We start from the raw sequence: 57,671 nt of genomic DNA on the forward strand, positions 1-57,671 counted from the left end.
ACCTGCCGGAGCGGGCCCGCGCCCAGGCGCCGGGGCTGCGGGTCGTCGGATCGGGCGGACCCACCGAGACCATCTGCTGGTCGCTCTTCCACCCGATCGACGTCGTGGACCCGCGGTGGACGAGCATCCCCTACGGGAAGCCGATCACCAATCAGCGGTACTACATCGTCGACCGGGACCTGCGACCGCGCCCCACCTGGGCGCGCGGCGAGATGGCCGTGGCGAGCCCGCTGGGCCTGGCCCTCGGCTACCTGAACGACCCGGAGCGCACCGCGGCCAAGTTCGTCACGCTGCCGGTGAGCGGTGAACGCGCCTATCTGACCGGTGACTTCGGGCGGCTGCTGCCGGACGGCGGGATCGAGATCCTGGGGCGGGAGGACTTCCAGGTCAAGGTCGCCGGGCAGCGGATCGAACTCGGTGAGATCGAGGCGGTGCTGAACCGCGCCGAGGGGGTGCGGAGCGCGGTCGTGACGGCGCCGCGCAGCGGTGCGGGCGTGGTCCGGCTGCACGCCTTCGCGACGCCGGAGGCGGGCGCGCGGCTGAACGCGGAGGCGCTGCGGGAGCATCTGGCCGCGCGGCTGCCCGCCGCCATGGTGCCCGCGGCGATCAGGGTGCTGCCCGAACTGCCGCTCACGGCCAACGGGAAGGTGGACCGCCTGGAGCTCGCGCGCCTCGCCGCCGCCCCGGAACAGCCGGCCGGGTCCGCGCCGCGGCCGGCGGCCGCGTCCCGCACGGACACCGGGCTGCTGGCGGAGCTGGTCGCGGCCTGCGTGGGCGAGATCCTCGGTCTGGACGAGGTCCCCGCGACGGGCAACTTCTTCCGCCTGGGCGGCGACTCGCTGAGCGGCACCCGGCTGGCCGCCCGTCTCCAGGACCTCCTCGGCACCCCGGTCCCGGTCCGTACCGTCTTCGCCAACCCGGACCTCGCCGACCTCGCCGCCGCCGTCGCCGCCGACCCGGTGTCGGGGCCCCAGGCACTCCGGGTGGCCCGGCTGCTGGCCACGCTGGAGGAGGCCGAGGAAGCGGAGGAGGCCGAGCAGGCGGAGGAGGCGGAGCTCGCGGCGGCCGGAGGAGGACCGGGCGCCGGGCGGGCCCCGGCCACCGGCACCGGGCGGACCTCCGCCACCGGCGCGAAGCTGCCCCCCACCCCCCTCGCGCAGGACGACCCGGCGCTCGCCGGCCTCCTCGTCCGTGAGGACCTCCGGCAGCGGCACACCCTCGTGCTCGTCGCGTCCTCCAGCGTCGCACCGCCCTCGGTGCTGGCCTGCGCGGGGTCGGTGCTCGGGAACCTGACGACGGAGGGCTACCCGGGGCGCCGCTATCACGCGGGTGGCGAGGTTGCGGACGAGGTCGAGCGGCTCGCTCTCGACCGGGCGCGCGCGCTGTTCCGGGCCGAGGCCGCGAACGTGCAGCCGCACTCCGGGTCCTCCGCCAACCTCGCGGTCCTCACCGGCCTGCTGGAGCCCGGCGACACCATCCTCGGCCTGGGCCTCGACTGCGGCGGCCATCTGTCGCACGGCTCGGCCGCCTCGATCACCGGACGCTACTTCCGCTCCGTCCACTACCGCACGGGCGCCGGGGACCTGCTGGACTACGACCGGATCGCCGAACTCGCCGACGAGCACCGGCCGAAGGTCGTCATCGCCGGCGCCAGCGCCTACCCCCGGCGGATCGACTTCGCCCGGTTCCGGGAGATCGCCGACGAGGTGGGCGCGTACCTGATCGCGGACATCTCGCACATCGCCGGGCTGGTCGCCGCCGGGCTGCACCCGAGCCCGGTCGACCACGCGCACCTCACCACCACGAGCACCTACAAGCAGCTCTACGGCCCGCGCGGCGGCATGATCCTGCTCGGCCGGGACGCGGACGCACCGGGACCGGACGGCCGGGTGCCGCTGCGGAAGCTGGCCGACCGCGCGGTGTTCCCGCTCGTGCAGGGCACCCCGGACCTCGGCAACGTGGCGGCCAAGGCGAGGGCGCTGCACGCGGCCGCCCAGCCCGCCTTCCGGACGCTGATGGAGCGGGTGCTGGACACCGCCGCGGCCATGGCGGAACGGCTCGACCGGCGCGGCCTGCGTGTGATCACCGGCGGCACCGACACGCACATGGTCCTCGCCGACCTCGGCCCCCACCACGTCAGCGGCGCGGACGCCGAGGAGGCCCTGGAGGCCTGCGGGATCCTGCTCAACCGGAACCGGGTCCCCGGCGACGACACACCGCCCCGGGTCACCAGCGGGATCAGGATCGGCACCAACACCCTGGCGGCCCGCGGTATTTCGCCCGGGACGGCGGCCCGGTGCGCCGACCTCGTCGCGGACGTCGTGGAGGAACTGCGCGACGCCAAGGCCGTCCATCCCGGCATGGCCGCCGAGATCCGGGCCGAGGTCCGCCGCGTCTGCGCCGAGCACCCCCTGCCCGGCTATCCGGACCCCCAGGAGGCATGAGAGGCATGAGGGGGCGCCCGGCCCCGCGGGGCCGGGCGCCCCTTCGGACGGCTACCCGCCCGAGGCGCGCAGCTCCCGGGCCCGGACGCAGGCGTTGGCCGAGAGCCAGTCCAGCACGGGACGCAGCTCCCGCCAGGTCCCGGCCACCCACGCCGCGGCCGACGGCCGGCCGGCCGCGACCCGGTCGCAGTCGCGCCCGATGTCCAGCGTCCGGTGGCGCAGCAGCCCCACCCGGGGATGGCCGGCCGGCACCCCGCGCGGTCTGGTGCGCAGCGCGACCCCGCCCACGGCGTGCCCGAGCCCCGCCAAGCCGTCCACGAGCGACTGGAGTTCGGCGCCGCGCTCCTCGGCCACCACCGCGCGGAGGGCGGCCGTCTCCTGCGGGGCGCGCGAGTAGTACCGGCCGGTGGCGCGCAGTCCCCGTGCGTCGAGGTGGAGCCAGTAGCCGAGGCCGGGTTCGAGGTCCACCAGGGCCCCTTGGTACGTCTTGTACGGCGACTTGTCGTTCGAGGCCCGGGTGTCCCGCTGCGGCCGCAGCATGCGCAGCGCGCCGAACTCCGGGGACAGTTCGGCGACCAGCCGCGCCATCGGCTCCCGTACCGCCCGCTCGTACCGGTCGCGGTGGCGGTGCCAGAAGGCGGTCGAGTTGTCCTCGGCGAGCTCTTCGAAGAAGTCGAACGCCTCGTCCGGAAAACCGGTGAAGGCCATGGGGTCATCCCGCTTTCGTGCCGGAGCCGACGACCTCGCGCGTGTCGCCGTCGTGGTCAACAACCGCTCAGGAGCCGCCGATTGTAGTAGCGGCGGCGGGCGGGACGGAGTCGTTCCGCCGACTCCGCCCGCCCGCCGTGGCATCCGCCGGGCCGGTCAGCTGCCGGGCGTGCGGGGACGTACGGCGGCGAGGTAGCCGGGGACCCGGATCGCGCCGCCCTCGGACTCGGGGTCGACGGCGTACATCCGCGCCGGGCCGGAGGACAGCCGCCGCCACCGGTTCGCGGGGAAGTGGCGGTCCAGGTCCGTCGGTCCGAACGGGGTCGAGTGGCGCACCCCGGCGGCTTCGAGCGGCCGGACCAGACGGGCGGCCCGGCCGCGGGCGCCGCCCACATGGCCGAGGTAGCCGAACGAGTCGCGCGCGTAGTCGGGTTCGACCAGCAGCACCCCGCCCCGGCCCCCGGTGAGCACGGCCAGCGCGGCGGCCGTCGCGGCCCGCTCCTCCTCGTCCAGGACGTGCAGGACGGCGCGGATGAAGACGTTGGCGGGGCCGAGCCGCTTCGCCAGCGCCTCGACCGCGGCCGCGTCGCCCGGGTCGAGGACCTCGAAGGAGAGGTCGCCGGACCCCGAGCCCTCCGCGCGCGCTCGGGCGATCGCGGTGGGCGACACGTCGACACCGACCACCGTGCGGAAGCGGGTGGCGAGCGCGCGGGCGTAGCGGCCGTTGCCGCAGCCCAGGTCGATGACGGGCAGCGCCGGGTCCAGGTGCCGTGCCGTGGTGTCCAGGAGCCAGCGCATCTCGTCGGCGTCGTCGGCGTCCCACAGCACGTCCCCGCCCCGGCCGGTGGCGTCCACCGACGACCAGTAGCGCTCCCATGCCGCGCCGGTGCGCCGGGTGCCGGTGACCGCTGCGGGGGCCGCGCCGCCCGTCGTGTGCCGGGCGGTCCCGTAGCCGAGGTCGCCGGACCGCCAGCCCTCGCGGGTGGTGAGCCGGCCCAGCAGGTCGAGGAAGGCGGCGAACATCTCGCCGACCAGCCCGTCGGGATAGACGGCCTGGATGTAGTCCCAGTTGAACCGCAGCCCCCCGCCCTCGGTCTCGAACACCTGGAAGTCCAGGCTGACCTGAGGGGTCTGGGAGACGCCGTACACCGCCGAGCCGAACGTGGTCTCCCGCTGGTCCGGCGGATAGCCGACCAGGCTGGTCATCACGACGGGCATCGCCGGGGTGAGCGTCCCGCGCAGCCGGGTCAGGGCGCGCAGGACCTGCATGCCGGTGAAGTGGCGGTGTTCGAGATCGGCCCAGAGCCGCTGCTGCAGCGTCCGGGCGCGGTCCGCGAAGGTGTTCCCGGCACCGGTCGCCTCCAGCAGCAGTGTGGTGGTCGTATGACCGATCACCCCGCCGATCTGGGGGTGCAGGGGCAGCCGGCTGAACAGCGGGAAGTTGAGGCAGAACGACGGCTCGGCGGACCAGGACCGCAGCACCTCGGCGTAGGCGGCGGCGAGCACACCGGAACCGGTCACGTCGTGCTCGCCGGCCAGCGCGCGGACCGCCGCCCAGTCGGCGGCGTCGAGGACACCGCTGTGCCGCTCGATCCTGGCCGTCAGCTCGGCCTGGTGTGACGGGCGTTTTGGCAGCCGCGGGGCGCCGGGGAGCGTTTCGAGCCGGTCGAGCCAGTACCACTGGGAGCGCTGGTAGACGTCGCTGTCCGGGAGGTTCGCCGCGAGGCCGAGCACATAGTCGCGGAACGTCAGCCGCAGGGGTTCGAGCGCCGCGCCCCGGCCCGCGTACAGCTCGCTCAGCTCGGGGACGATCACCTGGAAGTAGCTCCAGGCGTCGGCGACCAGGAAGTCGAGCACCAGGTGGATCCGGGTCCGGCCACCCGGGAGCAGGGTCAGCCGCAGATCGAACAGCGGCCAGGTGGCCGCGTCGAGGATGGTGTGCGACAACCGCTCTCGCAGGGCCAGCAGTTCCGGCTCCGGCTCGGCCGTCGCCCGCAGGTCGTGGCGCCTGATCACGAAGTCGGGGACCTCGGCGAGCACCCGCTGGGTGCCGTCGGCCAGTACGACGGTGCGCAGCGCGTCGTGCCGTTCGACCAGGCTCTGCCAGGCGCGCTCGAACGCGTCGGGGTCGAGGTCGGGCGACTCCCACTCGAAGTATCCGTGGCAGCCGACGTTGCCGAGCTCGACCAGGCCGCCGCGGCCGATCCACATCGCCTGCTGCCCGTCGTTCAGCGGGAACGGCTCGAAGCGCGCGGCCGGGTCCGGCTCGACCGGGGGCAGCCCCGCGTAGGCGGCCGAGCCGGCGAGGCCCGCCTCGACCGCCGCGGACAGCTCGCCCGCGGTCGGGCCGGCGTACAGCTCGGTCATGGACAGCTCGGTGCCGAACCGGCCGCGCAGCTCGTCGATGAGCCGGAAGGCCAGCAGCGAGTGGCCGCCGAGGTGGAAGAAGTTGTCGGTCATCGAGATCGTCCGGCCGTCGAAGATCTCGGCCCACAGGGCTGCCATGGCGGCCTCGGTCTCGCTGCGGGCGGGCACGAAGCCGTCGCCGCCCCGCTCCGCCGGCTCGGGGGCGGGCAGCGCGCGCAGGTCCGTCTTGCCGTTCGGCAGCCGGGGGATCCGGTCCAGCGCGGTGACCGTCGCCGGGACCATGTAGTACGGAAGCCGTTCGCTGAGCCTCGCCTTGAGCGCGGCGCCGTCCAGTCCGGTGCCGCCGTCCGCCGTGACGTAGGCGGCGAGTCGCGGCCCGCCCTGGCCGGTGCGGACGGTGGTGACCACCGCCTCGGCCACCTCGGGGCAGTCGACCAGGGCGGTCTCCACCTCGCCCAGCTCGACCCGGAAGCCCCGGATCTTCACCTGGGCGTCGCCCCGGCCGAGGATCTCGATCGCGCCGTCCGCGCGGTACCGGGCGAGGTCACCGGTCTCGTACACGAGCCCCTCACCGGTCACCGGGTCCGGGCGGAACAGCTTCCCGGTCAGCTCGGGCCGCTCGTGGTAGCCGGCGGAGAGCCCGGCCCCGCCGATCAGCAGCCGTCCGGTCAGCCCGGGGGGCACCGGGCGGTCCAGCGCGTCGAGCACGTAGGCGCGCACGTTGGCGATCGGGCGGCCCGCGGGCACCGGATGCGCGGCCTTGATGTGCGCGGGGGTCGCCTGACTGGTCAGGTCGATGCCCGCACCCAGGTCCAGGCAGGTCAGCGCGTTGGTGCTCTCGGTGGTGCCGTACGTCATGACGACGCGGAACGGGGTGTCCACCGGCGGCCAGCTGTGCACGCGCTCCGCGGTGGTGACCATGACCCGCAGCGCGGCGTCGGCGGGCCAGTCGAGCGCCCAGGCCGGTTCCGCGAGGGCGGCCACCAGCATCGTGTGGGTGATCCGCTCCGCGACCAGCCAGTCCCGCAGCTGCGCCGGGGACAGCGCGTGCCGGGCGGCGGGGACGCACACCGTGGCGCCGAGCGCGAGGTGCGGCATCCACTCCATGATCTGGACGCCGAACCCGGGCGCGGACAGCCAGGACACGCGGTCACCGGGCCGTACCCCGTAGGCACGGCCGGTCCAGTGCACCAGGTTCTCTATCGCCCGCAGCCGCTCCAGGACCGCCTTCGGCTCCCCCGTCGAGCCCGAGGTGTAGATGAGATGGCTGAGGGGTTCCGCGGCCACCGGGGTGGCCGGGGGCTCGGCGGGCGCGGCCGCGGTGGCGGCGATGCCGATGACCGGCGGGCATGGTGCGAGGCGCTCGCGCGGCCGGCCGCCCGCGTCCCCAGGGAGCCGGTCGCCCGTCCCGCCGCCGGTGTCCTGTCCGAGTCGCCCGCCGAGCCCGCCGTCCGCCCCCTGAGCGAGCCGTTCGACCAGTCCTTCCGTGGTCAGGACCGCCGTCGCCGCGCTGTCGCGGAGCATGAACGCGATCCGCGCGTCCGGATTGACCGGGTCGAGGGGGACGATCGCCGCGCCGGACTTCAGGATGCCGAGGACGGCCAGCACGTAGTCGAGGCCGCGCGGGCAGAACAGTCCGACGTGGTCCCCGGCCGCGACCCCGGCCCGGCGCAGCTCGCCCGCGATCTGGTCGCCGCGCCGGTCCAGCTCGGCGAACGAGACGACACGCTCGCCCTGTTCGACCGCCGGCGCGTCCGGGCGGGTGCGCACCTGGTGCGCGATCAGCTCCAGGTAGCCGGTCGGCGGAAAGGGCGCGGCGGTGCGGTTCCACTCCTCGGTGACCAGTAGCCGGTCCGCGTCGGTCAGCAGATCCACCTCGGTCAGCAAAGTTCCCGGCGCGGCCTGCGCCCGAGCGCCGAGCAGCCGCAGCTGTCCGGCCAGCCGGCGCAGCGTCGCGGGCTCCCACAGCCGGGCGTCACCGGCCACCTCCACGGCGCCGTCCGCGAGTTCGACCGCGAGGTCGCCCGCGCCACGGTGTTCCCCCGGCCCGCCCGCGACCAGGGCCACCGGTGCGGCCGGCGGCCGGGACGGCTGGAACACGGGTCCGTCGAGCGCCTCCGCCGCGGCCGCGATCAGCGAGCCGACCGGCGCGTCCTGGTCCACCGGGATCTCGTACCAGCCGTCCCGGGCCGCCAGCCACACCCGGTCGTGCCCGCTGTACCGGGCGAGGAGGGCGGCCCACACACCCGACCACCACCGCCGGTCGCGGCCGAGGGCGGCACCGGCCGGGGCGGCATGCCAGGGGCGGTCCGGCTCGCGCGGTTCGCCGGGCTCGGCCGGCCGGTCGGCGAGCAGCGCCGGCAGCGGTTCTACGGCAGGAGTGGACATCAGCGGCCGCCTTCCGGGCGCTCGGGTGTGATGGGCAGGACGTCCCAGGGCCGGAACGACCGGTGGGCGTAGACGAGCGGTGTCCCGGGCACCACGCCGGCGTCGATGACCGCGCCGAGGACCATCGTGTGGTCGCCGGCCTCGACCGTGCGGCTCACCTCGCACTGCGCGTAGGCGCACACGTCCTCGGTGAGCAGAGGCAGGCCCTTCTCGGACATCCGCCAGCCGACCAGCGCGAACCGGTCGGGGACATCGGTGGAGAACACCCGGGCCGCGCGTTCGGCGCCGCCGTGCAGCAGGTTCACCGCGAAGCCGCCCTGCCGGAGCGCGGCGGCCAGCGTCGAACTGGCGGTGCGCAGACACACCGCGAGGGTGGGCGGCTGGAGACACACACTGGTCAGCGAGGAACAGGTCATGCCGCGCGGCCCGTCGTCGGCCGGCGCGGTGACCACGGTGACCCCGGTCGGGAACGAGCCCATGACCCGGCGGAACGCCTCCCGGGCCCGCGCCTCCTGCTTCACCTTCTCCGCCTGTTCCGCCGCGACGAGCGGTCCCGGGGCGCGGGTCACGCCTGCCGCCGTGGCGCCTTCGCGGGGGCGTGCCGCGGCCGGTCGGCGTCGTACAGATGGCTCAGGTACTCGTAGGCGGAGGGGAGTTCGGAAAGCAGCCGGCGCTGGCGGGCCTTCACGTCGGCGAAGGCGCGTTCGGCCGTGACGACCGAGCCGGGCCGGTACGAGATGATCGGCAGCGAGGAGCGCGGACGCACCCCGAGCCCGGCGAAGACGGAGTAGTAGCTGCCGTTGGTCCAGAAGTTGCGGAACTCGGACTCGAAGTTGCCGTAGTAGGTGCTCTCGTCGGTCGAGGGCGGGTTGACCGGGACCCCGGAGCGGTACATCTCGATCTTCTCCTTGATCTGGTCGGCCAGGGTGAGTTCCTTGGTGGCCCGCCAGAACGGCGTGTCGGTGCGCGGGGACAGCGAGAAGTGCGCCTGGAGGAAGTCCCGGGTGTCGTCGAACATGTCGACGATCTCGCGGTTGAACCGGTCCCGCAGTACCGGATCGACGTCGCGCTCGGGGAAGTGCTTGACCAGCTGGTACAGCGAGGCGGTGATGAAGTAGATGCCCGTCGACTCCAGCGGCTCCACGAAGCAGGAGGACAGACCGATGCCGACGCAGTTGCCCACCCACGCCCGGCGGTTGCGGCCGACCCGGAACCTGATGTGGTTGAGCGCGGCCTTCTCGGGGTCCAGGCCCCACAGCCGGCACAGGTCGCGGGCGGCCTCGTCCTTGTCCGCGAACGCGTCGCAGTACACGTAGCCGCTCCCGAACCGGCCCGGCATCGGGATCCGCCACGTCCACCCGGCGGGCATCGCGATCGAGGAGGTGTACGGCTCGATCCCGTGCGTCTCGTCGTCGTGCGGCACCTGGGTGGCGACCGCGCTGTTGTTCAGCAGGTGGTCGCTCATGTCGATGAAGGGCTCGCCGAGCTTCTTGTTGATCAGCAGTCCGCGCAGTCCGCTGCAGTCGACGAAGAAGTCGCCCCCGACCACCTCGCCGGACTCCAGCGTCACCGACTCGATGTAGCCGCGCGCGTCGGCCCGGACGTCCGAGACGGTGCCCTCGACGTGCCGTACGCCCTGTTTGCCGGTGGCGAAGCCGCGCAGGAAGGCGGCCACCCGGGCGGCGTCGAAGTGCCAGGCGTAGTTGGTGCAGCGGGTGCCGTCCAGGAACCGCGGGGAGCGATTGGCGTCCATCAGCGGCGGTTCGACGAAGCACGCGTAGTCGAAGGGCTCGCCGGTCGTGCCCGCCAGCCGTTTGCGCGTCCAGTAGTGCGACAGCGGCACCCCGTCGGGCGCGGGCAGCAGCCCGAACGGATGGTAGAAGTGGTCGGATCCGCCGGCGTCCCGCCTGGCGGCCGGCTCACCCGGTCCCGGCGTACGCCAGTTGACGAACTTGACCGCCATCTTGAAACCGGCGTTGCACTCGCCCATCCACTCCTCTTCGGGCAGCCCGAGGTAGTCGAAGAAGACCCGCTGGAGATTGGGCACGGTCGCCTCGCCGACGCCGATGCGCGGTATCGCCGGTGCCTCGACGACCGTGATGGACGCTTGGCCGGACAACGCCTTGCCGAGATAGGAAGCGGCCATCCAGCCGGCCGTGCCGCCGCCCAGGATGACGATGTTGCGGATGGGCTCCCCCATGGTGACCTCCGTCAGATGGTTGTTCTCCCGGCATCGTCGGCGGCGGCCATTACCCGGTGGTTACGCACGCCCGTGCAGCCGCAGCGGCAGCGCGCTGACCCCCCAGGTGAAGTTGGACGGCGTGAACGACGGCGCCCCGAGCAGCTCCACCCGTCCGACACTTCCGGCCAACCTGCGCAGCAGGGCGTCGAGTTCGCAGCGCGCCATCCGCGCTCCCAGGCACAGGTGCCTGCCGTGGCCGAACGCCAGGTGCCGGTTGGGACTGCGGTCCACGAGGAACCGGTCGGGCTCCTCGAAGACCTCCTCGTCCCGGTTGGCGGAGGCGTTCCAGAGCGTGACCCGCTCCCCGGGCCGCAGCCGCTGCCCGGCGATCTCGGCCGGACGCAGCACGGTGCGCATCGCGTGCACCCCCGGCGAGGCCCAGCGCAGCGCCTCCTCCACGGCACCGGGCACCCCGGCGGCGCCGAGCGCGCGCAGCCGCTCCCACTGCTCGGGGAACCGCGCGAAGGCGAGCAGCGCCCCGGCGGCGACGTAACGGGTGGTCTCGTTGGCGCCGGAGAGCACCCCGTTGCAGTTGAAGATGATCTCCTCGTCGGTCAGCGGGCGGCCGCCGTCGCCGTCCACCCGGCCGTGCGCCGCGACCCAGCTCACGAAGTCGTCGCCCGGGTGCGCCCGGCGCGTCGCGAGCAGATCGGCGAAGTACAGGAAGATCTCCCCGTTGGCGTACGTACCCGACGTGTCGTCGAACGCCTCGGTGGTGACCGCGCCCACCCAGTCCCAGTCCGCCCGGGGCAGATCCATCAGGGCGCACACCACATGGTTCGGCAGCCGCTTGGCCACCTCGATGAAGTCCAGCGGCCGGTCGAGGACGTCGTCGGTCACCAGCTCGTCCACCACCCGCCGTACCAGCCGTTCGACGCGGGGCATCCGGGCGGGCCCGAACCACTCCATCAGCGTCCGTTTGACGGCGGTGTGCTGCGGCGGGTCGGAGACGATCAGCATACGCTGGGAGACCGCCGCCACGGCGGCCACGTCGCTCCCGACGCGCATGCCGAAACGCGAGCCGAAACGGGTGGAGTCCGCGTACACGGCGGTGATGTCACGGTGCTTGGTCAGGACCCAGAACGGGGCACCGCCGCCCTGGTGCCGGTACACCGGCGCGTGGGCGCGCAGCCAGGCCAGGGTGTCCCAGAAGTCGTCGCGCGCGAAGGGGCCGGGATCGAGCAGATCGATCACCGGCGGTGCCTCGGGGTTCACCTCGGTTCCTCCTCGGCGAGGTCGGACAGGATCCCGGACAGCCGCCCGAGCAGCGCGCGCGGGTCCTCGCGGCTGACCCGGTGCCCACCGGCGAAGTCGTGGCGGTGCAGCGGCCCGGTGGTGACCTCGCGCCAGTCGTCCAGCTGCGCGGGGGTGACCGTCGGGTCGCCGAGGGCGCCCCACGCGTACACCGGGCAGCGCAGCGGCTCCGCGTTCGGCGGGGTGCGGAAGGTCTCCGAGAGCGCCGCGTCGCGCCGCAGCACCTCGGCGGCGATCTCCCGCAGCTCGGCGGCGAGTTCCGGCGGCAGGGCCGGGTTGCCGACGCTCGCCGAGGCCAGCCGTTCCACGTCGTCCTCGTCCAGCCCGCCGTGGCGCCGCCAGTGGACCGGTGCCCGGCAGACGCACACCACCAGTGCGGCCGGGCCGACGGCGCGCGCCACCTCGTAGGCGAGCAGTCCGCCGAAGCTGTCCCCGAAGACGACCAGCGGCCGGCCGAGGAACCCGGCGGCCGACAGCTCCGCGACCACGGCGGCGACCACTTCCGCGATGCCGTCCGGAGCCGGCTCGCCCCACCGGTCCTCCCGGCCCGGCAGCTGTACCGCGCACACGGTGACCCGGGAGCCGAGCCGCAGTTGCCAGTTCTGGAACTGGAGGGCGCCGGAGCCCGCCTGCGGCAGGCAGAGCAGGACGGGGCGGGCCGCCGGCACGTCCTTCGTCCAGGTGCGCAGGTACGTCATGACACCGCCGTCGATTCGTCGAGCCGGGCGCGGAGGAGCGCCGCGCAGCCGCGGATGGTGGGATTGCCCAGCAGTTCGCGCATCGAGAGGGACACCCCGGTCTCCCGGCGCAGCGCGGTGATCACCCCGGCGGCCAGCAGGGAGTGCCCGCCCGAGGCGAAGAAGTCGGCGTCCGCGTCGGTCACCGGGTGTTCGAGGACCGCGTTCCAGACCTTGGTCACGGCGCCGATCAGGGGGTCTGCGGGCGGCGGGTGCGGTCCGGTGCCGTCGCCGGCCGCGGTTGCCGGCCGCCCGGTGGCGAGCGCGTGCGCCGTGGCGAGCGCGGCCCGGTCCGTCTTGCCGTTCGGGGTCAGCGGCAGCCGCTCCACGCGCCGGACGCCGCTCGGCACCTGGTGCGCGGGGAGCGCCGCGGCGAGCCGCTCCCGCAGCTCGTCGTCCCCCGGGTAGCCCTCGGCGGCCACCACGGCGAGGCCGATGGTCCGGCCCCCCGGCAGCAGGTAGGCGACGGCCCGCGCCACCCCGGGCCCGGTGGCCCGGCGCTCGATCTCGGCGAGCTCCACACGGAACCCGCGCACCTTGACCTGTTCGTCGCCCCGGCCGCAGAACTCCAGCAGTCCGTCGGCCCGGCGCCGTACGAGGTCCCCGGTGCCGTAGACGCGGCCGCGCTCGGGGTCGGACACGAAGTACCGCGCCGTCAGCTCGGGTTCGTTCCGGTAGCCGAGGGCGACCCCGGGCCCGCCGATGTACAGCTCGCCCCGGGTGCCGTCGGGCACCGGCCGGCCCTCGGGGTCGAGCACATGGACGGCGTAGCCGGGGATCGCGGTGCCGATCGTGGCCAGGTCGTCGCCGCGGGCGCTGTCCGCCCAGGTGGCGGCGATGGTGGCCTCGGTCGGGCCGTAGACGTTGAGCATCCGGCGCCCGGTCCGGTGCCGCCCCGCCAGGTCCGGCGGGCAGGGCTCGCCCGCGACCACGATCGCCTCCGCGCCGTCCACGCCCGCCTCGCAGGCGGCCAGCAGGGACGGGGTCAGGCAGACCACCCGGGGGGCGAGGGCGGCGATCGCGGCGGCGGGCGAGCCGGCCGTCGAACGCGCGAGGTCCACGATGCCGAGCGCGTTGCCGAACACCAGGTACAGCAGGGTGCACCACAGCCAGCCGTCGAACGCGGGCGACACCGCGTTGACGCCGTTGCCGCCGCGTGGCATCCCGAGGGTCTCGATCGCGTCGAGGAACGCCTCCAGGTTCGCGAAGGAGACCTCGACCCCCTTCGGCCGGCCGCTGCTGCCGGAGGTGTGGATCACATAGGCGACGTCGTCGGGGCGGCAGGGCCCGGCCGGCCCGGTGAAGGCGTCCGCCTCGGCGGGTTTCTCGAACAGTTCCGAGACGGTGAGCACGGGCACCCCGTTGCCGAGCACCTCGGGAGTCAGCTCGGCCGCGACGATCCACTCGGCACCGGAGTTGACGACGACCTCGCTCAGGTGCGCCGCCGGATGCCGCTCGTCGAGGAGGACCGCGCTCGCGCCGAGCGACCAGACGGACAGGAGCGCGGTGACCGCGTGCCGGTCCCGGCCGGTGGCGAGCGCCACCGCGGTGCCGCGCCCGATGCCGTGTGCCTCCAGCACTCGCGTCATCGTGTCCACGCAGGCGGCGAGTTCGGCCCAGCCGAGGCGGCCGTCGGCCGTCAGCACCGCGGGCTCGCCGGGACGTTCGGCGGCGTGCCGGGCCAGATGGCCGAGCAGCCGGGAGACGACGGGCGGCATCGTCGCGGGCGAAGGGGTCGCGGTCATGCCCGAGCCCTCCCTTCCACCGGCCGGACGGCGCAGGGCCCGGGTACGAACGTGCGGCCGTGTCCGGTCAGGACCCGCTGGAGGGCCTGCCGGGTGTCGGTGGAGGGTTCGACTCCGATGCGGCGCAGCAGCCGCCGCTCGCAGAGCTGGTACCAGCGCAGTGCCTGCTCCTCCTGGCCGAGCAGGCCCGCGACTTCGATCAGGGCCTGGTAGGTGGGCTCGTGCAGGGCGTCGATCTGGAGGGTGCGCTGGCCGAGTGCGACGACCGTGTCCGTGTCGCCGCGCTGCATCGCGCTCGTGCGCAGGACGTCGAGGGCGCCCAGGGCGAGCGAGCGGTAGTACTCCCGCGCCTCGGCGATCCAGTCCTCGTCCTGACCGGCGAGGAAGTCACCGTGGTAGAGGGCGATCGCCCGGGTCAGGCTCTCCGCGGCCTGCTCGGGGCGGCCGTGGGAGCGGCGCCGCATGCCCTCGTGGACGCGTTCGCGGAACTCCTCGATGTCGCACCAGGCGTCGTCGGCGTCGAGCAGATAGCCGCCGTCGCGGTGCAGCAGCCGGATGGGCGCCCCGGTGCCGGCCGGCTGCTTGCTGGCGCCGAGCGTGCTGCGTGCCCCGCAGCACGCGACCTTCAGGGAACTGGAGGAGGCGCGCCACTCGGCCTCCGGCCACAGCGCGTCCCGCAACTGGTCGCGGGTCATCACCCGGTTGCGGTGCAGCATCAGGTACTGGAACAGACTGCGTGACTTACCGGCCCGCCACCGCTCGACCGGCACCCCGCCCACCGAGGTGGCGAACCGGCCGAAGAAGCACACCGACAGGTATGCGGGCGGGGTGGTGTCCGGCACGTTCGCACGTATGGGCGTAACGCTCATCCCTCTCACTCCCTTTCGAGGGCGCCCCGGCAGGCCGCCACAGGCGCCATCGAGCCTAGGAGCGGCCCGCCGCGGGGAGGGGGTCGTAGCGACGGAGATACGACCCTTGCGGGCCGGGTGGTGCGCCTGGTCGCAGCGGAATGGGCCGGGAGGGAGGAGCGCCGCGGGCCGCCGGGGAGGATGTCCCGGCTCCCCTCGCTGCCGGAGCATCTGACACCATGAACGGACTGCCGGGTTCCCCGCGTCTGGACTTCGCGAGCGACAACCACGCGGAGGCCCATCCCGCCGTGCTGGCCGCGCTCGCGGCGGCCGCCCCCGGTCCCGCCCCCGCCTACGGCGGTGACCGCTGGACGGCCGCGGCCGAGGCGGGCCTGCGCGACCTGGCCGGGCCGGCGGCGGTGCCGCTGCTGGTCTTCAACGGCACGGCCGCCAACGTGCTCGGGCTGTCGGTCCTGCTCGGCCCGGGGGACGCGATCATCTGCGCCGAGCAGTCCCACTTCGCCGTGGACGAGTGCGGCGCCGTCGAGGCGATGCTCGGCCGGAAGCTGCTGACGGCCCCGGCACCGGACGGCAAGCTCACCCCGGCCGCCGTCGAGGCCGTGCTGGAGCGGTGCGCGGACGTGCGGACACCGCGTCCCTCCACGGTGGCGCTGACGCAGGCCACCGAGCTGGGCACCTGCTACACCCTGCGGGAGCTGGCCGACCTGCGGGAACTGTGCGACCGCAGGGGACTTCGGGTCTACCTGGACGGGGCGCGGCTCGCCAACGCGGTGGCCCGGCTGGGCTGCACGGTTGCCGACATCGCCCGTTTCGCGGACGCGCTGAGCCTCGGCTTCACCAAGAACGGGGCGCTCGGCGCCGACGCGCTGCTCCTGATGGCCCCCGGCATCGCCGTGCGGGCGCCCTATCTGCGCAGGCAGCAGGGGCAGTTGGCGTCCAAGATGCGCTTCCTCGCGGCCCAGGTCGGCGCGTTGCTCGACGGGGGCCTGTGGCTGGACAACGCGCGGCACGCGAACACCATGGCCGACCGGCTCGCCGCGCAGCTGGCGCCACTGCCGGGGCTGCGGCTGGCCCAGCGGGTCGAGTCCAACGCGGTCTTCGTCGAACTACCCCGCGCCGCGACGGACTTCCTGCGTCCGCGCTGGGCCTTTCACCTGCTGCCGACGGGACCGGCCCGGCTCATGACGTCTCACGCCACCGCTCGGGCGGACGTGGACGGCCTTGCCGAGGAGGTGCGCAGGAGCCTGAGATGACGAATCGCTCACCCGGGCGGCGCGCGGGCAGCAGCCCGGCCGCCTCCGCCCGCCGTGTCGCGTCGGAGCGGGAGACCGCGCCCAGCTTGCGGTAGATGTTGGTGAGGTGGCGCTTGACCGTGCTCACACTGATGAACAGCCGCTGGGCGAGTTCGGCGTTGCTCGCGCCCTCGGCGAGGAGGGCGAGCACCTCCAGCTCGCGCTTGGAGATCAGCCCGGACGGCTTGGGCTCGGCCCAGTCGTCCAGGAAGAGGGCCTTCTGCGGGAGGTGGATGACGAGCTGGTCGGAGTTCAGCGTCACGCAGTGGATCGCCGTTCTGAGCGCCGGGTAGTCCACCGACTTGTGCAGGTAGCCGGAGGCCCCGACGGCTATCAGCTCGCGGATGTGCGCGCCGTCGTCATGCATGCTCAGGATGATGACCTTGGTGTCCGGGCTCTCCTTGAGCACGTCGGTCAGCACTTCGTACGGGTCGCAGCCGGGCAGTTCGATGTCCAGGATCAGGACGTCGGGGGCCATCGACCGGCACAGGGTGACCGCCTCGGCGCCGGTCGCGCCCTCGGCCTCGACCGCGAAGGCCGGTACCGAGGTGAGCAGGGAGACCAGGCCGGTGCGGAACAGGTGGTGGCCGTCCACCACGACGATCCGTATCTGTGCGCCGTGCGGCGGGGCATGAGTGGTTCGGGTTGCCATGTTGCCTACCCCCCCGCCCCGGCGGCGAGCCGAAGCGTCGTCGTGCCTCCCCCGTGAGGCGCAGCGCCTGCCCGAAGCCGCGCCTAGCACATGAAGGTAACCCCTTGCTACGAAGGCTACAAGTCATAAGGCACACAAGGGATTTGAGCGCAGCAAACCGGATCCGTGACCCGGTTCGCGGGAGCGCGGCCGCGCACGAACCCCACCAGGTGGAAGGGGCGCCATGTGACAGAACGGCACCCGGTTCGGGGGGAATCCGGTCCGTGCCGGCCGTCCGGACCGGTGGGCTTCCGGGCCTGCCCGAACCGGGAACTCCCCGCGGCCGGCGAAATATAGCAAAAATGGCGTAAAGGGATGACGGGGAGAGCGAACCGGCGCAGGTGCGGCAACATCTTGGTGAACGACGGGCGGCGCGCGGCCGGAACGCGCCGCCGCTGCCTGCCGGATGGGGTGTGGACGTGGTGGAGCCGAGGATCGCCGTCGCCGTGGTGACCATGGGCAACCGGCCCGCCGAGGTGGACGCCCTGCTGGAGTCCGTGGCCAAGCAGGACCTGGCCCCCGCCCGGACCGTGATCGTCGGCAACGGCTGCCGGCTCCCCGAGTTCGCCCGCCGTCTCTCCCTGCCCGGCGAGGTCACCACCATCGACGTGCCGGAGAACCTGGGCTGCCCGGGTGGCCGCAACGTCGCCCTCGCCCGGCTGCGCGAGTTCGGGGACGTCGACGTCGTCGTGGAACTGGACGACGACGGGCTGCTCGTCGACGCCGACGTGCTGCGCCGGGTGCGGGACCTCTACGCCGCCGACCCGCGCCTCGGCGTCGTCGGCTTCCGCATCGCCGACGAGCACGGCGAGACCCAGCAGCGCCACGTGCCCAGGATCGGCGGCTCCGGCCCCCTGCGCGGCGGCTACGTCACCGGATTCCTCGGCGGCGGCCACGCCCTGAGCACGGCCATGCTGGCCGAGACCGGGGACTGGCCGGCCGAGTTCTTCTTCGCGCACGAGGAGACCGATCTCGCCTGGCGCGCCGCCGACGCCGGCTGGAAGATCCGCTACTGCCCGGAACTGCTGCTCCAGCACCCCAAGACCTCCCCGGCCCGGCACGCCATCTACTACCGCGTCAACGCCCGCAACCGCGTCTGGCTCGTACGGCGCCGGCTGCCGCTGCCGCTCGTCCCGGTCCACCTCGGGGTGTGGACGCTGCTCACCCTCGCCCGCGCCCGTTCCGCGGCCGGGCTCAGGGCGTGGTTCGGCGGATTCCTGGAGGGGGTGCGGGAGCCGGCCGGGGAGCGCCGACCGATGCGCTGGCGGACGGTGTGGCGCCTGACCAGGCTGGGCCGCCCGCCCGTGATCTGAGGCACAGGGGGAGGCGGGACGGGGTCCCGGTCGTTCACCTCCGCCGACCGGGACCACCCACGTCCCCGGATCCGACCTGCGGCGACACTCCCCCGAGTTACGCGACTGACGCGCGCGCCGTCGGGCCGGTTCCGATGGAATGATCACATCAACTCTCACCAACGGATCGCTAACATGTGGCCAATGGTGCGTCGGTGCGAGGCAGGCCAGATGGCCGGAACTCGCCCGGTGAAAGCGGCGGCAGGCCGGTGAGCGGACCGGCGGGCGGACGTCCGGGTGGCTGTTCACCAAGGCCGGCCGCCCCGTGGACGGCGACAGGGGACCGGCCGCGAGAGGTGGCGTGAAATCGTCGCCTGCGGGACGGATTCCCGCCAGGAGTACGGCGGGCGCGCGCCCGTCGCGGAGCACGGCCGGCCCCGGCCGGCGCGGGAAGGCAGTGGAGCGGCGTGAAAGGGCGGCGCGAGCTGCGGTTCGGACTGCTGGGTCCGCTGGTCCTCTACGACCGGCCGTCGTGCGGCACGTCGTACGACACCTCCGGTCACCCGGCCCCCGACAGCGCCGTCCGTGCCATCGGCAGCCCCAAGATGCGCGCCCTGCTCGCCGCACTGCTGCTGGAGGCCGGCCGGGTCGTGTCGGTGGAGTCGCTGAAGGACGCGCTGTGGGGCGGGGCGCCGCCGGCCTCCGCGCAGGCGTCCCTGCACAACCATGTCACCCGGCTGCGCCGGCTCCTGGACGATCCGGAACGGCTCAGGTCGGTGCCGCCGGGCTATCTGCTGCGCGTCGACCGGGGCGAGCTGGACGTGGACGTGTTCGACGCGCTGGTCGCCGACGCCCGCGCCGCGCACGCCCGGCAGGACTGGCCGGGCGTCGTACGGTCCTGCACGAGCGCGCTCGCGCTGTGGCGCGGCACCCCGCTCAGCGGGCTGCCCGACCTCGGCGGCCACACGCTGGTGCGCCGCCTGGAGGAGGCGCGGCTGATCCTGCTGAAGTGGCGGTACGACGCCGAACTCGCCCTCGGCGGAACCCGGCTGACGGCACTCGTCCCCGAGCTGTCGGCCCTCGTCGCCGAGTATCCGTTCCGCGAGTCGTACCACCGCCAGCTGATGCTCGCCCTGCACCGCACCGGCCGCCAGGCCGAGGCCCTCGCAGTCCACCGCGATCTGCGCGCCCGCCTGATCGAGGAACTCGGCATCGAACCCGGCCCCGCCGTCCGCGAGGCCCATGTCGAGGTGCTGCGGGGGAGCGGCGGGAGCGACACGCGGCCCCCGGCGGACGAGGAGGAGCACGGGAGCGGGGAGGACGGTGAGTCCGGCCGGCCGGCCGAGGCCGGCCGCCCGGCGGCGGAACGGGACCGGACGGGGCGTCCGCAGGCGCGGGGGGAGGAGCCCGAGCCGGTCGCTTCCGGGGTCTCGCGTGCGGACGGGCGCGCTGGTGCGCGTGCCGGCGAGCGCGAGGACGAGCACGGCGCACCCGCTCCGCATTCCCCGCCGCCCGCCCAGCTGCCGCCTCCGCCGGCCCGTTTCACCGGTCGCGCCGCCGCCCGCCGCGCCCTGCGGCACGCGCTGACCGAACCGCCCGCGCCGGGTCCGGCCGTCGCGGTGGTCTCCGGCATGGCGGGCGTCGGCAAGAGCGCCCTCGCCCTGCATGCGGCCCATGAGCTGCGGGAACGTTTCCCCGACGGCCAGCTCTACGTCAACCTGCACGGCGCCACCCCCGGCATGCCCCCGCTCGCCCCCGCGCAGGCGCTCGCCACCCTGCTGCGCGACCTCGGCACGGAGCCCCGCGACGTACCCGAACACCCGGACGCCGCGGCCGCGTTGCTCCGCTCCCTGCTCGCTCCCGCCCGCATCCTGCTGGTCCTGGACGACGCGGCCGACGCCGCCCAGGTGCGGCCCCTGCTCCCGGCCGGCCCCGGCTGCGCGGTGATCGTCACCAGCCGCTCCCCGTTGACCACCCTCGACGGCGCCCGGCGCTTCCCGCTCGCCCCGCTGACCGGCGAGGACAGCGCGGCGCTGCTCCGCGCGCTCAGCGGCCGCCCGGGACTGGAAGCCGGCCACGCCCTGGTCGAGCTGACCGGCGGACTGCCGCTGGCCCTGCGCGTGGTCGCGGCCCGGCTCGTGGCCCGGCGCGCGCTCACCCCCGACGTGCTCGCCGGCCAACTGGCCGCCACCGGAGGCCGGCTGCGGCAGCTGGAGTACGACGACCTCAGCGTCCGGCGCTCCCTCGCCGTCGCCCATGACGCCCTCGCCGCCGCCGACCGCGAGCCCGACCGGGACGCGGCCCTCGTGCTGCGCGGCATCGGCGCGCTCGACCTGCCGGCCTACGGCGCCCCGCTCCTCGCCCGCCTCACCGGCATCGACGCGCGCCGCGCCGAGGCCGCCCTGGACCGCCTGGTCGACGTGGCCCTCCTGGAGGAGACGGCCTACGGCCGCTACACCCCGCACGACCTGGTCCGCGAGTTCGCCCGCGAGCTCGCCGAGGAGGGGGAGTTCCGTACGGCGGCCGGCCCCTCCCCGGCCGGCCGGGCCCCCGAGCACGCCCGGCACGACACCTCCCCCGACCTCGTCGCCCTGCGCTGGTACGCCGCCGCGGCCGAGCGCGCGCTCGTCGCCATCGTGGAACCCGGCCTCGATCTGGACGACCGGCTGCGGCCGACCCCCGCACAGCCGCCGGAACACGCCGCCGCCGTGGCCGGGCTGCCGTCCTTCGAGTCGGTCGGGCAGGCGTTCGCCTGGGGCGAGACGGAGCTGGAGAACGTGGTCGCGCTGGTGGCGCGCAACGCCGACGCCGACGATCCGCGCAGGCTGGCCCATCTCTCCGTGCTGGCCCGTGTGCTGTTCCCGTACGTGCAGCGCAGCGGCCGGGTCGCGGAGATGGAGGTGCTCGGGCGGGCCGCGCTCGGGGCGGCACGGCGGCTCGGTGACGCGCAGGCGCGGGCGTACGCGCTCGGCGATCTCGCGGGCCTGCACTTCCTGACCGGCCGGCACAACGAGGCCCTCGCCCTGACCGACCGCTGCCTGGAGAGCTGGCGGCGGCTCGGCGTGCCCAGCCGCATCCGGCGCTGCCTGAACAACCGGGGGCTGCTGCTGGAGGGACTCGGCAGGTTCGCGGAGTCCGAGGAGGCGCTGCGGCAGAGCCTGTCCTACGCACGGCTGCTGAACGACCCCGTCGGCGAGGCCATCACCCACAGCCATCTCGGCAACCTCTACGAGCACACCGACCCGCGCGCCGCCATCGAGCAGCACCGGCACTCGCTGGCGATCGGGGAGGCGGCCGGCGCCGTCATCGTGCGCCACGCCGCGCACTGCAACATCGGCTACGCCCATCTCACCCTCGGCGAACCGGCCGAGGCCGCCCGGCACTTCGAGCAGAGCCTCGGCATCCTCGGCGGGCACGGTGACTGGCACGGCGAGTCCCAGACCCGGCTCGGCCTGGTCCGGGCGCTCCGGCAGCTGGGGGAGGGGGAGCGGGCGTACGACGAGTGCGGCGAGCTGCTGCGTCGCGCCGACGCCCGCGATGACCGCTACACGGGCGGCCTGGCCCGCCACCAGTACGGCCTTGTGCTGCGCGCACGGGGCCGCCGCCCGGAGGCCCGCGCCGCCTGGCATACCGCCCTCACCGCCCTGACCGGCACGGACGAACGGGCCGTGGTGACCGAACTGCGAGAACTGCTGGCCGAGTGAACCGGCCTACGGCGGGTGGCCGTTCGCCGCACGCACCCCTCACTTGGCGTCCGCGTAGCACTCCACCACCGCCGTCGTGAACGGAAAGCGCACCGGTGTCTCGCCGAAGGTCAGCCGGCCGGCGAGGGCGGACGCGTCGCGGATGGCGGCCACCACGGTGGCGGCCTCCTCGGCGGGGCAGTGCACGATCACCTCGTCGTGCTGGAAGAAGACCAGTTCGGCCCGCAGCCCGGCGCAGGACCGGCGCAGTGCGGCGAGCAGCAGCAGGGCCCAGTCGGCGGCGCTGCCCTGGACGACGAAGTTGCGCGCGAAGCGGCCCCGCGCGCGGGAGTCGGCGGAGGCGTGGCCGGGGACCCAGGCCGCCCGGCCGTCGGCCGGTGCCTCCTCCTCGTCCTCCCCGGGCCCGATGGGGATGCCCGCCTCCTCCGCCGCGTCCTCGCCGGTGCCGGCGGCCGGCGGGCAGGTGCGGCCCAGCCAGGTGCGCACCAGGCGGCCCTCCTCACCCGCCCGCGCCGCGTCGTCGACGTAGGCGACGGCCTTCGGGAAGCGGCGGCGCAGCGCGGCGAGGTTCTTCAGGCCGTCGCCGGAGGTCTGGCCGTAGACGGCGCCGAGCACGGCAAGCTTGGCCTGCTCGCGGTCGCCGGAGAAGGCCCGGTCGGAGACGGCCTGGTAGAGATCGCTCTCGCGGCCCGCGACCTCCATCAGACCGGGGTCGCGGGAGATCGCGGCCAGCACGCGGGGCTCCATCTGGTCGGCGTCGGCCACCACCAGCCGCCAGCCGGGGTCGGCGACCACGGCCCGCCGGATCACCTTGGGGATCTGGAGAGCGCCCCCGCCATGGGTCACCCAGCGTCCGGTGACCGTGCCGCCGGCCTGGAACTCCGGGCGGAAGCGGCCCTCGCGCACCCAGTCCTGGAGCCAGGACCAGCCGTGGGCCACCCAGATGCGGTACAGCTTCTTGTACGCGAGGAGCGGTGCGACGGCCGGATGGTCGAGGGACTGGATCTCCCAGCGGCGGGTGGACCGCACCTTGATCCCGGCCTGCGCGAAGGCCTTGATCACATCGGCCGGCAGATCGGGCCGGACCCGGCGGCCGAACGCGGCGGACACCTCGTCCGTCAGCTCCGCGAGGCGGCGTGGCTCGCCCCCGCCCGCATACCGCTCCCCGAGCAGGTCGCGCAGCAGTCCGCGGTGGACCTCGGAGCTCCAGGGCATCCCGGCCCGGTTCATCTCGGCGGCCACCAGGGTGCCGGCGGACTCGGCGGCGGTCAGCAGCCGCATCCGGCCCGGGGCGTCCGTCTTCTCGTGCCGCCGCAGCTGGTCGGCGTAGACCGCGAGGAGGTCGGCCAGGGGCAGCGCGGCGCCACTGGACTCGAACAGCGGGGACTGGGCGCCCGGGTCGGCCGCCCGCTGCGGTGGATCCGGGGGCACGGGGCCGCCCCGGAGGCGGGCCAGGGCGGCGGCGGCCGAGCGTGGTTCGCCGTACCGCCCCTCGTGGCCCAGCAGCAGGGTCTCGGCGACCTCGATGTCGTAGCACCGCTCCACTCGCACCCCCGTGGCGAGCAGACGCGGATAGACGTCGGGGGTCGACCGCCACACCCAGCGCGTCACCTCCGGGCGGCTCCGCACCGCCCCGGCGGGATCGCTCTCCCGCCGCACCGGTCCGGCGGGCAGCCCGTCCGGGCCGAGGGGGGCGACGTCCACGCCACCGTCCTCGGCCGGGGCGAGTGCCCACCGGTCGGTCATGAGGGCGAGTGTGGCAGGAGCCACTGACAATCGCCGTGACCCGCGGTCTCAGTCCTCGTCGGGGGTCTGCGCGGGCTTCTCCAGGAGCAGGTCGAGCACACCGACCACGTACTCCTCGGCCGCGGCCTTGGTGATGCCGAGCCCGCTGAGGACGCCCGCGCCGTTCTCGTGCTCCAGCAGGGCCAGCAGGATGTGCTCGGTGCCGATGTAGTTGTGCCCGAGCCGCAGGGCCTCGCGGAAGGTGAGTTCCAGCACCTTCTTGGCCTCGGGGCCGTAGGGGACGAGGCCGGGGACCTGCTCGGCGGCGGGCGGCAGCGCGGCGGTCGCGGCCCGGCGTACGGCGTCCGGCGGGACGTCCTGTGCGGTGATCGCCTTCGCCGCGAGGCCCTCCGGCTCGGACAGCAGGCCGAGGACCAGGTGCTCGGGGCGGCCCTCGGGACTGCGGGCCGCCACCGCCTCGTCGTGCGCGGCCATGACCACGTTCCGCGCACGCGGCGTGTAGCGGTCGAAGCCCTGGCCGGGGTCGAGGCCGGCGGACTCCTTCGGCACGAACCGCTTCTGCGCCGCCTGCCGGGTCACGCCCATGCTCTTGCCGATCTCGGTCCAGGACGCGCCCGAGCGGCGGGCCTGGTCCACGAAGTGCCCGATCAGGTGGTCCGCCACGTCGCCGAGGTGATCGGCCGCGATCACCGCGTCCTGCAGCTGGTCGAGGGGTGCGGGATGCACCTTCTTGATGGCCTCGATGAGGTCGTCGAGGCGCACGGATGCCGGGATGTTCGGGTTGGTCGCCATGTGTCAACCGTAGGTTGCACCCCCCTGGGCGTCAACCTGAAGTTGACGCTCGCCGAAAGGCGGGCGGCGCGGGTTCGTCCACAGGCTGTGGACGGTGTTCGGCGCGCTGTCGGCGGGGCGTGACACGATCGGCGATGTGACCAGTTCCGCCAGCACCGTCGAGCGGGCCTTCCGGGCCGCGCTCTACGACGACACCGACACCGGCCTCGACACGGGCGCCTCCCTGCTCGCCGCCGACCCCGCCGCGGACGGCGAACTCGCCCGGCGCGGCCAGGAGTTCGTGGCCGCCGCCTGGCGGCGCGGCTGGGCACCCGCCGATGTCGTACGACTGGTGCGGCGCGAGCTGGAGCAGCCGCACGTGCTTCTGGCCGCGGCCCTGATCCGCGCGCAGTCCGGCGCGGACCGGCCGCGCGGGCGCCGCTGGGCCGCCCAGCTCGACGAGCTGCCCGAGGGCCCCGCGTCCGGAGCCGACCGTTTCTCCCATGCCACCGCCGTCCTGGAGCTGTACCGCCTGCTGTTGCGGCTGCCTTCCCTCGAACCCCTGGAGGAGGAGAGCCGCCGCGCCCACGATCCCGCCGCGTCCCGGCTCCTCGGCCGCATCCGCGCGCTGCTCGCCAAGGCCGAGGCGACCGGCTACCCGGAGGAGGCCGAGGCGTTGACCACCAAGGCGCAGGAGCTGATGGCCCGGCACAGCGTCGACGAGGCGCTGCTCGCCGCCGCGGCGCCCGCGCCGGACGCGCCCGGCGCCTGCCGGATAGGCGTCGAACCGCCGTACGAACAGGCGAAGGCCGTCCTGCTGGACGCGGTGGCCACCGCCAACCACTGCCGCGCGGTGTGGAACGAACCGCTCTGCTTCTCCACCGTCGTCGGCTTCGAGGGCGACCTGGAGGCGGTCGAACTGCTCTACACCTCGCTGCTGGTGCAGGCCACACACGCCATGACCAAGGCCGAGGCGGGCCAGCGGGCGGCCGGCCGCAAGCGCACCAAGACCTTCCGGCAGTCCTTCCTCGCCGCCTACGCCCACCGGGTCGGCGCCCGGCTCGCGGCCGCCGCCGAGAGCCAGGTCACCCAGGACCTGCTGCCCGTGCTCGCCACGCGCGAGACAGCCGTGACCGGCCGCCTGGAGCGGATGTTCCCGCGGACCACGACCACCCGGCTGCGCGGGGTGAGCGACGAGGCCGGCTGGACGGAGGGCGCGGCCGCCGCGGACCGCGCCCAGGTCAGGGCGCGGCCACGGCTGGGATGAGGCGCGGACCGGACGCCCCGCCGGCTCAGTCGCCGGCCTGCTGGAAGGCGCTGACGGAGGCGTTCGGCTTGGCCGCGGTGCCCTGGCCGGCGATCGGGCCGTACTTCCAGGGGAAGCTCTGCACCGCGTCCCCGCCCGGCAGGGTGATCTTCAGCTCGGTGGCCGCGAGGCTTTTGGCGTCGCCGTCCTTGCCGCGCACATAGCCGATGGTGAAGGACGCGGCGTCGCCCTTGGCGAGCTTCAGGGTCTGGGCCTTCGCGCCCTTCTGGGCGGGCAGCTTCGCGCTCGTGCCGCTCCCGCTCAGGGTGACGCCGGGGAAGTTCTCCAGCGTGCAGGTCTTGCTCTGGTTGGTGATGCTGACCGGCACCTCGCCGGTGTCACCGGCCGCCGGTGCCACGCTCGCGGCGCCGACCTGGAGTGACACCCCGCCGATCCGGCAGGCCGAACTGTTCTTGGCCCCGCTGCCGCCGTTCCCCCCGCCACCGCATGCGGTCAGCAGCAGGGCGGCGGCAACGGCGGTGACGGTGAGCGGAAAGGCGCGCATGAGCAGGTCCCATCGAGATCGTGACGGTGCTCCTGCATCATCGCGCCTCGACGGCCACCGCGTTCCCGCGCCCCTCGTGAATCACCGCTTCAGGTGCTTCCCGTTCCCCTCGTACACGAAGGGCGTGAAGGGGGAGGCGGAGGTGTCACCGCGCCGCGGCGGTCGGCAGGCCGGACGGCAGCTTGCCGCCCTCCGCCTTGGTGTACGTCTCCTGGCCCACCTTGCCCGACCAGGTCACCTTCATGGAGGTGCCGTCGACCGAGTCGACCATCCCGGTGGTGCGGTCCTTGCTGCCCTTGGAGCAGGTCAGATGGATCATCTGCATGCCGGACTCGGTACCCGCGGTGCCGCTGCACACGGTGCCGCCGGTCGCGAACACGCCGGCCTGCTTTCCGTCGATCACCAGGGCCACGATGGTGCCGCCGCTGGTGGCCAGCCAGCTGCCCTGGAGCTTGCCGGAGGCGCCGGTCACCCCGGAGCCGTCGGCGGACGAGGAGGGCGCGGGGTCGGCGCTCGCCGTGCCCGACGGGTTCGTGGAGGAGTGGTCGCCGCCACCGCCACCGCCGCCGCACGCCGTCAGCGCCAGTGCGCCCACCAGTCCCGCGGCCAGGGCCGCGATCCGTACCCGTGTACCGGTCGAAGCAGTCGCCGAAGTCACGTCAGGCTCCCCAAGCTGTAGGCGTCCGCGCCCTCGGCCGGACGGTCCGCAGCAAGCTACCAGCAGCCCTTGCCCGCAACCCGGGCGCGCCGGGACTTCCTCGCCGGGCGTGGAACAGTGAGGGCCCGGAACGCGTCCCTTCCTTGTGCACGGGAAATCCGGTCCCGGAGATCCGGCTTCACCGGCACCATGGACGATCATGGCCGGAAGGCGGACAGGGCATGTACCGCCCGCTTTGGGGCAGGCGCTGAAACGGCTTCGGTGGAAACGGCGGCATACGGCCGCACACCGTCAGGTAAAGCGCGCGTCAAGGCTGTAACTGTGAGAACACTCGCCGTGCACGTGCATCTGCTCGTGCAGTTGCACGTGACGCGGGGGTTATGATCCAGGTCAGTTGACCACCGCATCTATGGCCTCACCAGCCAGTGCACACCGGGGAGCGACCTGTGGACCGCGACGTTGACGGCGTGTTCGGGGGGTACGACGTGTACAACGGCATGGCTGCCACGCAGCTGGACGGAGTGGCCTGGCAGAAGAGCAGGCACAGCAACTCGCAGGGGTCGTGCGTGGAGTTCGCGCGCCTGCCGGGCGGCGAGGTCGCCGTCCGCAATTCCCGCTTCCCGGACGGTCCGGCACTGGTGTACACGCGGGCCGAGATAGAAGCGATGCTGTTGGGCGTCAAGGACGGCGAGTTCGACCACCTGATCGCGAGCTGAGCCCTCCGGGCGACCGGGATTCTCACGGAGCCGGCACCGGGCAGTGCGTGCCCGGCTCCCTCACCGCGGAAGCCGCCATCACGGGGCTTCCGCTCCGGATCCCCGCGCGGGCGTGCGGGGTGGAGCCGGGGCGATGACGCGCGTAGAGGATCAGGCCGGCCGGTCCACGTGGAACATCGCCCAGACGACCTTCCCCTCCAGCGGGCCTGCCAGTGGGTGCCATCCCCAGCTGTCCGCGAAGGAGTCGACCAGGAAGAGCCCCCGCCCCGACTCCGCCGAGAAGTCGTCGGAGTCCTGCGGCACCGGCGACTCGTGACTCGGGTCCCGCACCGCGCAGACCAGCCGCTCGGCCCACCGCATCAAGTGCAGCCGCACCGGGGCGACGTCCTTCCGCGGGCACCCGTGGCCACCCGGCAGCGCATGCCGCAGCGCGTTGGTGACGAGTTCGGAGACGACCAGGCAGACGTCGTCGAAGCGCTCGTCCAGGCCCCATTGTCCAAGGGTGTCCCGGGTGAACCGCCGGGCCTCGCCCACCGCTTCGTACCGGGCCGGCAGAGCACAGGACGCGGCGCTGGACACGGCCGCGGGGTCCAACGGCGGAAGGCCCTGCCGTAACGGCTTGAGCATGGTCGATCCATTCGTCCCCATGCGAGGCACTCCCGGGAATTCGCGGTCGTTGCGATGCAGCGGTGGCGCGGGACCATGGTTTCGGATGGGAAGAGCAGATGCAAGGGCAGATGCACGTGCACGCGACCGAAATGAACAGTCCCGTACCACTTCTTGGCCATTTTTTCTGCCATCTTCATGACGGTTCCCTCCAGTGGTATCTACCTCCCCCCGTCCCCGCCTGCCGGAAGCGGCCCCGATCTCTCCGTTTCCGTAACCGTACGAGTACTGCGCGGAGCGTTTTAGTGGCAGACTTCGGCCCCTGAAGACGGTTGGGGAGGCTGACGAACGTGAGCGCGGGAGAGCCCGGATCGGTGGTGCGGCGGATGCTGCTCGGCTCGCAACTCAGGCGACTGCGTGAGGCTCGGGGGATCACCCGCGAGGCGGCGGGGTATTCCATCCGGGCTTCCGAGTCGAAGATCAGCCGGATGGAGCTGGGCCGGGTGAGCTTCAAGACGAGAGACGTCGAGGACCTGCTGACGCTGTACGGCATCACGGACGACGCGGAGCGGCAGTCGCTGCTGTCCCTCGCCCGCGAGGCCAACGTGGCCGGCTGGTGGCACAGTTACAGCGACGTCCTGCCCAACTGGTTCCCCACCTATGTGGGCCTGGAGGGCGCCGCCGCCGTGATCCGCGCCTACGAGGTGCAGTTCGTGCACGGCCTGCTCCAGACCGCCGAGTACGCCCGCGCGGTGGTCCGGCGCGGCATGAAGGGCGCGAGCGCCGACGACGTGGAGCGGCGGGTCGCGCTGCGCCTGGAGCGCCAGAAGCACCTGTTCTCCGACAGCGCCCCCGAGTTCCACATCATCCTGGACGAGGCCGCCCTGCGCCGCCCCTACGGCGACCGGGACGTGATGCGCGGCCAGCTCCAGCACCTCATCGACGTCTCCGAGCGGCCCAACGTACGGCTCCAGGTCATGCCGTTCGGCTTCGGCGGGCACTCCGGCGAGAGCGGAGCCTTCACCATTCTCAGCTTCCCCGAGTCCGACCTCTCCGACGTCGTCTACCTGGAGCAGCTGACCAGCGCCCTGTACCTCGACAAGCGCGAGGACGTGGCCCAGTACGAGCAGGCCCTGAAGGAGTTGCAGCAGGACAGCCCGGGTACCGACGAGAGCCGGGATCTTCTGCGCGGTCTGCTCCAACTCTCCTGACCCGCAAGTAGGATGACGTGTGATCAGACTCAGACCGTGGCCGGGATCCGGCTCCGCTAGTGATTGAGGGATCACATGTCGTCCTATTTCAGCGACCTGGCCCAGCAGTACATCGACGGCGAGTGGCGACCGGGCAGCGGTTCCTGGGACGTCATCGACTTCAACCCGTACGACGACGAGAAGCTGGCCTCGATCACCGTGGCCACCGTCGACGAGGTCGACCAGGCATACCGGGCCGCCGAGCGCGCCCAGAAGGCATGGGCGGACACCAACCCGTACGCCCGGCGCTCGGTGTTCGAGCGGGTTCTCAGACTGATCGAGGACCGCGAGCAGGACATAGCGGACCTGATCATCGCGGAGCTCGGCGGCACCCGGGTGAAGGCCGGCTTCGAGCTGCACCTCGCCAAGGAGTTCCTGCGCGAGTCCGTGCACCTGGCGCTGCGCCCCGAGGGCAGGATCCTGCCGTCCCCGGGCGAGGGAAAGGAGAACCGCGTCTACCGGGTGCCGGTGGGCGTCGTGGGCGTGATCAGCCCCTTCAACTTCCCCTTCCTGCTGTCGCTGAAGTCCGTGGCCCCGGCGCTCGCGCTCGGCAACGGCGTGGTGCTCAAGCCGCACCAGAACACCCCGATCGCGGGCGGCACCCTGATCGCCAGGCTCTTCGAGGAGGCCGGGCTGCCCGGCGGGCTGCTCAACGTCGTCGTCACCGACATCGCCGAGATCGGCGACGCCTTCATCGAGCACCCCGTCCCGAAGGTCATCTCCTTCACCGGCTCCGACCAGGTGGGCCGGCACGTCGCCACCGTCTGCGCCGCGAACTTCAAGCGCTCGGTGCTCGAACTGGGCGGCAACAGCGCGCTCGTGGTGCTGGACGACGCGGACCTCGACTACGCGGTGGACGCGGCGGTCTTCAGCCGGTTCGTGCACCAGGGCCAGGTCTGCATGGCCGCCAACCGGGTCCTCGTGGACCGCTCGGTCGCGGACGAGTTCACCGAGAGGTTCGTCGCCAAGGTGCGCACCCTCAAGGTGGGCGACCCGCGCGACCCGGAGACCGTCATCGGCCCGGTGATCAACTCCGCGCAGGCGAACGCCGTCTCGGGCGTGGTCGAGCAGGCGCTCGCGGAGGGCGCGACGGCGCTGGTGCACGGCGGTACGACCAACAACATGGTCGAGCCCTCGGTGCTCACCGGTGTCCCCGCCGACTCCCCGCTGCTTCAGCAGGAGGTCTTCGGTCCGGTCGTCTTCCTGGTCCCGTTCGACGGTGAGGAGGAGGCGGTGCGGATGGTCAACGACACTCCGTACGGTCTCAGCGGCGCCGTCCACACCGGGGACATCGAGCGGGGCGTCTCCTTCGCCAAGCGGATCGACACCGGCATGTTCCATGTGAACGACGGCACCGTGCACGACGAGCCGATCGTGCCCTTCGGCGGCGAGAAGCACTCCGGTGTCGGCCGGCTCAACGGCGAGACGACCCTGGAGGCGTTCACCACGGTCAAGTGGATCTCCGTCCAGCACGGGCGCAGCGGCTTCCCGTTCTGATCGCCGCCGGACTTCCCGGTCTTCGCGCGCGGGCCCTCTAGGCCAGGATCCGACCTAGAGGGCCCGTAGCTTTCTCGGTGCCGGGGCGAACGCCACGGCGAACCGAGGAGAGGCGGCCGGTCATGGTCACGCAGGTGTCCGCGGAGGCGCGGGGCGACGAGCGAGGAGCGCTGCTGGCGTTCATCGAGGAGCAGCGCGGCGGGATCCGCCGTTCGGTGCTCGGACTGACCGAGGAGCAGGCCCGCACCCGGCCGAGCGCGAGCGAGCTGTCGCTGGGCGGGCTGCTCAAGCATGTGGCCGAGGTCGAGCAGATGTGGCTCGCACGGGCCAGGCAGGAGGTGCCGCCGGTGCGGCGGGACGAGTCCGACTGGCACGAGAGTTTCGAGCTGGTCGGCGAGGAGACGGTGGCCTCGCAGCTCGCCCACTGGGAGCGGATCGCCGCCGAGACGGAGGAGTTCATCCGCTCCGCCCCGAGCCTGGACGACACCTTCCCGCTCCCGCCGGACCCCTGGTTCCCGCCGGAGGGCCGCGTCTCCCTGCGCTGGCTCTGCCTCCACCTGATCCGCGAGACCGCCCGCCACGCGGGCCACGCGGACATCGTCCGCGAGTCCCTCGACGGGAAGACCGCGTTCGAGCTGGTGGCCCTGGAGCGGGCGAAGGGCTGACCGGAGCCCGCCGGGCCCCCGCCGGGCGGCGGCGGCCCGGCGCCACGCCCGGTGTGTCCTAATGGTGGAAGCTCGTCGCCGCCCCCTTGTCCCGGGTCAGCGGATGCGGCTGGCGGCGCAGTTCCGGCAGCAGGCGGGTCAGGTCGTCCAGGAAGAGGTCGGCCAGGTCGTGCGAGAAGCCGTTGCGGCACACGACGCGCAGGACGGAGAGGTCCTCCCGGTCGGCCGGGAAGGTGTACGCCGGGACCAGCCAGCCGCTCTCGCGCATACGGCGGGAGACGTCGAAGACGTCGTACGCCGTGACATGGTCGGCCGTGGTCACCGCGAACACCGGGAGTTCGTCGCCCCGGGTCAGGAGCCGGAAGTCGCCGAGGCCCTCGATGCGGTCGGCGAGGGAGCGGGCCACGTCCCGGGTGGACTGCTGGACCGCCCGGTAGCCCTCGCGGCCCAGGCGCAGGAAGTTGTAGTACTGAGCGACGACCTGCGCGCCGGGACGGGAGAAGTTGAGGGCGAAGGTCGGCATGTCACCGCCCAGGTAGTTGACCCGGAAGACCAGCTCCTCGGGCAGCGCCTCCGAGTCCCGCCACAGGGCCCAGCCCACGCCCGGGTACACCAGTCCGTACTTGTGCCCCGAGGTGTTGATGGAGGCCACCCGCGGCAGCCGGAAGTCCCACACCAGGTCCTCGTCCAGGAAGGGCGCCACCATCGCGCCGGACGCGCCGTCCACATGCACCGGAATGTCCAGGCCGGTGCGCTCCTGGAGGGCGTCCAGGGCCGCGCACAGGTCGGCGATCGGCTCGTAGGAGCCGTCGAAGGTCGAGCCGAGGATGCCGATGACGCCGATGGTGTTCTCGTCGCACAGCTCGGCGGCCGCCCGCGGGTCCAGGTGGTAGCGGTCGCCTTCCATGGGGACCTGCCGCGCCTCGACCTCCCAGAAGTTGCAGAACTTGTCCCAGCACACCTGGACGTTGATCCCCATCACCAGGTTGGGCCGCGCGCCCGGGTACCGGTCGGCGTTGTGCTGGGTCCAGCGCCGTTTCAGGGCCATCCCGGCCAGCATGCACGCCTCGCTGGACCCCGTGGTCGAGCAGCCCACCGCGGCCGCCGGATCCGGCGCGTTCCACAGATCCGCGAGCATCGCCACGCAGCGCCGCTCCAGCTCGGCGGTGCGCGGGTACTCGTCCTTGTCGATCATGTTCTTGTCCCGGCACTCCGCCATCAGCACCCCGGCCTGCGGCTCCATCCAGGTGCTGACGAACGTGGCCAGGTTCAGCCGGGAGTTGCCGTCCAGCATCAGCTCGTCGTGCACCAGCTGATACGCGGTCGTCGGCGGCATCGGGGCGTCCGGAAGCCGGTGCGTGGGCGGGGCCTCGGTCATACCGCCGACCGGGTTCGCCTCCCCGAAGAACGGGTTGACGGACAACACCCGCTCCTGATGCTTCTGCGGACCTTTGTGCAGGGCCATGGCTGCCTCCTCGCCGCCACCCTATGCAAGGCCGCCCCGCCACGACATCCGGAATGACCCGGACGCCTACCCTGACCCCGGTGCCCCGGAACCAGGGACGCGGCGGACTTGCACCTCACGCCACGTGAGGCCGCAGGCTGACCGTCGTACCGATCAACGAACGGAAGGAAGCGGACAGTTGAGCTACTCCGTGGGACAGGTCGCGGGGTTCGCCGGCGTCACGGTGCGCACCCTGCACCACTACGACGAGATCGGCCTCCTGGTGCCCGGCGGGCGCACCCATGCGGGTCACCGCCGCTACACCGAGGAGGACCTCGACCGGCTCCAGCGGATCCTGTTCTACCGGGAGCTCGGCTTTCCGCTCGACGAGGTCGCGGTGCTGCTCGACGACCCGGACGCGGACCCGTGCGCGCATCTGCGCCGGCAGCACGCCCTGCTGACCGCCCGGATCGAGAAGCTGCGCCGGATGGCCGAGGCCGTGGAACACGCGATGGAGGCACGCCGGATGGGCATCGATCTGACACCCGAGGAGCGGTTCGAGGTGTTCGGGGACGAGGACCCCGAGCAGTACGCCGAAGAGGCGGAGGCCCGCTGGGGCGACACGGCGGCCTGGGCCGAGTCCCAGCGCCGTGCCGCCGCCTACGGCAAGGAGGACTGGAAGCGGCTCAAGGCAGAGGCGGACGCCTGGGGCGAGCGCTACGTCCGGCTGCTGGCCGCCGGCGAGCCCGCGACGGGGGAGGCCGCCAGGGCCATGGCCGAGGAGCACCGGCAGCACATCAGCCAGTGGTACTACGAATGCCCCTACCCGATGCACCGCTGTCTCGCCGAGATGTATGTCGCCGACGAGCGCTTCACGGCGTTCTACGACGCGATGCACCCCGGGTTCGCCGAACACCTGCACGACGCGATCCTGGCGAACGCCGACCTGCGGCCCTCCTGAGCGGCCGGCGCGCTCCCGGACCGGTCCTGGTCCCGGGTCACTCCCGGGCCAGGACCACCGCCGTGCCGTACGCGCACACCTCGGTGCCCACGTCCGCCGCCTCCGTCACGTCGAACCGGAACGCGAGCACCCCGTTGGCGCCCCGCGCGCGTGCCTGCTCCACCAGGCGCTCCATTGCCTGGTTGCGGGTCTGCACGAGCGTCTTGGTGAGCCCCTTCAGCTCGCCGCCGATCATCGACTTCAGCCCGGCGCCGATCTGGCTGCCCAGGTGCCGGGACCGCACGGTGAGCCCGAAGACCTCGCCGATCACCCGTTCCACCCGGTGGCCCGGCACGTCGTTCGTCGTCACGACCAGTACGTCCGGCTGGGGTCCCTGACCGCCGCCGAAGTCGTCGAGTCCCATGGATCACCGCTTCCTTCCCGTCGTCCCGGGGGTCATCGGGGGAACCCGGGGCGGCCATGTCACGTTGATAGCTTTGTGCGGCCCCACCCGGTCACCGTAGCCGCCCCTTCTCCCCCCTTCAGGAGCCCGGACCCGTGATGACACTCGCCCTAGGCCCGAGCTGGCTCGATCCCAACTACCTGCTCGACACGTACAGCGTCTGGGGTCTGCTGCTCATAGTCTTCGCCGAGTCCGGTCTGCTCATCGGCTTCTTCCTGCCCGGCGACTCGCTGCTGTTCACCTGCGGTCTGCTGATCACCTCGCACCAGCTGGACTTCCCGCTGTGGGGCGCGATCGCCCTGATCTGCGTCGCCGCGATCCTCGGCGACCAGGCGGGCTACATGTTCGGCAAGAAGGTCGGGCCGTCCCTGTTCAACCGGCCCGATTCGCGCCTGTTCAAGCAGGAGAACGTCGTCAAGGCGCACGAGTTCTTCGAGAAGTACGGCCCCAAGTCGCTGATCCTGGCCCGCTTCGTGCCGGTGGTGCGTACCTTCACACCGATCATCGCGGGCGTCAGCGGCATGCGTTACCGCTCCTTCCTGATCTTCAACGTCATCGGCGGCACCCTGTGGGGCGCGGGCGTCACCCTGCTCGGGTCCTGGCTCGGCAACATCGCCTTCGTGAAGGCCAACGTCGAGGCGATCCTGATGCTGATCGTCCTCGTCTCGGTGGTGCCGATCGCGATCGAGTACCTCAGGGCCCGCGGCAAGAGCAAGAAGGCCCCCGCGGAGCAGCCCCGCCCCGCCGCCGAGTCGCCGCGGTTCCCGCGGCCGCCGGTCATGGACGACGCCACGACCCGGCTGCGCCGCATCGAGCCGGACGAGCCCTACGGGCAGCGGCCGCAGGGCGGGCAGCAGCAGTACGGCGGCCAGGGGCAGGACCAGGGCCACGGCCACGGCCACGGCCACCAGGGCTACGGCGGCCAGGGGCACGACCAGGGCTACGGCGGCCAGGGCTACGGCAACCAGCCCTGGCCCCAGTACGAGCAGCCTCAGCAGCAGCCCCAGTACGAGCAGCCTCAGCAGCAGCCCCAGTACCAGCAGCCCCAGCAGCAGGACTGGAACGAGCCGCAGCAGCCGTACTACGACCCGCGGCAGTATCCGCAGCAGCAGCAGCAGCAGCAGAACCAGAACCAGGGCCAGTACCCCTACGACCACCGGGAGCGGTAGACCGCTCAGAACCCCCTGGTCCGCTTCGCCGCCCGGCGCTTCCCGGGGGAGCCGACCCGCAGGAAGAGCCGGAAGATCTCCGAGCCCAGGTTGACCCCGATCGCGATCGCCATGGCCAGCGACGCCGCGTTGGCCAGTGACACCAGCCCCTTGTCCACGTGGTTCTGGGCCATGTTCAGCAGCCCGAAGTACGTGGCGGAACCGGGCAGCAGCGGTCCGATCGCCGCCGTGGTGTACGGCAGCGCGGAGGCGAACCGGTAGCGGGACAGCAACTGCCCGAACAGTCCGACCAGGCCGGCGGCGACGGCCGTGGAGGCCACCGGCGAGATGTCCGCGACATAGTGCATCGCGCCGTACACGCTCCAGGCGACGCCTCCGTTGAGGGTCACCCAGAGCACGGTGGAGCGCTCCTGCTGGAGCAGCACCGCGAAGGTCAGCGACAGCAGCATGGAGGCCGCGATCTGGACCAGGGGCCGCCCGGAGATGTGCAGCGCCGCCTCCGGGTTGAGCTCCCCGCCCACCTTCACGCCGAAGTACAGGACGAGCAGCACGCCGGCCACGATGCCCACGAAGAAGTACAGGACCTCCAGGAGGCGGGCCGAGGCGGTGATGTAGAAGCCCGTGAGGCCGTCCTGGACGCCCGCCACCAGCGCCCGTCCGGGCAGCAGCGCGAACAGCCCACCGGTGATCACCGCGGACGCCTTCACGTCCGCGGGGGACAGCGCGAACGCCACGCCGATCGCCGCGGGCGGCATCGCGGCCACCGTGAACTGGTAGAACTCCGGCAGCCCGCGCCCCGCGCACAGCCAGGCGAGCCGGTCGCCGAGCATCGCGCCGACCGCCGCCGCGAAGAACACGATCAGGCCACCGCCCACCAGCGTCGAGGCGGCGCCCGCCAGCAGCCCGCTGGCCAGGGTCAGCGCCCAGCCCGGGTAGGGGTGCCGGTTGCGGCGTATCTCCGCGAGGCGCCGGTAGGCCTCCTCCAGTGAGACATGGGTCTCGGGGTCGGTCAGGTCGTCCACCAGCCGGAAGACGGCCGCCAGCCGGGTGTAGTCGGTGCCCCGGCGCCGTACCGTCCGCGAGGCCGTCACCGGGTCCTCGACCAGCGACGGCTGGTGCGAGATCGACAGCAGGGTGAAGGTGACGTTGGGCTCGCAGCGGTCCAGGCCGTAGGACCGGCACACCGCGAACATCGCGGCCTCCACGTCCTCCGCGCCCTCGCCGCCCGCGAGCAGCAGCTCACCGATACGCAGGGTCAGGTCCAGCACGCGCGGGACGGCCGGGCCGCTCTCCTCCTCGTGCTGCACCGGTTCGGGCGCGGGCCGGTCCGCCACCGACATGCGCAGCATGGTGCGCATCCGGTCCTGCCAGGGCGCGTCCTTGACCAGGCTGACCAGCGGCACGCCGGTGGCCGGTGTGAACGCGGCCAACCCGCCCTGGGGCCCGTACGTGCTCGGCGTGCTGAACGCGGACCCCTCCGGCTCCCCGGCCGGCGGCTGCGGCGTGAGCAGCCCCCGCGGCACCTGGAACTCGGAGGTCGTCTCCGGCTCGCCTCCCGTCCTCGGGACGTCCAGTCCCTTGGGGACGGCGAACTCCGAAGTGATCTCCGGGTCGTACCGCGCCTCGTCCGACCGGGGCTTGCGGTCGTCCGCCTCCGTCACCTCGCACCGTCCCCTGAACGACACCTTCCGCTGGCCTCAGTATGCGCATGCACCGTCGGCGGACATGCAAACGGGCCGCACACAAACGCGTGCGGCCCGTTTCGCGAACCGGGGGTCAGTGACCGCCCTGCTCCTTGAAGCGCTTGTAGGACCGCTCGATCTCCTGCTCGGCCTCCGTGCGGCCCACCCAGTTGGCGCCCTCGACGGACTTGCCGGGCTCCAGGTCCTTGTAGACCTCGAAGAAGTGCTGGATCTCCAGGCGGTCGAACTCCGACACGTGGTGGATGTCGCGCAGGTGCTCCACCCGGGGGTCGGTGGCCGGCACGCACAGCAGCTTGTCGTCGCCGCCCGCCTCGTCCGTCATCCGGAACATGCCGATCGCGCGGCACTTGATCAGGCAACCCGGGAAGGTCGGCTCGTCGAGGATGACCAGCGCGTCCAGCGGGTCGCCGTCCTCGCCGAGGGTGTTCTCGACGAATCCGTAGTCGGTCGGGTAGGCGGTCGAGGTGAAGAGGCGACGGTCCAGGCGGATCCGACCGGTCTCGTGGTCCACCTCGTACTTGTTCCGCGAACCCTTCGGGATCTCGATCGTGACGTCGAACTCCACCGGTGGCTCCTTCATGATCAGCACATAGTTCTGGTGGTTAAGTGTCCCTCACGCAGGTGTGTGATCGCGAAAGGGGCTGGTGGTCGTGCCAGAGCTCGGACCTTGGCGGGCCGCGGGACCGCGGATGAGGAGGATCGCGAGCGCCGTGCGACCGCGTTTCGCGCGTGCCGTGCGAACGGCGAAGCCGCAGGCCACGCGCTTGATTTCCACGGTACGACCGCTGCTCGCCGACCTCCCCCGTCCGCGTTCCCTCAGCACGTTGCAGTACACCGCGGGCGCCGCCACCGCCGGCCTGGTGCTCGCCGCCGGTGTGGTGACGCTGGCCGGGCCGTGGGACGCCACCGGTCAGCGTACGGCCGAGCGGGACCGGGCGACCGCCCTGGAGCACGCACGTGGCGCAGATCACGGACCGGGCCGCGGGCCGGCGGCCGGCCCGCGGCCCGCGCCGAGCGCGGGCGCCGTCCTGGCGGGCCTGGGCCCCGCGACCAGCCCCGTGGACACCCGGCAGGCCCCGGCGGCGGGCGGGACGGCCCTGGCGGACGTCCTGGGGCCGCTCCTGGGCTCCGCCGCGCTCGGGGAGGGCCATACGGCGGTGGTGGTCGACGCGGCAACCGGCAAGCGGCTGTACGGCGTCGACCCCGACAAGGGGCTCACTCCCGCCTCCACGACCAAGCTCGCCACCGCCACCGCCGCACTGAACGCGCTCGGCCCGGACCACCGCTTCACCACCCGGGCCGCGCTCCTCGGCGGCACCCGCGAACTCGTCCTGGTCGGCGGCGGCGACCCCACGCTCACGGCGCGCGCGAAGTCCGGGGGATGGGCGAGCCTGCGGACCCTGGCGACGCGGACGGCGCGGACCCTGCGGGAGCGCGGCATCCACAAGATCGCGCTGTCGTACGACACGAGCCTCTTCACCGGTCCCGCCCTGCACCCCATAGGGGTCAACGACAATCTCGCGCCGGTCAGCTCCCTCGTCGCCGACGAGGGCCGTACCGACGACTCCACCAGCGGGCCGGTGCGCCGGGTCGCCGATCCGGCGAAGGACGCGGCGCGGAAGTTCGCGGGCTTCCTCAAGGCCGCCGGCGTGGACACGACCGGCCCCGCCCCGGCCAAGGGCACCGACCACGCGGAGACCGTCGCGAGCGTCTCCTCGCCGCCGCTGTCCGCCCTGGTCGAGCGCATGCTGACCTACAGCGACAACGACATCGCCGAGGCCCTCGCCCGGCAGACCGCCCTGGCCGCCGGGCAGCCCGCCGACTTCGGCGGGGGCGCGAAGGCGATCGCCGCGCAGCTGCGGAAACTGGGCCTGCCTCTCACCGGCACGTCCTTCCACGACGGCAGCGGCCTCGACCGCGCCGACCGGGTCACGGCCGACCTCCTGACCGCGATCCTGGTCGAGGCCGGCACCCCCGCCCACCCCGGCCTGCGTCCGCTGCTCACCGGCCTGCCCATCGCCCACTTCACCGGCACGCTGACCAGCCGCTACGCCGACGGCGCGGCCGGTCTCGTGCATGCCAAGACGGGCACCCTGACCGGCGTCAACACCCTGGCCGGCACGGTCGTCGACCAGGACGGCAGGCTGCTGGCCTTCGCCTTCCTGGCCTCCGGCACGACCGACCCGATGGCCGCCCAGGCGGCTCTGGACCGGACGGCGACGGCACTGGCGGCGTGCGGCTGCGGCTGACGTGCGGGCCCCGCCGCACCGCGGCGGGGCCCGCTCCGATCCGGTGTCCCCCCGAACCCGGCGTCCACGGCCTGCCCCAAGTGGTAACGCTCACGTACCGTTGACGCATGACAGGCTTCGGAGGCACCGCATCCCCCGGAATGGTCGACTGGAACCTCGCGGTGACGACCGCGACCCGGCTCGCACGGCCCGGCCCCGACGTCACCCGTGACGAGGCCCGGTCCGTCGTCGCGGAGCTGCGGCGGCACGCGAAGGCCTCGGAGGAGCACGTGCGGGGCTTCACGCGGCTGGAGACCGAGCAGAGCCACGACACCCCCGTGCTCGTCGTCGACCGCCCCGGCTGGGTCCGGGCCAACGTCGCCGGCTTCAGGGAGATCCTCAAACCGCTCCTGGACAAGATGCAGGAACGCCGCGGCGGCACTCCGGGCGGCGCCGTCCTCGGCGCCGTCGGCGGCAAGGTCACCGGCGTGGAACTGGGCATGCTGCTCTCGTTCCTCTCCTCCCGGGTCCTCGGCCAGTACGAGACGTTCGCCCCCGCCGGCCGCGATCTGCCCGCCGGCGCGAACGGCGGCGGCCGCCTGCTGCTCGTCGCGCCCAACATCGTCCATGTGGAGCGCGAACTCGACGTCGAGCCGCACGACTTCCGCCTGTGGGTGTGCCTGCACGAGGAGACCCACCGCACGCAGTTCACGGCCGTGCCCTGGCTGCGTGACCACCTGGAGGGCGAGATCCAGTCTTTCCTGGCGGAGACGGACGTGGACCCCATGACCTTCCTGGAGCGGGTGCGGGAGGCGGCCCAGTCCCTCGCCGGGGGCCGTCCGGAGGCCGAGGAGGACGACGGCGGCCGCTCCTTCGTGGAACTGGTGCAGACCCCCGCCCAGCGTGAGATCCTCGGCCGTCTCACCGCCGTGATGTCCCTGCTGGAGGGCCATGCCGACTACGTGATGGACGGGGTCGGCCCGAGCGTCGTGCCGTCCGTGGCCGAGATCCGGGAGAAGTTCCAGCAGCGGCGCGCCAAGGGCGCCTCCCGGCTCGACCAGGCCCTGCGCAAACTGCTGGGCCTGGACGCCAAACTGAAGCAGTACCGGGACGGCGAACGCTTCGTACGAGCCGTCACGGACCAGGTCGGTGTCGACGGCTTCAACCGTGTGTGGACCTCGCCCAACACCCTGCCCACCAAGGCGGAGATCGCCAAACCGGCGGACTGGGTCGCGCGGGTGCACCGCAAGGCCGACTCGTGAAACGCACGCCGGGGTCGTGAATCGAATCCGGCCGACGGCAGTCGAACGCCCCTCCAATCACCCGTCCGAGGGACCGTGAGTCATGCGTAGGCGTGCAATGCTCGGGGAACGGCCCGCTTCTGTCACCATCTACACACTCTGAGTGACCGAACCGGGCTCACCCCCCGAATACTTCATGAAGGGAACCGGACATGGGTCCCCATCCTGCGGTCGCGGCGATACGCCTGGCGGTCCGCCGCGTCCTCCACGACATCCTGAACACCGTCCCGACCTCCGGCGAGCGTCCGGACCGGCCGGCCGAGCGGCTCCCCTCCCCGCTCGGATCCACCCTCGTGTCCCCGCCCGAGAGCCCCCTCGTGCTCGTCGCGTGCTCCGGCGGCGCCGACTCCATGGCCCTCGCCTCCGCCCTCGCCTTCGAGGCCCCCCGGCTCGGCCTGCGGGCCGGCGGCATCACCGTCGACCACGGCCTCCAGCCCGGCTCGGACCTGCGCGCCGACGAGGTCGCCCTGCGCATGCGCGGCCTCGGCCTCGACCCCGTCGAGTCCGTCTCCGTCGACGTCGGCCGCGACGGCGGCCCCGAGGCCGCCGCCCGTGACGCCCGCTACGCCGCCCTGGACGCCGCGCTCGACCGCCACGGCGCCGCCGCGGTCCTGCTCGGCCACACCCGCGACGACCAGGCCGAGACCGTGCTGCTGGGCCTCGCCCGCGGCTCCGGCATCCGCTCCCTGTCCGGAATGGCCGCGGTCTCGGGGGCCGGCGGCCGTTACCGGCGTCCCTTCCTCCATCTCGACCGGCAGACCGCCCGCAAGGCCTGCATGGTCCAGTCCCTGCCCGTCTGGGACGACCCGCACAACACCGATCCCGCATACACCCGCTCCCGGCTGCGCCACGAGGGCCTGCCCGCCCTAGAGAAGGCCCTCGGCAAGGGCGTCGTCGAGGCGCTCGCCCGCACCGCCCAGCTCTCGCGCGACGACGCCGACGCCCTCGACTCCTGGGCCAGCCAGGCCGAGGCCTCCGTACGGGACGCCGCGGGACTGCTGGAGTGCGCCAAGCTCTACGCCCTGCCGCCCGCCGTGCGCCGCCGGATCCTGCGCCGCGCCGCCATCGAGGCGGGCGCTCCGGCCGGTTCCCTGTTCGCCCGTCACATCGAGGAAATCGACCGTCTGATCACCGGCTGGCGTGGCCAGGGAGCCATCAATCTCCCGGGCAGGGTCGTCGCCCAGCGGCAGGGTGGCAGACTGGTGATTCGGCAAGGCTGAATCCCGACCGTCCGGAGCGACCCTCCGGCGGCCGGCACGGGGCGGCCGGAGGCCGTGATTGCGGCCGTAAGTGCGGGACGACCGAAAGTGATGCGGGTGGACGCGAAAGACATGGGTGCCGACCTCGAGAAGGTGCTCATCACCAAGGAAGAGATCGACGCCAAGCTGGCCGAGCTGGCCGCGAAGATCGACGCGGAGTACGCGGGCAAGGACCTGCTGATCGTCGGCGTCCTCAAGGGCGCGGTGATGGTCATGGCGGACCTCGCGCGGGCGCTGTCCACCCCGGTCACCATGGACTGGATGGCCGTGTCCTCCTACGGCGCGGGCACCCAGTCTTCCGGTGTCGTGCGCATCCTCAAGGACCTCGACACCGACATCAAGGGCCGTGACGTCCTGATCGTCGAGGACATCATCGACTCCGGGCTGACCCTGTCCTGGCTGATCAACAACCTCGGTTCGCGCGAGCCCGCCTCCCTCAAGGTGTGCACGCTGCTGCGCAAGCCGGACGCCGCCAAGGTCGCCATCGACGTGGAGTGGGTCGGCTTCGACATTCCGAACGAGTTCGTCGTCGGCTACGGCCTGGACTACGCCGAGAAGTACCGCAACCTGCCGTTCGTCGGTACGCTCGCGCCGCACGTCTACGGCGGCTGAGGCCGGACCGGGCGCCTGGGCTGAGCCACTCGGCCCAAGCCCGGCGAGGTGATCGGGAACCCCGGCGGGTCCCGTGCCGTTGAAGCATGCAGAGACGGGTTCCCCGGCTCTCGAAACGGCTTCTCGCGGCTTCGGGCGCCAAGGCTGGGGTACCGTCGGAAGAACTGTCTTATCAAACTCACTGTGGCAGGAGGGACGGGGCGGCACCGCTCCGTATGGATGGACGTGAAGCGATACTTCCGTGGGCCGGTCATGTGGATCGTGCTGGCCGTCCTTGCCGTGGTCGTGTTGATGCAGGTCGTCGGCTCGTCCGGCGGCTACAAGTCGGTGGACACCGGCCAGGTCGTCGCGGCGATCAATGCCAACAAGGTCCAGTCGGCCAAGCTGACCACCGGCGACGAGCAGACCATCAAGGTCACGCTCAAGGACGGTCAGAAGGTCGAGGGCAGCTCCAAGCTCCAGGCGAGCTATATCGGTGACCAGGGCGCTCAGCTCGCCGACAATCTCCAGACCAGGTACCAGAACAAGCAGATCCCGGACGGCTACACCGTCTCGCCGTCGAAGCAGAACCCGTTCGTCGGTGTCCTGCTCTCCCTGCTGCCGTTCGTTCTGATCGTCGTCGTCTTCCTGTTCCTGATGAACCAGATGCAGGGCGGCGGCTCCCGGGTCATGAACTTCGGGAAGTCCAAGGCCAAGCTCATCACCAAGGACACCCCGAAGACGACCTTCTCCGACGTCGCCGGCTGTGACGAGGCGGTCGAGGAGCTCCACGAGATCAAGGAGTTCCTCCAGGAGCCGGCCAAGTTCCAGGCCGTCGGCGCCAAGATCCCCAAGGGTGTGCTGCTCTACGGCCGCCCGGGTACCGGCAAGACCCTGCTGGCGCGTGCCGTCGCGGGCGAGGCCGGGGTGCCGTTCTACTCGATCTCCGGTTCCGACTTCGTCGAGATGTTCGTCGGTGTCGGCGCCTCCCGCGTCCGCGACCTGTTCGAGCAGGCCAAGGCGAACGCCCCGGCGATCGTCTTCGTGGACGAGATCGACGCGGTCGGCCGCCACCGCGGCGCCGGCCTCGGCGGTGGTCACGACGAGCGCGAGCAGACCCTCAACCAGCTGCTGGTCGAGATGGACGGCTTCGACGTCAAGGGCGGCGTGATCCTGATCGCGGCGACCAACCGGCCCGACATCCTGGACCCGGCGCTGCTGCGTCCCGGCCGGTTCGACCGCCAGATCGCCGTCGACCCGCCGGACCTCCAGGGCCGTCTGGAGATCCTCAAGGTCCACCAGAAGGGCAAGCCGGTCGCGTCCGACGTCGACCTGGCCGCCGTCGCCCGCCGCACCCCCGGCATGACCGGCGCCGACCTGGCCAACGTGCTCAACGAGGCGGCGCTGCTCACCGCCCGCAGCGACCAGAAGCTGGTCGACAACAAGGCGCTGGACGAGGCGATCGACCGCGTGGTCGCGGGCCCGCAGAAGCGGACCCGGATCATGTCGGACAAGGAGAAGAAGATCACCGCGTACCACGAGGGCGGTCACGCCCTGGTCGCGGCGGCCTCGCCGAACTCCGACCCGGTGCACAAGATCACGATCCTGTCCCGCGGCCGCGCCCTCGGCTACACCATGGTCCTGCCGGACGAGGACAAGTACTCGACCACGCGCAACGAGATGCTCGACCAGCTCGCCTACATGCTGGGCGGCCGGGCGGCCGAGGAACTGGTCTTCCACGACCCGACCACCGGTGCCGCCAACGACATCGAGAAGGCCACCAACCTGGCCCGCGCGATGGTCACGCAGTACGGCATGACCGAGCGGCTCGGCGCCATCAAGTTCGGCGGCGACAACAGCGAGCCCTTCCTCGGCCGGGAGATGGCGCACCAGCGCGACTACTCGGAAGAGGTCGCCGCGCTGGTGGACGAAGAGGTCAAGAAGCTCATCGAGACCGCGCACAACGAGGCCTGGGAGATCCTGGTCGAGAACCGCGACGTGCTCGACCACCTCGTCCTCCAGCTCCTGGAGAAGGAGACGCTGGGCAAGGAGGAGATCGCCGAGATCTTCGCCTCGATCGTCAAGCGTCCGGCGCGGCCCGCCTGGACCGGCTCCTCGCGTCGTACCCCGTCCACCCGCCCGCCGGTGCTCTCCCCCAAGGAGCTGGCACTGACCAACGGTGCGAACGGCACGACCGCCGCGATCAGCACGGTCAAGTCCACCGCCACCGAGTCCGCCCCCGTGGCGGACCAGACCCCGGAGGAGCGCCCGGAGAGCTGACCGCACCTCGGTCGCTTCCCGGCCACTCGGGCCCGGAATGAACGCCGCGCCCCCCAGGTTCTAGCCTGGGGGCGCGGCATTTTCCTTATGCCCGCACGTGGGACGACAGGAACGAGGCACCAGATGACCGACCCGGTGACGCTGGACAGCGAGCGCCCCGTCGGCGAGTTCGACGAGAAGCGCGCCGAGAACGCCGTACGCGAGCTGCTGATCGCCATCGGTGAGGACCCCGACCGCGAGGGGCTGCGCGAGACGCCGGCCCGGGTGGCGCGGGCGTACCAGGAGATCTTCGCCGGCCTGTGGCAGCGGCCCGGGGACGTGCTCACCACGACGTTCGACCTGGGCCATGACGAGATGGTCCTGGTCAAGGACATCGAGGTGTACTCGACCTGTGAGCACCACCTGGTGCCGTTCCGGGGCGTCGCCCACGTCGGCTACATCCCGTCGGTCTCCGGGAAGATCACCGGCCTGTCCAAGCTGGCCCGCCTGGTGGACGTCTACGCCCGCCGGCCGCAGGTGCAGGAGCGGCTCACCACGCAGATCGCCGACTCCCTGATGGAGATCCTGGAGCCGCGCGGCGTCATCGTGGTGGTCGAGTGCGAGCACATGTGCATGTCGATGCGCGGCATCCGCAAGCCGGGCGCCAAGACCATAACGTCCGCGGTGCGCGGTCAGCTGCGGGACGCGGCCACCCGCAACGAGGCCATGAGCCTGATCATGGCGCGCTGAGCCGGGGTCCGGACCGCGCGGCCGGGCTCCGGGGGACCGGCGGTCAGGCCGCCGGTTCCGCGCCCTGGTGGTGGTCCTGGTCGTCGTCCTCGGGGAGCTTGCAGACGCGCTCCAGGAAGAGGGCGGCCGCTATCACGGCGAGTCCGGCGAGGACGGAGAAACCGGCGTAGAAGGCCTGGTCGCGGCGCGCCGGGAGGTCGAGCAGTTCCAGCAGGAACACGCCCGTGCCGCCGTACATCCCGGCGACGAGGGCGGCGACCAGGGCGCTGGCCTGGGCGAAGACGACCGCGCGGGCCGCCATCAGCGGGTCGACGCCCTTCGCGCCGGGGCGCCGCTCACGCTGCGCCTTGAAGCGGGCCCGCAGCGACAGCGCCGTGGCCAGCAGGACCACGGCGATCAGGGCGAGCACGACGGGCGCGGCCAGGGGGACGCTGGGCAGGGTCCCGATCGAGTTCCAGAGGCGGGCGCCCGCCCAGGACAGGATGCCCGCCACGACGAACACGCCGACCAGCACCCTGATGCGCAGCTCTCTCACGGTGTCCCTTCAGTTCCCCCGGACCGGGTCCCGGATGATGCCCGGACGCTCGGCCGCCGGGTCGTCGTCGACCTTAACGACTACTCGGGCAGTCGGAGTTCCAGGTCCGTGCGCGGTTCCACGCCCTCGCGGGTGACGGCGGCGAGCAGTTCGGCCACGGCACCGCGGCCGGGCAGCTGGGCGCCGGGGTCCACGTCGTGCCAGGGCGCGAGCACGAAGGCGCGCTCGTGGGCGCGCGGGTGGGGCAGGGTCAGCCGCGGGTCGTCGGAGGTGACGTCGGCGTAGGCGACGATGTCCACGTCCAGGGTGCGCGGGGCCCAGCGCTCCTCGCGGACGCGGTTGAACGCCTCCTCGATGGCATGCCCCCGCTCCAGCAGGGAGGAGGGCGGCAGGGTGGTCTTCAGGGCCACGACCGCGTTGAAGTACGACGGCTGGCTGCCGGGCTCGACGCCCCACGGCTCGGTCTCGTAGACCGGCGACACGGCCTTCACACGGACGCCGGGCGTGTCCTCCAGCGCGTCCACGGCGCCCTGGAGGGTCTCCAGGCGGTTGCCGAGGTTGGAACCGATGGAGATCACGGCCCACTTGGGGTTCTGGAGGGTGGTGTCCGCCGCGTCCACCCGCTCGACGACCGAGGCGGGCACCGGCTGGACGGTCGGGTCACTCTGACCCTGGACGAAAGGTCGGGTCATACTCGGCTCCGGGTGATGGTGACGGTCACGTCGTCGAAGGGGACGGTGATCGGGGCGTCCGGCTTGTGGACGCACACCTCGACCTCCTGGACCCCGTCGTGTTTCAGGCAGGTCTGGGCGATCCGTTCGGCGAGGGTCTCGATGAGGTTCACCGGCTCGCCCTCGACCACGGCCACGACCTCCTCGGCCACGATGCCGTAGTGCACGGTCTTCGTCAGGTCGTCGTCGGCCGCGGCCGGCCGGGTGTCCAGGCCCAGGACGAGGTCCACGAGGAAGGTCTGGCCCTCCTCGCGTTCCCTGGGGAACACACCATGGTGCCCGCGAGCCTTCAGGCCGCGCAGCGCGACACGATCCACGCGAATCACTCCTGCAATCGTCGGGAACGACCGGTCGTACCGCGTGCGTGCGAGACACCGGTCGCACACGAATCTACCTGCGGGCGCCGACAGCGCCGGGCCCCAGGGGCGTGGGCGTGGCCGGGAGCGGCGGGTTCCACCGCCCGTTCTCCCCGGTGGACCCGGTCGTGCCGGGGGCTCGTAGCCGGTCATACCCAGGGGTAGGTGATTCCGGACACTTATGGGAACCATCCGCCCGACCGCCCTCTTCCCGCCCGCTCAGCCGAGGGGACCGTCGTCCGGATTCAGGCCTTTCGTGCCGTTGCCGTCGGTCTCGGTGTCATCGTCGTCGGTCTCGGCGAGCACGGGGGAGGCGTGGTGGGACCAGAGCTTCCAGCCCTCCGGTGTGCGCCGGAACACATTGGTGGCGACCACGAGCTGGCCGACCAGCGGCCCGAGTTCGTCGCCCTCCGCCGGTGCGGGGCCGCCGCTGAGGATGTTCTCGGTGCAGGTCACCAGCGCGGTGTCGCCGGTGACGGAGACATGCACGTCGGTGAGGAAGAACTGGATGTAGTCGGTGTTCGCCATGATCAGGGCGTACGACCTGAGGACCTCGCCGCGCCCGGTGAGCACCGGCCAGCCGGGATGCACGCAAGAGATCACGCCGGTGTCCGCGGGGTCGTGGTACTCCTCGTCCACACCCAGGTCGGCGGGGGTGAGCCAGAGGGCCGAGACCTCCTCGAAGTCGCCGCGCTCCAGGGCCTCGTAGAAGGCGGTGTTGGCGGCTTCGACCTGTTCGACGTCGGTGTGCGGGGCGCTCACCGGGCTCCGTCCGTCGCCCGGTCCGCGGTCCGGGCCTCCTCGACCGCGCGCGCGACCCGTACGGCGTCCGCGGTGGCGCGCACCTCGTGGACCCGTACGGCCCAGGCGCCGGCCTGCGCCGCGAGCGCGGAGACGGCGGCGGTGGCGGCGTCGCGCTCCCGGGCGGGCGGGGGCGCGCCCTCGGGCCCGGCCAGGACCCGGCCGAGGAACCGCTTGCGGGAGGCGGCCACCAGCAGCGGGTGGCCGAGGGCGGTCAGCCGGTCGAGGTGGGCGAGGAGGGCGAGGTCGTGCTCGGCCTCCTTGGAGAAGCCGAGGCCGGGGTCGACCACGATCCGGTCGGGCGCGATGCCGCCGGCCAGCACGGCGTCCACCCGGGCGCGCAGTTCGTCGACGACTTCGCCGACGACGTCGTCGTAGACCCCGTGGACGGCGGCGCCCTCCAGGAGGCCGCGCCAGTGCATGACGACGAAGGGGGCGCCGGCGTCGGCGACGACCGGGATCATCTCCGGGTCGGCGAGCCCGCCGCTGACGTCGTTGACCAGGGCCGCGCCGGCCGCGAGGGACCGGGCCGCGACCGAGGCGCGCATGGTGTCGACGGAGACCACGACGCCCTCGGAGGCGAGTCCGCGCACGACGGGGACGACCCGCCGCAGCTCCTCGGCCTCGTCCACCCGGGTGGCGCCCGGACGGGTGGACTCGCCGCCCACGTCCACCAGGTCGGCGCCCTCGGCGACCAGGTCGAGGCCGTGCTTGACGGCCGCGGTGGTGTCGAACCAGCGGCCGCCGTCGGAGAAGGAATCGGGGGTGACGTTCACGACCCCCATGACCGCGCACCGGTCCCATGCCGGAAGGCCCGCCACCCGGCCGCGCCCGCTCTGGTTGTTCATACGTTCAGCGTAGGCCCAGGGCGGCGCCGCCACGGCCCGGAGGGCTCGGGCGGCGCCGGACGGACGATCACGCCGCGCGGGCGTCCCGTTCGGTCACCGTGTGGGCGCACACGCGCTCGGCGGCCGAGCGCCGGCGGCGCAGGAAGCGGGGCAGCGGCAGGGCGAGGTTGACGAAGCCCTCGGCCTGCATGGTGGCGAAGCCGATGCGGGGCAGGTCGGTGGTGGCCCGGTAGACGATGAAGCGCGGCTCCCAGCGCGGCTGGAACTTGGCGTTGAACTTGTACAGCGACTCGATCTGGAACCAGCGCGAGAGGAACACCAGCAGCCCGCGCCAGGCGCGCAGCACCGGGCCCGCGCCGATCTTCTCGCCGCGCGCGAGGGCGGAGCGGAACATGGCGAAGTTCAGCGAGACGCGGGTGACGCCGAACTTCGGGGCGGCCTGGAGGGCGGCCACGATCAGCAGTTCGTTCATGCCGGGGTCGGCGCTGCGGTCGCGGCGCATCAGGTCGAGCGAGGCGCCGTCCGTGCCCCAGGGCACGAAGTGCAGGATCGCCTTCAGGTCGCCGTACTCACCGGGCTCGTCGTCGGCCTTGTGGGCGGTGGCTATGAGGCAGTCCCCGTCGGACGGGTCGCCGATGCGGCCCAGTGCCATGGAGAAGCCGCGCTCGGTGTCGGTGCCGCGCCAGTCCTCGGCGGCCCGCCGGACACGCTCGAGCTCCGCGTCGCCGAGGTCATGGATACGCCGCACCCGGGTTTCGTAGCCGGCCCGCTCGATGCGCTTGACCATCTGCCGGACGTTGCGCATGGCGCGCCCGGCGAGCGAGAAATCCGCCACGTCCACCACCGCCTCGTCGCCCAGTTCCAGGGCGTCCAGGCCGGTCTCGCGGGTCCACACCTCGCCGCCGGTCTCCGAGCAGCCCACGACCGCGGGGGTCCAGGAGTGCGCCTTGGCCTCGTCCATGAAGCGCTCGATGGCGCCCGGCCAGGCCTCGACGTCGCCGATGGGGTCGCCGCTGGCGAGCATCACGCCGGAGATGACGCGGTAGGTGACCGCGGCCTTGCCGCTGGGCGAGAAGACGACCGCCTTGTCGCGGCGCAGCGCGAAGTGGCCGAGGGAGTCGCGGCGGCCGTGCTTGGTCAGCAGCTCCCGCAGTTTCACCTCGTCGTCCTCGGTGAGGCGGGCCGCCGGGTGCTCGGGGCGGAAGGCCAGGTAGATGGTGGTGACGGCGGTGAGCCAGCCGAGGGCGCCGAGCGAGAAGGCGACGGTCCAGGAGGTCGCGCCCTGGTAGTCGACCGGGCCCTCGAAGCCGAGCAGGCCGTAGACGACATGGGTGAGCCGGTCGGCCAGGCTCGGGTCGCCCAGCGTGCGGTGCGGGTGGACGCTGACGATGACCAGCCCGAGGACCAGCGAACCGGCGCTCATCAGCACGAAGTTGGCGAGTGCCCGCCAGCGGCTGCGCGGGTCGGGAAGGGCCGCGAACTCCCGGCGGTGCCACACCAGCGGCACCAGCAGCAGGACCGTGATCAGTACGCCGATCAGCGAGTGCCGGTAGGCCAGTTGGGCCACCGCGCCGGCCGGGAGGAGCGCGACCGCGGCACGCCATGCCCGGCGCTTGCGCCGCCTGAGTCCGTGCGCGAGCAGCAGCAGCAGCACACCGGCGCTCAGCGAGAGCGCCGCCGCGAACGGCCCGAAGGAACCGGGCAGTACCTCGGCGATGGCGTGCATACGGCTGTGCCGGAAGCGCGGGAAGACCCCGGCGGCGATGTCCAGGAGCCCGACGAGGGCGACCGCCCTGCCGACCAGGCCGGGAACGGCCTCGGGGCGCGGGCCGCGCAGTATGCGCCGCGCCCGGCTTGATCGGCCCGGAACCCCGCCCGACATTTCCCCATCTATCCTGACAGACATCGCATCCCGTAGTTCTGCGAGAGACCTTGAACCCGGGCCCGATCGGGCATCCGGTGACATTGCGCCCTCTAGGACGGTGTCTTGGGGAGAGAGGTTCACTCCCCACCGGAAAGTCGGGCCAAAGGCCGAGGAAAGTCCCGGGCAAACCCACGCGACGACGTGTGGGCGCGCGACGGGCCTGGAGCGCAGGCAGGAACAGTCCATGGGTCTCACGAGCAACAAGGTCCTGATGCTGGCGGTCGTGTTCGCCGTGGTGCTGTTCGCGGGCACGGTGTGGCTGTGGCCGCGCCTCGCCCGGCAGAACTGGCGGGCCGTCGGCGGCCGGGTCGGGCTGCTGCTCGCCACCCAGGTCGCGGTCTTCGCCTCGGTGGGCCTCGCCGCCAACCAGGCCTTCGGCTTCTACGGCACCTGGGCGGACCTGTTCGGGCAGGAGGACGGCCAGGGCGTGGTCGTCGACCACATAGCGGACGGCGCGGGCAGTCCGATCCGGGTGGTCTCCACCTCACGGGTGGTCGGGGTGAGCAGCGGTCTGCCGCAGGTGGCCGGGCAGATCCAGAAGGTCGACATCCTGGGCCGTACGACGAGGATCGCGGCGCCGGCGTTCGTGTACCTGCCGCCGGAGTACTTCCAGCCGGGCGGGCGCGACCGCAAGTTCCCGGTCTCCGTCGTCCTGACCGGCTACCCCGGCACCGCGCAGGCGCTGGTGGACAAGCTGCACTACCCGAGCACGGCGCAGAAGCTCGCCAAGGGCGGCAAGATGCAGCCGATGATCCTGGTGATGCTGCGCCCGGCGGTGGCGCCGCCGCGGGACACCGAGTGCGTGGACGTGCCCGGGGGTCCGAAGACGGAGGAATTCTTCGCCAAGGACCTGCGCGACTCGGTGATGAGCCGTTACCGGGTGGACGCCACGCCCGCGAGCTGGGGCATCATCGGCGACTCGACCGGCGGGTACTGCGCGCTGAAGATCGCCATGCACCACCCGAAGTCGTACGGCGCCGCCGTGGGCCTGTCGCCGTACTACAAGGCGCCGATCGACCCGACCACCGGCGACCTGTTCCACGGTGACAAGAACCTGCGCAATCGTGCCAACCTCTTCTGGCTGCTCAAGCACCAGTCGGCCCCCGAAACGTCACTGCTCGTCACCAGCAGCAAAATCGGTGAGCACAACTACAAGGACACGCTTCGGTTTATCAAGAACGTCCAGGACACGAACGTGACCAGGATTTCTTCGATCATCCTCCCGAGCGGCGGCCACAACTTCAACACCTGGCGCCGGGAGATCCCGGCGGCGCTCCAGTGGCTCGGCGCCCGGCTCGTCTCCCACTGAACGTCCCGGTCCTGACGCCCCGTGAAGCACACGGAATGGCCGTGTTTTTGCGGGGCGGGGGTCCATCATTCCCCTACGCGCGGTAAGTTTCTGGCCATGCCACGTGGACGCCATCGCCATTCCCCGCCTCTGCACCGGCTGTTGCCTCCCTCCGCGATCGCCGGCGTCTCCGTCGCGTGCGCGCTGGGCCCCTGGGTCTTCTCCGAGGCCGCGGTATTGCGCGTACTCGCCGGGGCCGCCGCGGCGACCGCCCTCGCCGGTGCGTTCGTGATGCGCCGCTGGGACATCCACGCGGGCAAACAGGTCGCCGACCTCACCCGCGCCCGCGCCAGTGACGAATGGCGTTTCGAGGAACGGGTCGCGGAGCTGGAGACCGACCTGGAGGAGTCGCGCGAACTGCGCGGCAAGCTGGAGCAGCGGCTGCGCGCCAAGCGCGCCGAACTGGCGGGCCTGCGCAACGAGCACGCCGCCCTGCTGCGCCGCTACGCCACCGCGGAGACCGAGCGCGCCAGCGCCCTGGAGGGGCGCCGCCTGCTGGAGATCGAGTCGGGCGCGCCCGCGCTGGAGCCGGCCGGGCTCACGGCGCCCTCGCTGCCGTCCCGCGCGGTCTCCCCGGCACTGCCGCCGGCGCGGAGCGCGGAGCCGGACACCGCCGAGGGCAAGGAGACGGAGAAGGCGTACGACGTCTTCTCGGCCGAGGGCGCCAAGCTGTACGGGCGGGCGCTGCGGGCGCTCGCGGCGTTCGAGCGGGATGCCGCGGGGAGCGCCGGGAGTGCCGGGAGCGCCGCTGTGGCCGCGTCCGCCGCCGAGACGGCGGGCGAGGACGAGGCCGGTGCCAAAGGGGAGGGCGCCGAGGGGGACATAGCCGGACGGGACGAGGCGCGCGCCGAGGCCGCGCCGGAGACCGAGGCCGCGCCGGAGACGGGGACCGCGCCGGAGGACGGGTCCGCACCGGACGCCGAGGACGCCCCCGGTGCCGGGAGCGCCGGGACCTTCGAGAACGCTGAGAACTCCGAGGGCGTCGAGAACACCGAGAGCGCCGAGGACGTGCCGGGCGGGGAAGCGGTGCGGGACCGGCCACCGGCGGCCGACGGGCACGCGCCGGCCGCCGGGCCCGCCGCGCCGGAGACCGCCGCCGCCCCCGGGGCCCCGGCGGGCCCCGGGGCTCGCGAGGTCCCCGCGGCTTCCGCTTCCGACGCACCCGCGGGACGGACCTCCGCCGGGCACTTCACCGTGCCGACCGCCGTGGCCGTCGTACCGGCGACGCCCGCGCGGCGCCCGCTGGCCGAGGGCGGTTTCGACTTCTTCGGCACGCAGAAGGAGGCGCCCGAGGCCGCGCTGGACGCCGTGCAGAACGAGGACCTGGCCGATGTCGTCGGCCAGGAGGCGCTGGCCGTGCACAAGGCCGAGGCGGAGGCGGAGTTCAAGCCCGCCGCCGACACCGTGCGCGGTGTCGGCCAGGTCATCGACCTGACGGCGCACGACGAGACCGAGGTGATCGACATCCAGGGGCTGCGCAGCGCGGCCTCCTGACGACGGCACGTCCGCCACAGGGCCCGGCCCCCGCACGGGGGAGCCGGGCCCTCGCGCGTCCCGGCATGGGGGAGACTGGGGGCATGAGTCCTACGACGCAGACCACGGTCGGGATCGGCGGTGCCGCGGAGAGCACCGACATGGTGCTCAACATCGGGCCCCAGCACCCGTCCACGCACGGCGTGCTGCGGCTCAGGCTGGTGCTGGACGGTGAGCGCATCGTGCGGGCCGAGCCGGTGATCGGCTACATGCACCGCGGTGCCGAGAAACTCTTCGAGGCGCGGGACTACCGGCAGATCATCATGCTGGCCAACCGCCACGACTGGCTGTCGGCGTTCTCGAACGAGCTGGGTGTGGTCCTCGCCGTGGAGCGGATGCTCGGCATGGAGGTGCCCGAGCGCGCGGTGTGGACGCGCACCCTGCTCGCCGAGCTGAACCGGGTGCTCAACCACCTGATGTTCCTCGGCTCCTACCCGCTGGAACTGGGCGGGATCACGCCGGTGTTCTACGCGTTCCGTGAGCGCGAGGTGCTCCAGAACGTCATGGAGGAGGTCTCCGGCGGGCGCATGCACTACATGTTCAACCGCGTCGGCGGCCTCAAGGAGGACCTGCCGGCCGGGTGGACGGCACGCGCCCGTGCCGCCGTCGCGGCGGTGCGCTCGCGCATGGACGTCTTCGACGACCTGGTGCTCGGCAACGAGATCTTCCGGGGGCGCACGCGCGGGGTCGGCACGCTCGCTCCCGAGGCGGTGCACGCCTATGGCGTGAGCGGGCCCATCGCGCGCGGTTCGGGCGTCGACTTCGACCTGCGCCGCGACGAGCCGTACCTGGCGTACGGCGAACTGCGGGACACGCTGAAGGTCGTCACCCGCGACGAGGGCGACTGCCTCGCCCGTTTCGAGGTGCTGCTGGCGCAGACGCACAACGCGCTGGACCTCGCGGACGCCTGCCTGGACCGGATCGCCGAGCTGGCGCCCGGTCCGATCAACCAGCGTCTGCCGAAGGTGCTGAAGGCGCCCGAGGGGCATACGTACGCCTGGACCGAGAACCCGCTCGGCATCAACGGGTACTACCTGGTCAGCAAGGGCGAGAAGACCCCGTACCGGCTCAAGCTGCGCTCGGCCTCGTACAACAACATCCAGGTGCTGACCGAGCTGCTGCCCGGGACGCTGGTCGCGGACATGGTGGCGATCCTGGGCTCGATGTTCTTCGTGGTCGGCGACATCGACAAGTAGCCGGCGCGCGGACCCGGACGGGCACGCCGGTTCAGGCCAGCGGGTCGGCGACGTCCACCGCCCGGACCAGCCAGCCGAAGTCGCCGAGCCCGCCCCGGGCGGTGAGTTCGGCGGCCTCCCCGGCGCTCGCGAGGGCGCGCACATAGGCGGCGGGGTCGGTGGAGGCGAGCGCGAGCGGGGGGCGTGCGCCGGTGATGCCGAGGGCGTTCAGGGCGGCGCGTTGGGTCAGCAGGCGTGCGGGGGCCGGACGCTCGCCCGGCCCCCGCACGGCCGGGCGCCGGCCCGCCGCCGCGCACGCGTCCAGCGCGACATGGGCCGTGATGTCGCAGGTCCCGTCCGGTACGGGGGCCGTCTCGCGGCCCGCGCGGAAGCCGGTGAGGGTGCCGAACGGGGGGCGCGCGTCGGCGGTGTGGGCGTAGTCCACGGCCACCGCGAGCCCGCGTACCACCCGGCCCTGGGCCGCCGCCCACGCCCGGTCGCGGGGCAGCCCGATCTCCGCCCGCGTGCCCTCCCCGGTCCCCAGCGGCCACCACCGGGCCAGCCAGTCCGCGTCCGCGCCGGTCACCGGATCGCCGAGGCTCTCGGTGCCGTCGTCGCCGACGAGCACGTACCGGGGCACGCCCGCCGGGTCCGTCTCGGCCACGTCCACGGGCACGTTGTCCAGCCACTCGTTGGCGAACAGCAGCCCGGTGATCTCCGCCGGGGGCTCGGCGCGCCAGACGACGCGTTCGTCCAGGTCCGCGGGGCGGCCGGCGATCTCGACCGCACATGGCCGCACGCGTGCCGCCACCTCCCGCGGCAGCGCGGCGAGCACGCCGGTGACCAGTTCGCCCCGCCCGGCGGCCATGTCCACGAAGTCCAGCCCCTCGGGCCGTCCCAGTGCCGTGTCGACCCGCTGGAGCAGCTCCGCCACGGCCCCCGCGAAGAGCCGCGAGGCGTGCACGGACGTACGGAAGTGCCCGGCGGGCCCCTCCGGGCGCCGGTAGAAGCCGGCGGGGCCGTACAGGGCCTCCTCGGCCGCCGCCCGCCAGCCGCGCGGGTTCCCGGGCGTGTTCCGCCGCTGCCCTCGCGTCTCCTGCGTCACCGCACCAGCGTAGGCCCACGGGTGATCATCTCCTCCACCTTGGGGAGTATGTGCGCCGGGCCCGGATCGGCCCTCCGGTTGACCCGGTCGGGCATTCCGTTTCCCTACTCTGGGTTACGTGCAGCGCCTCTACGACTTCCTCCGCCGCCACCCGACCGGGGTCGACTCCTTCTGGGCCGTCGTCCTGTTCGGGCTGTCGGCGCTCAGCGAGGTCAACCTGCACGGGGTGACCGGCCGCAAGGGGCCGCTCGCCGCGGGGATCGCCGTCTCCGCCGTGCTGTGCGTCGTCGTGGCGCTGCGCCGCCGGTTCCCGGAGCAGATGCTGCTGCTCGCGCTCGCCACCGGCCTCGCCCAACTGGTGCTGGACGTCCAGACGGGCGTCGCCGACTTCGCGCTGCTGGTGATCGCCTACACGGTCGCGACCATGGGCGCCCGCTGGGCCTCCCGGCTGGCCCTCGTCGCCAGCTTCTGCGCCGCGGCCATGGCGCAGCTGCGCTGGCCGGCGCAGCATTCCGGCTTCCTCGGGCAGATCGCCATCGTGGTCTTCCAGACCGTGCCGTTCACGCTCGCCTGGGTGCTCGGCGACTCCATGCGCACCCGGCGCGCCTACTTCGCCCAGCTGGAGGAGCGCGCGGCCCGCCTGGAGAAGGAGCGCGAGGCGCAGTCGAAGGTCGCGGTAGCCGCCGAGCGTGCCCGGATCGCCCGCGAACTGCACGACGTCGTCGCGCACAACGTGTCCGTGATGGTGGTCCAGGCCGACGGCGCGGCCTATGTGCTGGACGCCGCCCCCGACCAGGCCAGGAAGGCCCTGGAGACGATCTCCTCGACCGGCCGGCAGGCCCTCGCCGAGATGCGCCGGCTGCTCGGCGTGCTGCGCACCGGGGAGCACCAGGAGAGCGGGGAGTACGTCCCGCAGCCCGACGTCGAGCAGATCGACGAGCTGATCGAGCAGTGCCGCCACTCCGGCCTCCCCGTCGACTTCAAGGTGGAGGGCACCCCGCGCCCGCTGCCCAGCGGGGTGGAGCTGACCGCGTACCGGATCGTGCAGGAGGCGCTCACCAACACCCGCAAGCACGGCGGGCCGAACACGGGTGCGAGCGTCCGTCTGGTCTACTTCGACGACGGTCTGGGCCTGCTCGTCGAGGACGACGGCAAGGGCGCCCCGCAGGAGCTGTACGAGGAGGGCGGTGCCGACGGCCGGGGGCACGGCCTGATCGGGATGCGCGAGCGCGTCGGCATGGTCGGCGGCACCCTGGACGCCGGGCCGCGTCCCGGTGGAGGGTTCCGCATCAGCGCCCTCCTGCCGCTCAGACCGGCGCACTGAGTCACCGAAGACGGATGGAAGAAGGACCCCGATGACGATCCGCGTGATGCTCGTCGACGACCAGGTGCTGCTGCGCACCGGGTTCGGGATGGTGCTCGCCGCCCAGCCGGACATGGAGGTCGTCGCCGAGGCGGGCGACGGTGTCGAGGCCCTGGAGGCGCTGCGTTCCACCGCGGTCGACGTCGTCCTGATGGACGTCCGCATGCCGAAGCTCGACGGAGTGGAGGCCACCCGGCGTATCTGCGCGCAGCCCGACCCCCCCAAGGTGCTGATCCTGACCACGTTCGACCTGGACGAGTACGCCTTCTCCGGGCTGAAGGCGGGCGCGTCCGGCTTCATGCTCAAGGACGTGCCGCCCGGTGAGCTGCTGGCCGCCATCCGTGCCGTGCACAGCGGTGACGCGGTGGTGGCGCCCTCCACCACCCGCCGCC

General features: G+C 72.8%; 47 protein-coding genes (2 of these 47 cut by a window edge). 22 read left to right on the forward strand and 25 right to left on the reverse strand.

What is annotated here, in order from left to right:
• On the forward strand, positions 1–2,444 hold the 3' portion of the coding sequence (locus tag VT52_RS13610; protein WP_053055449.1) for a non-ribosomal peptide synthetase. The gene continues 2,296 nt to the left of window position 1, outside the view; the window shows 2,444 of its 4,740 coding nt (coding positions 2,297–4,740); its start codon lies beyond the left edge, outside the window; its stop codon occupies positions 2,442–2,444.
• A gap of 51 nt (positions 2,445–2,495) precedes the next feature.
• Here VT52_RS13610 and VT52_RS13615 read toward each other — a convergent pair whose 3' ends face one another.
• The 8 genes from VT52_RS13615 to VT52_RS13650 all read right to left on the reverse strand — a co-directional run bounded on the left by VT52_RS13615 (position 2,496) and on the right by VT52_RS13650 (position 14,754).
• A complete protein-coding gene (locus VT52_RS13615) occupies positions 2,496–3,152 on the reverse strand; it encodes a DUF2461 domain-containing protein (protein WP_046418992.1) in 657 nt (218 codons plus the stop codon).
• 156 nt (positions 3,153–3,308) lie between these two features.
• Positions 3,309–7,907 carry a non-ribosomal peptide synthetase gene (locus VT52_RS13620; RefSeq protein WP_046418990.1) on the reverse strand — a complete coding sequence of 1,533 codons (4,599 nt, stop codon included), beginning with the start codon at positions 7,905–7,907 and terminating at the stop codon, positions 3,309–3,311.
• Positions 7,907–8,476, reverse strand: coding sequence for a flavin reductase family protein (locus tag VT52_RS13625; RefSeq protein WP_063888339.1), 570 nt, complete (start codon positions 8,474–8,476; stop codon positions 7,907–7,909). The genes VT52_RS13620 and VT52_RS13625 overlap by 1 nt, the downstream gene beginning before the upstream one ends.
• Positions 8,473–10,107: a tryptophan halogenase family protein gene (locus tag VT52_RS13630; RefSeq protein ID WP_046418987.1), complete on the reverse strand. Its 1,635-nt coding sequence runs from the start codon at positions 10,105–10,107 to the stop codon at positions 8,473–8,475. The genes VT52_RS13625 and VT52_RS13630 overlap by 4 nt, the downstream gene beginning before the upstream one ends.
• Before the next feature lie 60 nt (positions 10,108–10,167).
• Positions 10,168–11,364 carry a cytochrome P450 gene (locus tag VT52_RS13635; RefSeq protein WP_046418986.1) on the reverse strand — a complete coding sequence of 399 codons (1,197 nt, stop codon included), beginning with the start codon at positions 11,362–11,364 and terminating at the stop codon, positions 10,168–10,170.
• Positions 11,361–12,101: a thioesterase II family protein gene (locus VT52_RS13640; RefSeq protein WP_053055448.1), complete on the reverse strand. Its 741-nt coding sequence runs from the start codon at positions 12,099–12,101 to the stop codon at positions 11,361–11,363. The genes VT52_RS13635 and VT52_RS13640 overlap by 4 nt, the downstream gene beginning before the upstream one ends.
• Positions 12,098–13,885, reverse strand: coding sequence for a non-ribosomal peptide synthetase (locus VT52_RS13645; protein ID WP_053055447.1), 1,788 nt, complete (start codon positions 13,883–13,885; stop codon positions 12,098–12,100). Before VT52_RS13645 ends, VT52_RS13640 begins: the two co-directional genes overlap by 4 nt.
• The gene (locus tag VT52_RS13650; protein WP_167377700.1) at positions 13,882–14,754 is read right to left on the reverse strand and encodes an AfsR/SARP family transcriptional regulator; all 873 of its coding nucleotides are present in this window, start codon (positions 14,752–14,754) and stop codon (positions 13,882–13,884) included. The genes VT52_RS13645 and VT52_RS13650 overlap by 4 nt, the downstream gene beginning before the upstream one ends.
• A 218-nt stretch (positions 14,755–14,972) precedes the next feature.
• Here VT52_RS13650 and VT52_RS13655 point away from each other — a divergent pair, with 218 nt between their 5' ends.
• A complete protein-coding gene (locus VT52_RS13655) occupies positions 14,973–16,007 on the forward strand; it encodes a threonine aldolase family protein (protein WP_046418984.1) in 1,035 nt (344 codons plus the stop codon).
• Here the strand turns inward: VT52_RS13655 and VT52_RS13660 are convergent.
• On the reverse strand, positions 15,934–16,698 hold the full coding sequence (locus VT52_RS13660) for a response regulator transcription factor (RefSeq protein WP_046418983.1): 765 nt from the start codon (positions 16,696–16,698) through the stop codon (positions 15,934–15,936). The genes VT52_RS13655 and VT52_RS13660 overlap by 74 nt on opposite strands.
• 458 nt (positions 16,699–17,156) lie before the next feature.
• Between VT52_RS13660 and VT52_RS13665 the strand changes: the two genes are divergently transcribed.
• On the forward strand, positions 17,157–18,050 hold the full coding sequence (locus tag VT52_RS13665) for a glycosyltransferase family 2 protein (protein WP_046419048.1): 894 nt from the start codon (positions 17,157–17,159) through the stop codon (positions 18,048–18,050).
• Positions 18,051–18,496: 446 nt separating this feature from the next.
• Positions 18,497–21,733: an AfsR/SARP family transcriptional regulator gene (locus VT52_RS13670; protein WP_046418981.1), complete on the forward strand. Its 3,237-nt coding sequence runs from the start codon at positions 18,497–18,499 to the stop codon at positions 21,731–21,733.
• 39 nt (positions 21,734–21,772) lie between these two features.
• Here the strand turns inward: VT52_RS13670 and VT52_RS13675 are convergent, their stop codons facing one another.
• Together VT52_RS13675 and VT52_RS13680 are read right to left on the reverse strand one after the other, a co-directional pair.
• Positions 21,773–23,479: a bifunctional 3'-5' exonuclease/DNA polymerase gene (locus VT52_RS13675; RefSeq protein WP_046418979.1), complete on the reverse strand. Its 1,707-nt coding sequence runs from the start codon at positions 23,477–23,479 to the stop codon at positions 21,773–21,775.
• Positions 23,480–23,527: 48 nt separating this feature from the next.
• Positions 23,528–24,271 (reverse strand): Clp protease N-terminal domain-containing protein, encoded by a 744-nt coding sequence (locus VT52_RS13680; RefSeq protein WP_046418976.1) that lies wholly within the window; start codon positions 24,269–24,271, stop codon positions 23,528–23,530.
• A gap of 136 nt (positions 24,272–24,407) precedes the next feature.
• On the opposite strand from VT52_RS13680, the gene VT52_RS13685 reads away from it, so the two are divergent.
• A complete protein-coding gene (locus tag VT52_RS13685; RefSeq protein ID WP_206306507.1) occupies positions 24,408–25,517 on the forward strand; it encodes a DUF2786 domain-containing protein in 1,110 nt (369 codons plus the stop codon).
• Positions 25,518–25,542: 25 nt separating this feature from the next.
• On the opposite strand, the gene VT52_RS13690 is transcribed toward VT52_RS13685, so the two are convergent.
• Complete coding sequence (locus VT52_RS13690; protein WP_046418972.1) at positions 25,543–26,061, reverse strand: DUF4232 domain-containing protein; 519 nt, start codon at positions 26,059–26,061, stop codon at positions 25,543–25,545.
• A 145-nt stretch (positions 26,062–26,206) separates the two neighbouring features.
• A complete protein-coding gene (locus VT52_RS13695) occupies positions 26,207–26,719 on the reverse strand; it encodes a hypothetical protein (RefSeq protein WP_206306508.1) in 513 nt (170 codons plus the stop codon).
• A 446-nt stretch (positions 26,720–27,165) separates the two neighbouring features.
• Here VT52_RS13695 and VT52_RS13700 point away from each other — a divergent pair, with 446 nt between their 5' ends.
• The gene (locus VT52_RS13700; RefSeq protein ID WP_046418970.1) at positions 27,166–27,435 is read left to right on the forward strand and encodes a DUF397 domain-containing protein; all 270 of its coding nucleotides are present in this window, start codon (positions 27,166–27,168) and stop codon (positions 27,433–27,435) included.
• A 150-nt stretch (positions 27,436–27,585) separates the two neighbouring features.
• On the opposite strand, the gene VT52_RS13705 is transcribed toward VT52_RS13700, so the two are convergent.
• Positions 27,586–28,083, reverse strand: coding sequence for an ATP-binding protein (locus tag VT52_RS13705; RefSeq protein ID WP_240509749.1), 498 nt, complete (start codon positions 28,081–28,083; stop codon positions 27,586–27,588).
• 344 nt (positions 28,084–28,427) lie between these two features.
• Here VT52_RS13705 and VT52_RS13710 point away from each other — a divergent pair, with 344 nt between their 5' ends.
• The 3 genes from VT52_RS13710 to VT52_RS13720 all read left to right on the forward strand — a co-directional run bounded on the left by VT52_RS13710 (position 28,428) and on the right by VT52_RS13720 (position 31,453).
• Positions 28,428–29,252: a helix-turn-helix domain-containing protein gene (locus tag VT52_RS13710; protein WP_046419045.1), complete on the forward strand. Its 825-nt coding sequence runs from the start codon at positions 28,428–28,430 to the stop codon at positions 29,250–29,252.
• A gap of 75 nt (positions 29,253–29,327) precedes the next feature.
• Positions 29,328–30,788, forward strand: a complete 1,461-nt coding sequence (locus VT52_RS13715) for an aldehyde dehydrogenase family protein (RefSeq protein ID WP_046418965.1) — start codon at positions 29,328–29,330, stop codon at positions 30,786–30,788.
• Positions 30,789–30,910: 122 nt separating this feature from the next.
• Entirely contained in the window at positions 30,911–31,453 is a 543-nt protein-coding gene (locus tag VT52_RS13720; RefSeq protein ID WP_046418963.1) for a DinB family protein, read from the forward strand.
• Positions 31,454–31,511: 58 nt separating this feature from the next.
• Here VT52_RS13720 and gad read toward each other — a convergent pair whose 3' ends face one another.
• Positions 31,512–32,918, reverse strand: coding sequence for a glutamate decarboxylase (gene gad, locus VT52_RS13725; protein WP_046418962.1), 1,407 nt, complete (start codon positions 32,916–32,918; stop codon positions 31,512–31,514).
• Between the two features lie 178 nt (positions 32,919–33,096).
• On the opposite strand from gad, the gene VT52_RS13730 reads away from it, so the two are divergent.
• On the forward strand, positions 33,097–33,858 hold the full coding sequence (locus VT52_RS13730; protein ID WP_046418961.1) for a MerR family transcriptional regulator: 762 nt from the start codon (positions 33,097–33,099) through the stop codon (positions 33,856–33,858).
• 37 nt (positions 33,859–33,895) lie between these two features.
• Here the strand turns inward: VT52_RS13730 and VT52_RS13735 are convergent, their stop codons facing one another.
• The gene (locus VT52_RS13735) at positions 33,896–34,261 is read right to left on the reverse strand and encodes a YbjQ family protein (protein ID WP_046418959.1); all 366 of its coding nucleotides are present in this window, start codon (positions 34,259–34,261) and stop codon (positions 33,896–33,898) included.
• A 134-nt stretch (positions 34,262–34,395) separates the two neighbouring features.
• Between VT52_RS13735 and VT52_RS13740 the strand changes: the two genes are divergently transcribed.
• Complete coding sequence (locus VT52_RS13740) at positions 34,396–35,469, forward strand: DedA family protein (RefSeq protein ID WP_046418956.1); 1,074 nt, start codon at positions 34,396–34,398, stop codon at positions 35,467–35,469.
• Positions 35,470–35,474: 5 nt separating this feature from the next.
• Here VT52_RS13740 and VT52_RS13745 read toward each other — a convergent pair whose 3' ends face one another.
• Positions 35,475–37,130 (reverse strand): threonine/serine exporter family protein, encoded by a 1,656-nt coding sequence (locus VT52_RS13745; protein WP_046418954.1) that lies wholly within the window; start codon positions 37,128–37,130, stop codon positions 35,475–35,477.
• Between the two features lie 115 nt (positions 37,131–37,245).
• The gene (locus tag VT52_RS13750; protein WP_037660367.1) at positions 37,246–37,737 is read right to left on the reverse strand and encodes an inorganic diphosphatase; all 492 of its coding nucleotides are present in this window, start codon (positions 37,735–37,737) and stop codon (positions 37,246–37,248) included.
• A gap of 124 nt (positions 37,738–37,861) precedes the next feature.
• On the opposite strand from VT52_RS13750, the gene dacB reads away from it, so the two are divergent.
• From dacB to folE, 6 genes are all read left to right on the forward strand, one after another.
• Entirely contained in the window at positions 37,862–39,421 is a 1,560-nt protein-coding gene (gene dacB, locus VT52_RS13755; protein ID WP_046418951.1) for a D-alanyl-D-alanine carboxypeptidase/D-alanyl-D-alanine endopeptidase, read from the forward strand.
• Positions 39,422–39,528: 107 nt separating this feature from the next.
• Positions 39,529–40,662 carry a zinc-dependent metalloprotease gene (locus tag VT52_RS13760; RefSeq protein WP_046418949.1) on the forward strand — a complete coding sequence of 378 codons (1,134 nt, stop codon included), beginning with the start codon at positions 39,529–39,531 and terminating at the stop codon, positions 40,660–40,662.
• 191 nt (positions 40,663–40,853) lie between these two features.
• The gene (gene tilS, locus VT52_RS13765; protein WP_046418946.1) at positions 40,854–41,921 is read left to right on the forward strand and encodes a tRNA lysidine(34) synthetase TilS; all 1,068 of its coding nucleotides are present in this window, start codon (positions 40,854–40,856) and stop codon (positions 41,919–41,921) included.
• A gap of 90 nt (positions 41,922–42,011) precedes the next feature.
• Entirely contained in the window at positions 42,012–42,572 is a 561-nt protein-coding gene (gene hpt / locus VT52_RS13770; protein WP_037660361.1) for a hypoxanthine phosphoribosyltransferase, read from the forward strand.
• Positions 42,573–42,791: 219 nt separating this feature from the next.
• Positions 42,792–44,831: an ATP-dependent zinc metalloprotease FtsH gene (ftsH, locus tag VT52_RS13775; protein ID WP_046418944.1), complete on the forward strand. Its 2,040-nt coding sequence runs from the start codon at positions 42,792–42,794 to the stop codon at positions 44,829–44,831.
• Positions 44,832–44,954: 123 nt separating this feature from the next.
• Positions 44,955–45,560 (forward strand): GTP cyclohydrolase I FolE, encoded by a 606-nt coding sequence (folE, locus tag VT52_RS13780; RefSeq protein WP_046418942.1) that lies wholly within the window; start codon positions 44,955–44,957, stop codon positions 45,558–45,560.
• 43 nt (positions 45,561–45,603) lie between these two features.
• Here the strand turns inward: folE and VT52_RS13785 are convergent, their stop codons facing one another.
• The 6 genes from VT52_RS13785 to VT52_RS13810 form a co-directional block, all read right to left on the reverse strand.
• Positions 45,604–46,095 carry a DUF3180 domain-containing protein gene (locus tag VT52_RS13785; RefSeq protein ID WP_046418939.1) on the reverse strand — a complete coding sequence of 164 codons (492 nt, stop codon included), beginning with the start codon at positions 46,093–46,095 and terminating at the stop codon, positions 45,604–45,606.
• Between the two features lie 80 nt (positions 46,096–46,175).
• Positions 46,176–46,787, reverse strand: coding sequence for a 2-amino-4-hydroxy-6-hydroxymethyldihydropteridine diphosphokinase (folK, locus tag VT52_RS13790; RefSeq protein ID WP_046418937.1), 612 nt, complete (start codon positions 46,785–46,787; stop codon positions 46,176–46,178).
• Positions 46,784–47,143 (reverse strand): dihydroneopterin aldolase, encoded by a 360-nt coding sequence (folB, locus tag VT52_RS13795; RefSeq protein ID WP_046418936.1) that lies wholly within the window; start codon positions 47,141–47,143, stop codon positions 46,784–46,786. Before folB ends, folK begins: the two co-directional genes overlap by 4 nt.
• Before the next feature lie 258 nt (positions 47,144–47,401).
• On the reverse strand, positions 47,402–47,944 hold the full coding sequence (locus tag VT52_RS13800; protein ID WP_046418934.1) for a nuclear transport factor 2 family protein: 543 nt from the start codon (positions 47,942–47,944) through the stop codon (positions 47,402–47,404).
• Positions 47,941–48,831: a dihydropteroate synthase gene (gene folP, locus VT52_RS13805; RefSeq protein WP_046418932.1), complete on the reverse strand. Its 891-nt coding sequence runs from the start codon at positions 48,829–48,831 to the stop codon at positions 47,941–47,943. The genes VT52_RS13800 and folP overlap by 4 nt, the downstream gene beginning before the upstream one ends.
• A 67-nt stretch (positions 48,832–48,898) precedes the next feature.
• On the reverse strand, positions 48,899–50,713 hold the full coding sequence (locus tag VT52_RS13810; protein WP_046418929.1) for a phosphatidylglycerol lysyltransferase domain-containing protein: 1,815 nt from the start codon (positions 50,711–50,713) through the stop codon (positions 48,899–48,901).
• Positions 50,714–50,939: 226 nt separating this feature from the next.
• On the opposite strand from VT52_RS13810, the gene VT52_RS13815 reads away from it, so the two are divergent.
• From VT52_RS13815 to VT52_RS13825, 3 genes are all read left to right on the forward strand, one after another.
• The gene (locus VT52_RS13815) at positions 50,940–52,064 is read left to right on the forward strand and encodes an alpha/beta hydrolase (RefSeq protein WP_046418928.1); all 1,125 of its coding nucleotides are present in this window, start codon (positions 50,940–50,942) and stop codon (positions 52,062–52,064) included.
• Positions 52,065–52,160: 96 nt separating this feature from the next.
• Positions 52,161–53,597 carry a hypothetical protein gene (locus VT52_RS13820; RefSeq protein WP_206306509.1) on the forward strand — a complete coding sequence of 479 codons (1,437 nt, stop codon included), beginning with the start codon at positions 52,161–52,163 and terminating at the stop codon, positions 53,595–53,597.
• 83 nt (positions 53,598–53,680) lie between these two features.
• Positions 53,681–54,832 carry an NADH-quinone oxidoreductase subunit D gene (locus VT52_RS13825; protein ID WP_046418926.1) on the forward strand — a complete coding sequence of 384 codons (1,152 nt, stop codon included), beginning with the start codon at positions 53,681–53,683 and terminating at the stop codon, positions 54,830–54,832.
• 31 nt (positions 54,833–54,863) lie between these two features.
• Here VT52_RS13825 and VT52_RS13830 read toward each other — a convergent pair whose 3' ends face one another.
• Positions 54,864–55,916 (reverse strand): SAM-dependent methyltransferase, encoded by a 1,053-nt coding sequence (locus tag VT52_RS13830; protein WP_046418925.1) that lies wholly within the window; start codon positions 55,914–55,916, stop codon positions 54,864–54,866.
• A gap of 118 nt (positions 55,917–56,034) precedes the next feature.
• On the opposite strand from VT52_RS13830, the gene VT52_RS13835 reads away from it, so the two are divergent.
• Positions 56,035–57,240, forward strand: coding sequence for a sensor histidine kinase (locus VT52_RS13835; RefSeq protein ID WP_046418921.1), 1,206 nt, complete (start codon positions 56,035–56,037; stop codon positions 57,238–57,240).
• A gap of 31 nt (positions 57,241–57,271) precedes the next feature.
• Positions 57,272–57,671, forward strand: the 5' portion of a protein-coding gene (locus tag VT52_RS13840; RefSeq protein WP_046418919.1) for a response regulator. The gene runs 272 nt beyond the window's last position; the window shows 400 of its 672 coding nt (coding positions 1–400); the start codon lies at positions 57,272–57,274; its stop codon lies beyond the right edge, outside the window.

Origin of the sequence: Streptomyces malaysiense (assembly GCF_000980885.2) — a bacterium.
In the GTDB taxonomy this organism is placed as follows: Bacteria; Actinomycetota; Actinomycetes; order Streptomycetales; family Streptomycetaceae; genus Streptomyces; species Streptomyces malaysiense.

Coding starts and splice junctions, on each gene's coding strand:
- VT52_RS13650 (WP_167377700.1), bottom strand. CDS start 14,754: ATGAGCGTTACGCCCATACGTGCGAACGTGCCGGACACCACCCCGCCC.
- folE (WP_046418942.1), top strand. CDS start 44,955: ATGACCGACCCGGTGACGCTGGACAGCGAGCGCCCCGTCGGCGAGTTC.
- VT52_RS13825 (WP_046418926.1), top strand. CDS start 53,681: ATGAGTCCTACGACGCAGACCACGGTCGGGATCGGCGGTGCCGCGGAG.
- VT52_RS13620 (WP_046418990.1), bottom strand. CDS start 7,907: ATGTCCACTCCTGCCGTAGAACCGCTGCCGGCGCTGCTCGCCGACCGG.
- VT52_RS13615 (WP_046418992.1), bottom strand. CDS start 3,152: ATGGCCTTCACCGGTTTTCCGGACGAGGCGTTCGACTTCTTCGAAGAG.
- VT52_RS13705 (WP_240509749.1), bottom strand. CDS start 28,083: ATGGGGACGAATGGATCGACCATGCTCAAGCCGTTACGGCAGGGCCTT.
- tilS (WP_046418946.1), top strand. CDS start 40,854: ATGGGTCCCCATCCTGCGGTCGCGGCGATACGCCTGGCGGTCCGCCGC.
- dacB (WP_046418951.1), top strand. CDS start 37,862: ATGAGGAGGATCGCGAGCGCCGTGCGACCGCGTTTCGCGCGTGCCGTG.
- ftsH (WP_046418944.1), top strand. CDS start 42,792: ATGGACGTGAAGCGATACTTCCGTGGGCCGGTCATGTGGATCGTGCTG.
- VT52_RS13640 (WP_053055448.1), bottom strand. CDS start 12,101: ATGACGTACCTGCGCACCTGGACGAAGGACGTGCCGGCGGCCCGCCCC.
- VT52_RS13630 (WP_046418987.1), bottom strand. CDS start 10,107: ATGGGGGAGCCCATCCGCAACATCGTCATCCTGGGCGGCGGCACGGCC.
- VT52_RS13710 (WP_046419045.1), top strand. CDS start 28,428: ATGCTGCTCGGCTCGCAACTCAGGCGACTGCGTGAGGCTCGGGGGATC.
- folK (WP_046418937.1), bottom strand. CDS start 46,787: ATGACCCGACCTTTCGTCCAGGGTCAGAGTGACCCGACCGTCCAGCCG.
- VT52_RS13815 (WP_046418928.1), top strand. CDS start 50,940: ATGGGTCTCACGAGCAACAAGGTCCTGATGCTGGCGGTCGTGTTCGCC.
- folP (WP_046418932.1), bottom strand. CDS start 48,831: ATGAACAACCAGAGCGGGCGCGGCCGGGTGGCGGGCCTTCCGGCATGG.
- VT52_RS13820 (WP_206306509.1), top strand. CDS start 52,161: ATGCCACGTGGACGCCATCGCCATTCCCCGCCTCTGCACCGGCTGTTG.
- VT52_RS13680 (WP_046418976.1), bottom strand. CDS start 24,271: ATGGCGACCAACCCGAACATCCCGGCATCCGTGCGCCTCGACGACCTC.
- VT52_RS13675 (WP_046418979.1), bottom strand. CDS start 23,479: ATGACCGACCGGTGGGCACTCGCCCCGGCCGAGGACGGTGGCGTGGAC.
- VT52_RS13720 (WP_046418963.1), top strand. CDS start 30,911: ATGGTCACGCAGGTGTCCGCGGAGGCGCGGGGCGACGAGCGAGGAGCG.
- VT52_RS13655 (WP_046418984.1), top strand. CDS start 14,973: ATGAACGGACTGCCGGGTTCCCCGCGTCTGGACTTCGCGAGCGACAAC.
- VT52_RS13690 (WP_046418972.1), bottom strand. CDS start 26,061: ATGCGCGCCTTTCCGCTCACCGTCACCGCCGTTGCCGCCGCCCTGCTG.
- VT52_RS13810 (WP_046418929.1), bottom strand. CDS start 50,713: ATGTCGGGCGGGGTTCCGGGCCGATCAAGCCGGGCGCGGCGCATACTG.
- VT52_RS13645 (WP_053055447.1), bottom strand. CDS start 13,885: ATGACCGCGACCCCTTCGCCCGCGACGATGCCGCCCGTCGTCTCCCGG.
- VT52_RS13735 (WP_046418959.1), bottom strand. CDS start 34,261: ATGGGACTCGACGACTTCGGCGGCGGTCAGGGACCCCAGCCGGACGTA.
- VT52_RS13715 (WP_046418965.1), top strand. CDS start 29,328: ATGTCGTCCTATTTCAGCGACCTGGCCCAGCAGTACATCGACGGCGAG.
- VT52_RS13660 (WP_046418983.1), bottom strand. CDS start 16,698: ATGGCAACCCGAACCACTCATGCCCCGCCGCACGGCGCACAGATACGG.
- gad (WP_046418962.1), bottom strand. CDS start 32,918: ATGGCCCTGCACAAAGGTCCGCAGAAGCATCAGGAGCGGGTGTTGTCC.
- hpt (WP_037660361.1), top strand. CDS start 42,012: ATGCGGGTGGACGCGAAAGACATGGGTGCCGACCTCGAGAAGGTGCTC.
- VT52_RS13760 (WP_046418949.1), top strand. CDS start 39,529: ATGACAGGCTTCGGAGGCACCGCATCCCCCGGAATGGTCGACTGGAAC.